General features: G+C 40.2%; 57 protein-coding genes and 2 pseudogenes. 13 read left to right on the top strand and 46 right to left on the bottom strand.

What is annotated here, in order from left to right:
• The 8 genes from F948_RS16170 to F948_RS12315 form a co-directional block, all read right to left on the bottom strand.
• Positions 1 to 126, bottom strand: a 126-nt coding sequence (locus F948_RS16170) for a DUF4372 domain-containing protein (RefSeq protein ID WP_004908418.1), incomplete at its 3' end; no start/stop codon positions are given.
• Between the two features lie 128 nt (positions 127 to 254).
• Complete coding sequence (locus tag F948_RS12285) at positions 255 to 2,456, bottom strand: TRAP transporter large permease subunit (protein ID WP_004964292.1); 2,202 nt, start codon at positions 2,454 to 2,456, stop codon at positions 255 to 257.
• Positions 2,457 to 2,853: 397 nt separating this feature from the next.
• Positions 2,854 to 5,064 (bottom strand): TRAP transporter large permease subunit, encoded by a 2,211-nt coding sequence (locus tag F948_RS12290; RefSeq protein WP_004964294.1) that lies wholly within the window; start codon positions 5,062 to 5,064, stop codon positions 2,854 to 2,856.
• 153 nt (positions 5,065 to 5,217) lie between these two features.
• Positions 5,218 to 5,787 carry a rhombosortase gene (gene rrtA, locus F948_RS12295; RefSeq protein WP_004951830.1) on the bottom strand — a complete coding sequence of 190 codons (570 nt, stop codon included), beginning with the start codon at positions 5,785 to 5,787 and terminating at the stop codon, positions 5,218 to 5,220.
• Between the two features lie 88 nt (positions 5,788 to 5,875).
• On the bottom strand, positions 5,876 to 6,958 hold the full coding sequence (locus F948_RS12300) for a hypothetical protein (RefSeq protein WP_004964298.1): 1,083 nt from the start codon (positions 6,956 to 6,958) through the stop codon (positions 5,876 to 5,878).
• 358 nt (positions 6,959 to 7,316) lie between these two features.
• Positions 7,317 to 7,523: a hypothetical protein gene (locus F948_RS12305; protein ID WP_171053826.1), complete on the bottom strand. Its 207-nt coding sequence runs from the start codon at positions 7,521 to 7,523 to the stop codon at positions 7,317 to 7,319.
• 211 nt (positions 7,524 to 7,734) lie between these two features.
• Entirely contained in the window at positions 7,735 to 8,001 is a 267-nt protein-coding gene (locus tag F948_RS12310; protein ID WP_227556735.1) for a hypothetical protein, read from the bottom strand.
• 115 nt (positions 8,002 to 8,116) lie between these two features.
• Positions 8,117 to 8,374 carry an FAD assembly factor SdhE gene (locus F948_RS12315; RefSeq protein ID WP_004909323.1) on the bottom strand — a complete coding sequence of 86 codons (258 nt, stop codon included), beginning with the start codon at positions 8,372 to 8,374 and terminating at the stop codon, positions 8,117 to 8,119.
• A 184-nt stretch (positions 8,375 to 8,558) separates the two neighbouring features.
• Between F948_RS12315 and F948_RS12320 the strand changes: the two genes are divergently transcribed.
• A complete protein-coding gene (locus F948_RS12320) occupies positions 8,559 to 9,731 on the top strand; it encodes an acyl-CoA dehydrogenase family protein (protein ID WP_004909327.1) in 1,173 nt (390 codons plus the stop codon).
• A gap of 47 nt (positions 9,732 to 9,778) precedes the next feature.
• Here the strand turns inward: F948_RS12320 and F948_RS12325 are convergent, their stop codons facing one another.
• Both F948_RS12325 and F948_RS12330 read right to left on the bottom strand, forming a co-directional pair.
• On the bottom strand, positions 9,779 to 10,279 hold the full coding sequence (locus tag F948_RS12325) for a DUF2059 domain-containing protein (RefSeq protein WP_004964310.1): 501 nt from the start codon (positions 10,277 to 10,279) through the stop codon (positions 9,779 to 9,781).
• A 122-nt stretch (positions 10,280 to 10,401) separates the two neighbouring features.
• Positions 10,402 to 11,892: a flavin-containing monooxygenase gene (locus tag F948_RS12330; protein ID WP_004909331.1), complete on the bottom strand. Its 1,491-nt coding sequence runs from the start codon at positions 11,890 to 11,892 to the stop codon at positions 10,402 to 10,404.
• Between the two features lie 372 nt (positions 11,893 to 12,264).
• Here F948_RS12330 and F948_RS12335 point away from each other — a divergent pair, with 372 nt between their 5' ends.
• Entirely contained in the window at positions 12,265 to 12,816 is a 552-nt protein-coding gene (locus F948_RS12335) for a hypothetical protein (protein ID WP_004964313.1), read from the top strand.
• 114 nt (positions 12,817 to 12,930) lie between these two features.
• On the opposite strand, the gene rplQ is transcribed toward F948_RS12335, so the two are convergent.
• From rplQ to F948_RS12480, 29 genes and pseudogenes are all read right to left on the bottom strand, one after another.
• Positions 12,931 to 13,296, bottom strand: coding sequence for a 50S ribosomal protein L17 (rplQ, locus tag F948_RS12340; protein ID WP_004641032.1), 366 nt, complete (start codon positions 13,294 to 13,296; stop codon positions 12,931 to 12,933).
• Positions 13,297 to 13,314: 18 nt separating this feature from the next.
• Positions 13,315 to 14,322 (bottom strand): DNA-directed RNA polymerase subunit alpha, encoded by a 1,008-nt coding sequence (locus tag F948_RS12345; RefSeq protein ID WP_004660372.1) that lies wholly within the window; start codon positions 14,320 to 14,322, stop codon positions 13,315 to 13,317.
• A gap of 18 nt (positions 14,323 to 14,340) precedes the next feature.
• Entirely contained in the window at positions 14,341 to 14,967 is a 627-nt protein-coding gene (rpsD, locus tag F948_RS12350) for a 30S ribosomal protein S4 (protein ID WP_004909337.1), read from the bottom strand.
• Between the two features lie 12 nt (positions 14,968 to 14,979).
• Positions 14,980 to 15,366, bottom strand: a complete 387-nt coding sequence (rpsK, locus tag F948_RS12355; RefSeq protein ID WP_001040166.1) for a 30S ribosomal protein S11 — start codon at positions 15,364 to 15,366, stop codon at positions 14,980 to 14,982.
• Positions 15,367 to 15,385: 19 nt separating this feature from the next.
• Positions 15,386 to 15,742 carry a 30S ribosomal protein S13 gene (gene rpsM, locus F948_RS12360; protein ID WP_000090815.1) on the bottom strand — a complete coding sequence of 119 codons (357 nt, stop codon included), beginning with the start codon at positions 15,740 to 15,742 and terminating at the stop codon, positions 15,386 to 15,388.
• Between the two features lie 107 nt (positions 15,743 to 15,849).
• Positions 15,850 to 15,966: a 50S ribosomal protein L36 gene (gene rpmJ, locus F948_RS12365; protein WP_000867907.1), complete on the bottom strand. Its 117-nt coding sequence runs from the start codon at positions 15,964 to 15,966 to the stop codon at positions 15,850 to 15,852.
• Positions 15,967 to 15,986: 20 nt separating this feature from the next.
• On the bottom strand, positions 15,987 to 17,306 hold the full coding sequence (gene secY, locus F948_RS12370) for a preprotein translocase subunit SecY (RefSeq protein ID WP_171053828.1): 1,320 nt from the start codon (positions 17,304 to 17,306) through the stop codon (positions 15,987 to 15,989).
• Between the two features lie 45 nt (positions 17,307 to 17,351).
• Positions 17,352 to 17,792: a 50S ribosomal protein L15 gene (gene rplO, locus F948_RS12375; protein ID WP_004964322.1), complete on the bottom strand. Its 441-nt coding sequence runs from the start codon at positions 17,790 to 17,792 to the stop codon at positions 17,352 to 17,354.
• Between the two features lie 3 nt (positions 17,793 to 17,795).
• Positions 17,796 to 17,972: a 50S ribosomal protein L30 gene (gene rpmD, locus F948_RS12380; RefSeq protein WP_000849088.1), complete on the bottom strand. Its 177-nt coding sequence runs from the start codon at positions 17,970 to 17,972 to the stop codon at positions 17,796 to 17,798.
• Between the two features lie 6 nt (positions 17,973 to 17,978).
• The gene (rpsE, locus tag F948_RS12385) at positions 17,979 to 18,476 is read right to left on the bottom strand and encodes a 30S ribosomal protein S5 (RefSeq protein ID WP_004657688.1); all 498 of its coding nucleotides are present in this window, start codon (positions 18,474 to 18,476) and stop codon (positions 17,979 to 17,981) included.
• 2 nt (positions 18,477 to 18,478) lie between these two features.
• The gene (gene rplR / locus F948_RS12390; RefSeq protein WP_004641044.1) at positions 18,479 to 18,829 is read right to left on the bottom strand and encodes a 50S ribosomal protein L18; all 351 of its coding nucleotides are present in this window, start codon (positions 18,827 to 18,829) and stop codon (positions 18,479 to 18,481) included.
• A 14-nt stretch (positions 18,830 to 18,843) separates the two neighbouring features.
• The gene (rplF, locus tag F948_RS12395) at positions 18,844 to 19,377 is read right to left on the bottom strand and encodes a 50S ribosomal protein L6 (RefSeq protein ID WP_004909344.1); all 534 of its coding nucleotides are present in this window, start codon (positions 19,375 to 19,377) and stop codon (positions 18,844 to 18,846) included.
• Positions 19,378 to 19,390: 13 nt separating this feature from the next.
• Positions 19,391 to 19,786: a 30S ribosomal protein S8 gene (rpsH, locus tag F948_RS12400; RefSeq protein WP_004964328.1), complete on the bottom strand. Its 396-nt coding sequence runs from the start codon at positions 19,784 to 19,786 to the stop codon at positions 19,391 to 19,393.
• Positions 19,787 to 19,797: 11 nt separating this feature from the next.
• A complete protein-coding gene (gene rpsN / locus F948_RS12405; protein WP_001074624.1) occupies positions 19,798 to 20,103 on the bottom strand; it encodes a 30S ribosomal protein S14 in 306 nt (101 codons plus the stop codon).
• 9 nt (positions 20,104 to 20,112) lie between these two features.
• Positions 20,113 to 20,649, bottom strand: a complete 537-nt coding sequence (gene rplE / locus F948_RS12410; RefSeq protein ID WP_004909351.1) for a 50S ribosomal protein L5 — start codon at positions 20,647 to 20,649, stop codon at positions 20,113 to 20,115.
• A 15-nt stretch (positions 20,650 to 20,664) separates the two neighbouring features.
• Positions 20,665 to 20,982: a 50S ribosomal protein L24 gene (gene rplX / locus F948_RS12415; protein ID WP_004909354.1), complete on the bottom strand. Its 318-nt coding sequence runs from the start codon at positions 20,980 to 20,982 to the stop codon at positions 20,665 to 20,667.
• A gap of 9 nt (positions 20,983 to 20,991) precedes the next feature.
• Positions 20,992 to 21,360 carry a 50S ribosomal protein L14 gene (gene rplN / locus F948_RS12420; protein WP_004657680.1) on the bottom strand — a complete coding sequence of 123 codons (369 nt, stop codon included), beginning with the start codon at positions 21,358 to 21,360 and terminating at the stop codon, positions 20,992 to 20,994.
• A 92-nt stretch (positions 21,361 to 21,452) separates the two neighbouring features.
• The gene (gene rpsQ, locus F948_RS12425) at positions 21,453 to 21,710 is read right to left on the bottom strand and encodes a 30S ribosomal protein S17 (protein ID WP_004657679.1); all 258 of its coding nucleotides are present in this window, start codon (positions 21,708 to 21,710) and stop codon (positions 21,453 to 21,455) included.
• Complete coding sequence (rpmC, locus tag F948_RS12430) at positions 21,707 to 21,904, bottom strand: 50S ribosomal protein L29 (RefSeq protein ID WP_004909358.1); 198 nt, start codon at positions 21,902 to 21,904, stop codon at positions 21,707 to 21,709. Before rpmC ends, rpsQ begins: the two co-directional genes overlap by 4 nt.
• Complete coding sequence (gene rplP, locus F948_RS12435) at positions 21,904 to 22,317, bottom strand: 50S ribosomal protein L16 (protein WP_004641059.1); 414 nt, start codon at positions 22,315 to 22,317, stop codon at positions 21,904 to 21,906. The genes rpmC and rplP overlap by 1 nt, the downstream gene beginning before the upstream one ends.
• Positions 22,257 to 23,073: pseudogene (gene rpsC, locus F948_RS12440) on the bottom strand (30S ribosomal protein S3). The gene rplP and the pseudogene rpsC overlap by 61 nt, the downstream one beginning before the upstream one ends.
• A gap of 1 nt (position 23,074) precedes the next feature.
• On the bottom strand, positions 23,075 to 23,404 hold the full coding sequence (rplV, locus tag F948_RS12445) for a 50S ribosomal protein L22 (RefSeq protein ID WP_004683272.1): 330 nt from the start codon (positions 23,402 to 23,404) through the stop codon (positions 23,075 to 23,077).
• A gap of 11 nt (positions 23,405 to 23,415) precedes the next feature.
• Positions 23,416 to 23,691, bottom strand: a complete 276-nt coding sequence (gene rpsS / locus F948_RS12450; protein ID WP_004641066.1) for a 30S ribosomal protein S19 — start codon at positions 23,689 to 23,691, stop codon at positions 23,416 to 23,418.
• A 13-nt stretch (positions 23,692 to 23,704) separates the two neighbouring features.
• A complete protein-coding gene (gene rplB / locus F948_RS12455) occupies positions 23,705 to 24,529 on the bottom strand; it encodes a 50S ribosomal protein L2 (RefSeq protein WP_004909365.1) in 825 nt (274 codons plus the stop codon).
• An 11-nt stretch (positions 24,530 to 24,540) separates the two neighbouring features.
• Positions 24,541 to 24,861, bottom strand: coding sequence for a 50S ribosomal protein L23 (rplW, locus tag F948_RS12460; protein WP_004877633.1), 321 nt, complete (start codon positions 24,859 to 24,861; stop codon positions 24,541 to 24,543).
• Complete coding sequence (gene rplD / locus F948_RS12465) at positions 24,858 to 25,460, bottom strand: 50S ribosomal protein L4 (protein WP_004909368.1); 603 nt, start codon at positions 25,458 to 25,460, stop codon at positions 24,858 to 24,860. Before rplD ends, rplW begins: the two co-directional genes overlap by 4 nt.
• A gap of 11 nt (positions 25,461 to 25,471) precedes the next feature.
• A complete protein-coding gene (gene rplC, locus F948_RS12470; RefSeq protein WP_004909372.1) occupies positions 25,472 to 26,110 on the bottom strand; it encodes a 50S ribosomal protein L3 in 639 nt (212 codons plus the stop codon).
• A 57-nt stretch (positions 26,111 to 26,167) separates the two neighbouring features.
• Entirely contained in the window at positions 26,168 to 26,479 is a 312-nt protein-coding gene (gene rpsJ / locus F948_RS12475) for a 30S ribosomal protein S10 (RefSeq protein ID WP_000070912.1), read from the bottom strand.
• Between the two features lie 227 nt (positions 26,480 to 26,706).
• Positions 26,707 to 27,435, bottom strand: a complete 729-nt coding sequence (locus F948_RS12480; RefSeq protein WP_004909373.1) for a type 1 glutamine amidotransferase — start codon at positions 27,433 to 27,435, stop codon at positions 26,707 to 26,709.
• A gap of 167 nt (positions 27,436 to 27,602) precedes the next feature.
• Here F948_RS12480 and F948_RS12485 point away from each other — a divergent pair, with 167 nt between their 5' ends.
• The 6 genes from F948_RS12485 (at position 27,603) to F948_RS12510 (ending at position 34,168) form a co-directional block, all read left to right on the top strand.
• Positions 27,603 to 28,796, top strand: a complete 1,194-nt coding sequence (locus F948_RS12485; RefSeq protein ID WP_004964337.1) for a PLP-dependent transferase — start codon at positions 27,603 to 27,605, stop codon at positions 28,794 to 28,796.
• Between the two features lie 19 nt (positions 28,797 to 28,815).
• Positions 28,816 to 30,363, top strand: coding sequence for a helicase HerA-like domain-containing protein (locus tag F948_RS12490; RefSeq protein ID WP_004964340.1), 1,548 nt, complete (start codon positions 28,816 to 28,818; stop codon positions 30,361 to 30,363).
• A 135-nt stretch (positions 30,364 to 30,498) separates the two neighbouring features.
• Positions 30,499 to 31,710: an NO-inducible flavohemoprotein gene (gene hmpA / locus F948_RS12495; RefSeq protein ID WP_004964342.1), complete on the top strand. Its 1,212-nt coding sequence runs from the start codon at positions 30,499 to 30,501 to the stop codon at positions 31,708 to 31,710.
• Positions 31,711 to 31,787: 77 nt separating this feature from the next.
• Positions 31,788 to 32,240 (top strand): RrF2 family transcriptional regulator, encoded by a 453-nt coding sequence (locus F948_RS12500; protein ID WP_004964344.1) that lies wholly within the window; start codon positions 31,788 to 31,790, stop codon positions 32,238 to 32,240.
• Between the two features lie 78 nt (positions 32,241 to 32,318).
• Positions 32,319 to 33,095, top strand: coding sequence for a ribosome biogenesis GTP-binding protein YihA/YsxC (yihA, locus tag F948_RS12505; protein ID WP_004964346.1), 777 nt, complete (start codon positions 32,319 to 32,321; stop codon positions 33,093 to 33,095).
• A 128-nt stretch (positions 33,096 to 33,223) separates the two neighbouring features.
• Positions 33,224 to 34,168 (top strand): metal-dependent hydrolase, encoded by a 945-nt coding sequence (locus F948_RS12510; RefSeq protein ID WP_004964348.1) that lies wholly within the window; start codon positions 33,224 to 33,226, stop codon positions 34,166 to 34,168.
• A gap of 58 nt (positions 34,169 to 34,226) precedes the next feature.
• On the opposite strand, the gene F948_RS12515 is transcribed toward F948_RS12510, so the two are convergent.
• Together F948_RS12515 and F948_RS12520 are read right to left on the bottom strand one after the other, a co-directional pair.
• Complete coding sequence (locus tag F948_RS12515; protein WP_004964349.1) at positions 34,227 to 35,468, bottom strand: dicarboxylate/amino acid:cation symporter; 1,242 nt, start codon at positions 35,466 to 35,468, stop codon at positions 34,227 to 34,229.
• Positions 35,469 to 35,609: 141 nt separating this feature from the next.
• Positions 35,610 to 36,482 (bottom strand): acyl-CoA thioesterase, encoded by an 873-nt coding sequence (locus F948_RS12520; RefSeq protein WP_004964352.1) that lies wholly within the window; start codon positions 36,480 to 36,482, stop codon positions 35,610 to 35,612.
• Between the two features lie 354 nt (positions 36,483 to 36,836).
• Here F948_RS12520 and plsB point away from each other — a divergent pair, with 354 nt between their 5' ends.
• Positions 36,837 to 39,392: a glycerol-3-phosphate 1-O-acyltransferase PlsB gene (gene plsB / locus F948_RS12525; RefSeq protein ID WP_004964353.1), complete on the top strand. Its 2,556-nt coding sequence runs from the start codon at positions 36,837 to 36,839 to the stop codon at positions 39,390 to 39,392.
• A 51-nt stretch (positions 39,393 to 39,443) separates the two neighbouring features.
• Here plsB and F948_RS12530 read toward each other — a convergent pair whose 3' ends face one another.
• Together F948_RS12530 and F948_RS12535 are read right to left on the bottom strand one after the other, a co-directional pair.
• A complete protein-coding gene (locus tag F948_RS12530; RefSeq protein WP_004964356.1) occupies positions 39,444 to 40,409 on the bottom strand; it encodes a putative solute-binding protein in 966 nt (321 codons plus the stop codon).
• A 124-nt stretch (positions 40,410 to 40,533) separates the two neighbouring features.
• Positions 40,534 to 41,352: an NAD-dependent epimerase/dehydratase family protein gene (locus tag F948_RS12535; RefSeq protein WP_004964357.1), complete on the bottom strand. Its 819-nt coding sequence runs from the start codon at positions 41,350 to 41,352 to the stop codon at positions 40,534 to 40,536.
• Between the two features lie 19 nt (positions 41,353 to 41,371).
• Between F948_RS12535 and recG the strand changes: the two genes are divergently transcribed.
• Both recG and F948_RS12545 read left to right on the top strand, forming a co-directional pair.
• A complete protein-coding gene (gene recG, locus F948_RS12540) occupies positions 41,372 to 43,417 on the top strand; it encodes an ATP-dependent DNA helicase RecG (RefSeq protein ID WP_004964361.1) in 2,046 nt (681 codons plus the stop codon).
• Positions 43,410 to 44,069: a ComF family protein gene (locus F948_RS12545; RefSeq protein WP_004964364.1), complete on the top strand. Its 660-nt coding sequence runs from the start codon at positions 43,410 to 43,412 to the stop codon at positions 44,067 to 44,069. The genes recG and F948_RS12545 overlap by 8 nt, the downstream gene beginning before the upstream one ends.
• Here F948_RS12545 and F948_RS12550 read toward each other — a convergent pair.
• Together F948_RS12550 and F948_RS12555 are read right to left on the bottom strand one after the other, a co-directional pair.
• Positions 44,059 to 44,445, bottom strand: coding sequence for an NUDIX hydrolase (locus tag F948_RS12550; protein ID WP_004964368.1), 387 nt, complete (start codon positions 44,443 to 44,445; stop codon positions 44,059 to 44,061). The genes F948_RS12545 and F948_RS12550 overlap by 11 nt on opposite strands.
• A gap of 9 nt (positions 44,446 to 44,454) precedes the next feature.
• A complete protein-coding gene (locus F948_RS12555) occupies positions 44,455 to 45,039 on the bottom strand; it encodes an LOG family protein (RefSeq protein ID WP_004964372.1) in 585 nt (194 codons plus the stop codon).
• A 150-nt stretch (positions 45,040 to 45,189) separates the two neighbouring features.
• Between F948_RS12555 and F948_RS12560 the strand changes: the two genes are divergently transcribed.
• Both F948_RS12560 and F948_RS12565 read left to right on the top strand, forming a co-directional pair.
• Positions 45,190 to 46,203: a magnesium and cobalt transport protein CorA gene (locus F948_RS12560; RefSeq protein WP_004964376.1), complete on the top strand. Its 1,014-nt coding sequence runs from the start codon at positions 45,190 to 45,192 to the stop codon at positions 46,201 to 46,203.
• 1 nt (position 46,204) lies between these two features.
• Entirely contained in the window at positions 46,205 to 46,756 is a 552-nt protein-coding gene (locus F948_RS12565; RefSeq protein ID WP_004964378.1) for a hypothetical protein, read from the top strand.
• Positions 46,757 to 46,779: 23 nt separating this feature from the next.
• Here F948_RS12565 and F948_RS12570 read toward each other — a convergent pair.
• Positions 46,780 to 47,006: pseudogene (locus F948_RS12570) on the bottom strand (IS4 family transposase); the annotation flags it as partial.

Consider the following 47,006-nt stretch of genomic DNA (forward strand, 5'->3'; position numbering starts at 1 on the left):
AAACTGATCCCAGCGGGTGGCTGATCTTAATTTTTGCCCAGAGTGGTGCAGTTTAGCCAGACGTTCAAAATCTTGTCTTAGAATGGGTTTGAGTAATTGATGAAATACGGTATTCTGATGTGACAAAACCTGAGTCCTTTATAGTTAAAGTGTTTGTTTGCATTCATATTTTAACTATTTAGACTCAGGTTTTTTTATTTAAAGCAAACTATGGGACAGTAGTGACCCGAAGGTGCTTTTTTAGGAGATAAGAGTTAGTGTTTATACCAACCAAACATTTGGAAAATGTATGGTGCGTAAGTTACCAACACTAAAGATGAGAACAATACGATAATAGGTAATAACCAACGCTCATATCGGAAGTAGAAACTTGTATATTTCTCTTTCGCTTCCTTATCAGCTGCCGTAACCTCTTCATCACCGACGGAGAGTCGCGTCAACAAATGGTTCAGCGCAACAGGCGGTGTCACATAACCAAACTCAAATGCAACCAATACGATCATCCAGAAGTGAATTGGATGGATACCATTCTCGTAAGCCACTGGAGCAATCGTTGCAGCAACAAGAATTACCGCACCGAATGGATCGGTTGTCATACCAATAATTGCTAGTAAAAGCGCAATAAATGCCAGTGAAATATAGATATTGCCCAAGTGTGTAGGCAATAACTCAACCACTTCTGCACGTTCGATTAGACCACCAACACTTGCAGACAGAGCCATCAACAAGATCAATGCACCAATATGTCCTACAGTTTCTGATGTTGCAAAACGTAAAGCCCCACCAAAACCAAAGCCTTTGCTGCCATGTGGATCATGCGACTTTAAGAACTCAGACTTTTTCTCATGCTCACGAACTAAAGCTTCATGTTTAGGATCTGTTACTGGTACTGGATGTTTAGCCGCAAATAATTTGTCGAACAAAATCATCGCGATTAATACCAATGGAAGAATCATTGGTGCTGTAAATTCATTGATTGATGTATCTAAAGCAAGCTTATAGAACATCACCACGGCCAAACCAATGATCACATAAGGAATCACAGGAATACACGCGCGTAACATACCAGGTACAGCAACTTTCGGTGAATTCACACGGAATTTTTCTTCAGCAAGAATCAATGAAACGCCTAAGAAAATAAATGCGGTTAGCCAGAAGACATAAATACCGTGATCAAATAACTCTGTTGAAGTCACATGACGACTATCAAGCATCGAAATCAAAATCACAAGTAAACAAGGACGGATCACTACACCTAGTGAACCTGACATTGCCGATACCGCTAAGGCATATTGACGACGTGCACCAGAGTTCCAAACCTCTTTATAGATGATCGCACCAGCTGCAATAACGAAAATACCAGAAGCACCTGTATATGCTGTTGGAATCGCTGCTGCAATCAAGATTAACCAAGTTAAAGTTTCTGGAGCCAAGTTCCATGGACGTAAAATATTCAGGAACAAATCCATGACACGCGTTTGAGTCAGCAACATACCTGCCCAAATGAACAATGCTAGATTTAAGAAAATCCCTGAGAATTCAACCAAAATACCGAGGTAAATACCTTGCCCCATTGGATAATCCATGAAGAAGGTAAAAACAATACCTGTCACAAGTGACATATAGGCATATAAAGGTACGCTTAAGAATGCTAAACCAACATTTCCTTTTTCTTGAGCATTTTTAGGGACCAAGAATAATTGGAATACACTGATAATGGTCATGACTACGAATAAAATAATCCATAACCATGAAATCGCCATCGTTTTAGCTGTAACTTCAACACCAGAATTGAGTAAGGACTGATATTGGCTCCAAACAGAAGCACTTAATAATCCATTACCCAAGATCATCAAAGTTGAGTAAACACGATAGTCAATTTTGCTTTTTGGCGCACGTAAACCAATATGGTGGTAGCGCAAAGATGCTGTAATTGACGTAAACAAGACCATAACTAATAAAAGAACAGTCTGGTTTTCCGATCCAACCTTAAAGATACCGAAGAAAGATGTTTCAACTTGACGATATGTACGAATGCTTGGATGTGCTTCCAAATGCTTCATAGCTTTATCATAAAATTGATATTTCTCTTCACACTGTTGTTGCGCACCCATTAAAGAAGCACGAACATCTGCTTCAGAAGCAGCACCAAACATGCTTGCGAACTCATCCGCAGCATTTGCTTTCATTTGGGCTTGAACTTGTGCTTCGATGTCAGGATGTCGATCACAAGAAGGTTTTTCAGGTTCAGCTCGTAAATACGAGTACTGCATTCCTGTAGTTTGATCACCGTAAAGACGCTCACCCATACGGAGCATCTGACCGTGAATCATTTCGCCAGTACCAATAAGCAAAGTCATTAGCAACAAAGCAAGAATGATAAATGTAGATATCCAATCATTCCAGATATAACCCAAACGAGCTAATCCAGACTTTTTGTCTTGATCATTTTGCATGTGTATTCCAGTTTATTTTTTCTCAACATCCATCCAAAGATGTTGAATCATGCGTTGTCCTTGGTTGATAGATAAATGAATTACCCTCTTCGGAACCAATCCCTTTTTAAACCGCCTAAATTTGCAGCAAACTTTTCTAAAAAATAATGACTGCAATCACTTTTTTGTAAGTTTTTTTTATCAATTTAAACAATGAATAATTTTAACCGTAAAAATATTAAAAGCATTTAACCTACTGTCTAAGCATACTGGTTTACTTGGATTTGCAAAATCTTTGGCAAAAATATTTAAAACGATTAACTATCTCAAATTTATTCAAATTTCTTATTTAGAGAAAATTGATGAGCTATTTCGAGAAATAAAAAAAGCACCCGAAGGTGCTTTTTTTATTGTTAGTTTAGTTATACCAACCAAACAATTTAAAGAAATACGGAACGTAAGCAATAATTAAGATTGCAGGTACCATCACCAATAAAGGCAATATCCAACGTTCATATCGATAGTAGAAAGACAAATGACGAACTTCTGCATCTGCTTCAGCCACTTCCGCATCACCAATCGATTGTCGAGCCAAGAGATGGTTTAACGCAACTGGAGGTGTGACATAACCCAACTCAAAACCAATAAGCGCAATCATCCAGAAATGAACAGGATCAATACCATATTGATATGCAACAGGTGCGACTGTAGCCGTGATCAGAATCACAGCACCAAATGGATCCATGATCATACCTACGAAGATCATCAATAATACAATCAACGTAATCACGACAACAATATTATTAATATCTTGCGGGAATGCTTCCATGATATGAATTTGCTCAAGGAAACCACCGACACTCACTGAAAGCGCCATCAGAATCACAAGTGCACCGATATGCCCTACTGTTTCACTTGAAGAAGCATGCAATGCTTTAGCAAAGGAGATATTACGCTCTGGTTTGCGTGGGTCATCTTCTGGATTAATTTTTGGTGCAGGTTGACTACCATCCGCAGGCAATGTGTAGCTATTCAAAGTACTGTCCCAATGACCAACAGGCGCCAACGGTGCAGGTTCTTTACGTAACTTATCAAACAATACCATCATCAATAGAATCACAGGCATCATTACAGGTGCAGTAAATTCATTGAGATCAGTTGCTAATGCATGTTTGTAGAATAACCAAATCAAAACAAAGATCACGATATATGGTGATACAGGTACGAATGCACGTAATGATTTAGGCAATGCAACTTTAAATGGTGCAATACGGAATTTTTGTTCTGCAAAGAATAATGCAATCACCAAGAATAACGTTGAGGTTAATAGGAATGTGTACATCCCGTATTTATAAAGCAAATCAGTCGTTACTTCTTTGTTCAGTGAAGCGACTACTACGATCAATAAACATGGACGTAGAACTACACCCATTGAACCCGATAGCGCCGTTGCTGCTAAAGCAAACTGACGGCGTCCACCCGCATTCCACACTTCTTTATAAATAATCGCACCCGCAGCGATAACGAAAATACCTGATGCACCTGTATAGGCTGTTGGTAATGCCGCTGCAAGAAGGATCAACCAAGTTAAAGTCTCTGGAGCCAGATTCCAAGGACGTAAGATATTGAGGAATAAATCAACAATACGTGTTTGCTTGAGCAACATACCAGCCCAAATAAACAAGGCTAGATTCAAGAAAATATTCGACAATTCAACCAACTGTCCCAGATAAATACCTTGCCCCATTGGATAATCCATGAAGAAAGTAAATGCAACCCCGGTGATAATCGCCATATAGGCATATAAAGGAATACTGAGGATGGCTAAACCGACATTACCACCTTCACGAGTTGCAGCTGGTGGTTTGATCATTTGAAATAAACTGATGAGTGTCAGCACACCAAACAATATCATCCACAACCAATAAATCACGTTCATTTCTGGTGTGATCGGAACACCTGAATTCATGACCGATTTATATTGGCTAATCACAGATGATGTGAGTAATGCATTACCCAACAACATCGCAATACCATAAACACGGAAATCAGTTTTAGTAGCAGGACTACGTAAACCAATGTGATGCGCTTTCAATGTTGCACTGATTGCAGCAAATACAACCATAATAACGAGGAATAACGCGCGGTTCTCTGCACCTAATTTAAAGATACCAAAGAAACTAGTTTCAATTTTACGATAAGTACGAACACTAGGATTGGCTTCGATATGCTTCATTGCCTTATCGTAGAATTGGTATTTCTCATCACATTGTTGCTGAGCCGCTATCAGCGAAGCTCGAACATCTGCCTCAGAGGCTACACCAAACATACTCGCAAACTCATCAGCAGCATTGATTTTCATTTGCTCTTGAACTTGTGCATCTATATTTGGATTTCTGTCACAGGTTGGTTTCTCTGGTTCAGCACGTAGAAATGAATATTGCATTCCAGTATCAGGATCACCATAAAGGCGCTCCCCCATACGTAAAAGCTGACCATGAATCATCTCACCTGTTCCAATAACCAATGTCATTAGAAGCAAGAAAAGTATGACAAAGGTCGAAATCCACTCTGTCCATATATGGCTGAGCAGACCTAATCCAGATTTTTTCTCTTGATCATGTTGCATGTCTATTCCACTTTATTGTTCTCAACATCCATCCAAAGATGTTGAATCATGCGATGTATATGGTTGATAGAGAAATAACACCCTCTTGATAACCAATCCCTATTTAAACCGTCTAAGTTGTTGATAAGTTTGTATGAAAGTGACTTAATGTTTTTATTTCTTAATCCTTTTTAATAGCAAATAACCAAGTCCACAAAATACACCTCCAATTGCTCCAATCAAATGTGCTTCTGTTAGTACAGGACTTCCTATTAATTGTGCTGTACCTGTTTGACCAAAGGTATTTTCCCAAACAAGTTTGGCAAATATGAGCACTAAAACTAAAATTGCGAATGTTCTTTCCTTTGGATATTTTAGATAAACCAAACTTACCGCTGTATAAAGACCATGCAATACGCCTGATAAACCTGCATAAGCTTCAATATAAGGAAAGTAAAAATAAAAAATGAGGCTGATAAATGGTGGTAACAGTAATAACAACCAAACTAGATGTCTATTACGCGCATGTGGAAAAATAAAAGGTAAACAAGCAAATGCAAGCATATTCAAAAAGAAATGCATCCATCCAACATGTACCCAATGGGCTGTCCATAAACGCCAGACTTCGACCAGTACACTAGGCTTCCAATAGATGAAATGATCAGCAAAAACTTGCAGACTTGCAGAGATCGAAATACATACTGCGATCAATATGACTTTCCGTATCCATATTTGATCTTTCATTTACGTACCCCTCTTTTAAAACGAACCTTTTACATTCAACATTAACCAGTAATCTACTTAAATAATGTAAAAGGTCGTTTAATCTAGGTTACTGAGGTGGGGTCTCTTCTGCAGGAGCAGACGCACCATCCCCACCACCATCAAATAGCTCATCTAATTCTGAAGAACTTTCTTGTTTATCATCCCAGAATGTTGATAGACCTTCATCGGTAGCACGTATGCCAGTATTTTCTGTCCAGTAACGATCCGCAATTCCACGAACCATTAGACCTGCCATTTTGTCAATTAATCTAAATTGAGGGTTTGCAGGTTTATCTTCCCCTGTTGCAGCAGCATATGAACGGAATGCATCTCTAAGTTTTGCATCATCACCACTTGCTTGTGCAGCAACAGCATAAAGTGCATGTGCTAAGCGAACACCTTTTTTCTCACCAATTTGCATCGATTCTTTCATCGTTGCATAAGGTTCAGGTTTACCATCACCAGCACCTGGTAATAATGTCCAAATCACAGCACGAGTCGCCATTGGAGCGCCCCAGAACTTTTCATTATCTAGACATGCCATACCACGTTCTACAATACCCGCAATATCTTTCGGTACATTGATTGCACCACCAGAGTTAATATCATTGGTCATCGCTTGCAGACCACTTACCATCCCTAAAAGGTAAACTGTCTGATCTAAATCATTGCGCATTGTTGGGCATGAATCACCCAATTTATATTTATATTTTGATTCCCAACGATTTGCAAAAAGTTGATAACCTGCATATTGACGTTCAGCAGCAATCCCCGCCCAACGTTTTTGTTCAATACGAGCATCTTGAGCTTCAGAAACTTGACCTGCTTTCGAAGCACGCAAATAGCGGAGTTCCGCTTCTAAGGCTTTATTTTCAGCACAAATACCTGCTGAGGTATACAATAACACCGCCATACGTGTTGGATCAGCACCCATATCCTTGGTTGACATCACCGCTGGAGTTAAGGCATTACCTGAATTACACACCATTTCGGCGTCATCCATCGCCAAAATTGGTGGAACAATATGATTTTCACTAAAACTTAATGCGACATTAGCCCCTGTTTTAATGATTTGTGAACACCCTGATAATATTGATGTTGTGAGTAACGCAACCGCCACACCCTGTCCCATTTTTTGGAATTTAGACATTCTTCCTGTCCTCTAATTAATTTGTTTTTCCTTTTAGACGTACCTTATCAGATGCAATACTTGAATTAAAGAGTAATTGCTCTAATTTAACATGCGCATTCTGACACAATTCACAGATAAGAGAATTGACAGAGAGTTGAAAATACAAAAATTTTAGGCAAAAAAAAGTAGCATTGCGACGGTTCAGCACATGCTACTTATTAACTGGTAAAAACTTGAAACTCTTTATCTTTTAGTTTTGTTGAAAGTAATCCTTGAGTGATGTTTCAGCTCTTCCTATAACAATCGCCATAACGACTGCAATTACTAGAAACATCCACATTGAAATCTCCATAGAGACCTCCTACACTTTTTGTATCTACTTTTGATAGATACTAGATCGACGTTCGACATCAGCATTAACGGGATTGTGATATATTGATGACACCTTCAATCTCTTTCTCTTGGTCACTGCAACATTACGTTGATGTGATTCAAGAAGTTCCCTGAGTAAAGTTCCTGCTCTTCCTATTACAATTGCAAAAACGATTGCAATCACCAGAAACGACCATGTTGGAATTTCCATCATTTTAGGACCTCCACCACACTTTACGTTGGTGTTTGTACTTTAGCGAAAAGGTAACGATCTTGATGCTCAGATTGTCTGACAATCATAATTTTCATTATTTTTTAGAGTATTTAATCTAACAATTGTTTTTAAATTTGAGTAAAAAAACACTATCTAAATGATTTATATTAAATTAATTTAATTATACAAATGTAGACTTGTCTAACAATTATGCAATTTTTGAGAGTAATTTGAGCATTTTCCATTGATTTAAAGACAATTGATCCCACCAAATTACACATGTTTTTGATTCAATATTAGAAAAATGCAGCACAATATATAAATGATGATCAATAATTTTGAGTAATTTTCCTTGCTCGATATTAGGCTCTACTCCATCAAAACGAATCGACCAATCATCGTCACAGAGATACTCAATTTGATTTATTTTCGGTTTGTTTAATGCCGACCAGCCCGCCCATCCCATAATCAACAAGCACACTAACCATAAAAAAGCTGACAATAATTGATAAAGCAGGATATTGATACCCAAAAAACAAAACAGCTGCAATCCTAGCGAAAATCGACTAGATTGCAGCTCAAAAATACGTTTAGCCGTGTACATATTTTTTTAATTTTAAAATAAACGCTTTTAACTCTTCACGTGGTGGCTCACCCACCTCCATGAACCAATCCAACAAATCAGGATCTTCTTGATCCACCAACTCTGCAAATAATGCTTTTTCTGTTGGGTCTGCAGTCAAATAATATTGTTTAACATAAGGGTCAAAGTACACATCAATTTCTTTTAACCCACGACGTGCACGATAAATCACCTTGCGCTCTTCCAGTGTCATTTCATCAGACATTACTTATTCCACTTGCAACAAAGATAGCATAGTGTACCTGATCCAGTTTTATCTGCGCATAGATTTTTATAAGGTGACCAAATACATCAATCAAAATGAGCATTGATCACATTGTTGAATAATTCAGCTTTCTTGTATCTTCATGATGATCATTTAATCCAATGAACTAGGGAAAAAATAACAAATGCAATCAGGTGCCATTCGTCCAATTCCAAACATGCTTCCACGTAAACTTTTTACTCCAGACCATGAAGCATTCCGTGAAACTGTTCGTAAGTTCTACGAAAAAGAAGTTGTTCCCAATATCGAAAAGTATGAGAAACAGCAGCACGTAGATCGCGATTTATGGAACAAAGCTGGTGCGCTAGGTTTGTTATGCACAACGATGCCTGAAGAATATGGTGGCTCAGGTGTTGATCGACTCTACAGTATGATTCTGATAGAAGAACAAGCATATGCGATGGATTCAAGCACAGGTTTTTCTTTACATTCAGATATCGTTGCTAATTACATTAATAATTTTGGTAATGAAGATCAGAAGCAAAAATGGTTGCCAAAAATGGCATCAGGCGAAACGGTTACAGCTATTGCTATGACAGAACCAGGCACAGGTTCAGATTTGCAAGCTGTTCGTACAACGGCTGTACTTGATGGTGATGAATACGTTATCAATGGTTCTAAAATTTTCATTACCAATGGCTATCTTTGCGACATGGCAATTGTAGTTTGTAAAACAGGTAACAGCGACAAAGGTTCAGCCAATCTTTCATTAATTATTGTCGAAGCAGATCGTGCAGGTTTTAGTAAAGGTAAACCTTTAAACAAAATTGGTATGAAAGGACAAGATACATGCGAACTCTTCTTTGACAACGTCCGCGTACCAAAAGAAAATTTACTAGGTATGGAAGGCATGGGCTTTATCATGCTCATGAAAGAATTAGCATGGGAACGTATGTTAGTTGCGATTATTTGCCAAGCAGGTGCTGAAGCAGCTTTTGCACATACAGTTCAATATACTAAAGACCGTAAAGCATTTGGAAAACCAATTGGGACTTTCCAAAATACTCGCTTTAAGCTAGCTGAACTAAGAACTGAAATTGATTTCTGTCGTACCTATTTAGATCGTTGCATGGAATTACAGTTAGAAGAAAGTCTAGGTGTCGATGCTGCTGCGGCTGCCAAATACAAAATTTCAGACATGTTCTCTAAAGTTGTAGATGAATGCTTACAATTGCATGGCGGATACGGTTATATGCTTGAATACCCAATCGCACGTGCCTACATCGACAACCGTGCAAACCGTATTTATGCTGGAACCAATGAAATCATGAAAGAGCTGATTTCTCGCACCCTATAATAAGATCTAAAGGGATAGCACTATCGATAATGCTATCCCTTTTTAAATCACTTCTGTTGTGTTTTTTCTGAGTGTTGTGCATCTTGAGGATTCATACGCATCATGATTTTCTTTATAGTGGCATGATCAGCATGTTGTTGCATCGTAGTATTCAGTGCTGCTCGAGCATCTTGTGTTGTGAAATGAGCAATCTCGCCACCAATACCACTTGCTTTCTTCGCCCAAGCCTTTCCCTCAGCAGATTCATAGAATTTCAACGCTGCTTCTAATTCTTTTTGATTAAAAGTTTCCACATAACGTTGAACGATAAACTGCTTTCGTTTTTCGCTATTCAAATTCTTGCTCAAATCAACATAAAACTGCTCAGGAATATCTTTCGGCAGTCGCATACGAATTTGCTCAATAATCATTTTATCAGTGTTCTGTAAACCTTGTTCAGTTCCGTCCATGGATACTAGCTTCTGTGCAACCGTCTCTTTCTTTTTAATATCGTCTGCAAAAGTCGCTGTGCTTAACATTAAAGTTATTAAAAGCAAGCCTAACCTCATGATTTATTCCTTGATCGTTATTTAAATTTTGAATCAATATACTCGAATTCTTAACAGAAATTAAAATTTAGAAATAAAAAAACCTATGTATTAACATAGGTTTTTTTTATCAAACAAAAAATTTATGAAACTAATTTAGGCTTACGATCCGCTTGCTCACCACGTTTATGGAATTGCAATACGCCATCGTTAAACTTAGCATCTTTTAGATCTTTACGATCTGCAAGATAGTTATTGGTAATTTTCCAAGGCGCTTGCTTACCTTGTTTTGGCATAACATCAGCTGCACGTGCGATATAACCAGAAGACAATTTACCCATAATAGTATCCTGTTCAAACTGACTTGGGTCAGCATGAGCAATCACTTCATCATAGCCATTCTTATCCATATGATTAATCAAGCGGCAAATATAATCAGCTGCGATATCAACTTTTAATGTCCAAGAAGCATTGATATAACCAATAATCATTGCCATATTCGGTACATCACTCACCATCACACCTTGATACAACATGTGTTTAGAGGTATTAAGTGGCTTACCATCGATTGAACCTTGCACACCACCCAAGATTTGGATCTCTAAACCAGTTGCTGAGATCACAATATCTGCTTCTAAGTGTTTACCAGATTTTAACTGAATACCATTTGCGGTGAATTTTTCAATTTGATCTGTTTCAATACTTGCTTGACCTTCACGTAAAGCTTTGAATAAATCACCATCAGGAACAACACACAAACGCTGATCCCATGGGTTATAGCTTGGAGTAAAGTGTTTCATATCCACTTTACCTTTTAACTGCAACTCGATTCCTTTCAACAGCAAACGACGAACAGTTTTAGGATGCTTTTGTGCTAATGCATAAATTGCACGCTGCATGCCAATGTTACGAGCACGAGTAAATTTATATGCTGTTTCTTCAGACATGAATCGACGTGTCTTTTCATAAATAAAGTCAATTGAAGGCACTGTTGCGATATAAGTTGGAGAACGTTGCAACATGGTTACATGACCTGCCCCACCTTTTACCATTGAAGGAACAAGTGTAATTGCAGTTGCACCACTACCGATAATTACAACTTTTTTGCCTTTATAATCTAAATTCTCAGGCCAGTGTTGTGGATGGATAAATTGCCCTTTAAATTTATCTTGATCTTGGAATTGTGGTGCATAACCTTGGTCATAATTATAGTAACCAGTACATCCCATCACAAAATTAGCTGACCAAGTCTGCTTCTTCTTGTTGTTGTCTTCAATTTCAACCAACCACTTTTTCTTAGCAGAATCATAGTTTGCAGAAAGTACACGATGACCAAAGTGAATTTTCTCTTTTAATTTATTTTCAGAGATGACTTCACCTAAATAACCTTTAATTTCAGGACCGCTTGCTAAAACTTTTTCTTTTGCCCATGGTTTAAAGTTAAAACCAAAAGTAGACATGTCTGAATCAGAACGAATACCAGGATAACGGAATAAATCCCAAGTCCCGCCAAAGCTATCACGACGCTCTAAAATTTCAAATTGGCGTTGCGGGCAGTTCTTAGAAAGATGCACAGCTAACCCAATCCCAGAGATACCTGCACCAATAATTAAAACATCAACTTGCTTTTCCATTTTTTTTATACCCTGTATAAACCATGTCTTTATTAAAGCACAAATTTGACAATACACAATGTCAAGTTTAGTCATTCATAGGTTTTTTTATATCAGTTCGGGACATTTTGAAAAAAAGAGGGTAAAAAAATCCTGAGATTTTTGCTTGGATTTGCTAATTTCTGAAACTGGAAATTAAGAATACATCCTTACTTTATTACAAAAAAATTAATTTAACTAATTAATATTTATAGAACATAAAATAGATTAAGCACATCAAATGTAGAGGCAATTTATAATGAAATTTTAATGTAAATAGGAAGCTTAAATAATTCATATACCTTGTTTTGAAAGCGAATAATCCTATAAACAAACCGTGAAGAGTGTGTACCATTGATTCCGAATTTATTTGCTGAAATTATACCAGCTCAATCTGCTGCAGGAATTGCATTAGGGTTAAATTTCAACACCTTTAAAGCAGTTTCAGATTTTCAAATCATTCATGATTATGAAGAATCAGACAACTTATCTTATGAGCAAAATAAATGGCTAGTTTTACACCGAAATTTAGTACAGCCAAGTGAACATCCTATTAGTGAAATATGTTGTTATTGGAATAAAAGCATTACGCTAACATTCAATGCAGATACAAATAGACTAGAATTCATCTATGTAGGCGAAGGATATCGTGGAAAATTATTAGGTTTGTTAGGAATAGGAGATCGGTTAGATTCAGTCAAAATACAATATAACTTTCAATTTGAAGGTGATAGACATTATCTTGAATATACGGAAGATAGTAGCCTGGCTGGAGAAATTATTCCTGTTGAGATAGAAACAAACTACAGAATAGCGTACTCAGAAGAATATTCAGACCAAATTATTCAAGGTTTCTTGATCTACTTACCGCCAATTGAAAGGAATAATTTAAAAATAATTGCTTAACTTAATGCTCCATCAATACATTTGAATACAATGTCCTTAACCTTAAACAATAAAAAAGGTCGGTTATTACACCGACCTTTTTTGGAACAACTGACTGTTCTACACGTAGAAGTATTATTTTACTTCACGGTCAACGAGTTCAACGTAAGCCATCGGTGCAGCATCACCTGCACGGAAGCCCGCTTTAAGAACACGTAGATAACCGCCGTTACGCTCTTTGTAACGAGGGCCAAGAACGGTAAATAATTTACCAACAGTTGCTGCAGAACGAGTACGAGCAAACGCTAAACGACGGTTTGCTACTGTATCGTTTTTAGCTAAAGTGATTAAAGGCTCAGCAACGCGGCGAAGTTCTTTCGCTTTAGGCAAAGTTGTTTTAATTAACTCATGCTCAACTAAAGCATTTGTTAAGTTTTGGAACAACGCCTTACGGTGGCTGCTTGTACGGCCTAATTTCACACCACTATTACGATGACGCATGGTGATAGTCCTACTTAATTAACGGCTACGATAGGCAAAACGGTCATCCATACGGAGACTAGCAGGTGGCCAGTTCTCTAAACGCATGCCGAGTTGTAAACCTTTCGATGCCAAAACATCTTTGATCTCAGTTAACGATTTTTTACCTAAGTTAGGAGTTTTTAACAACTCAACTTCGGTACGTTGAACAAGATCACCAATGTAGTAAATATTTTCTGCCTTCAAACAGTTAGCAGAACGAACAGTTAGCTCGAGATCATCTACTGGACGAAGCAAAATTGGATCAACTTCTTCGCGAGGTTCTTGAGCAACTGGAGTTTGATCTTTCTGAAGATCAACAAAAATTGCAATTTGTTGTTGCAAGATTGTTGCCGCTTTGCGGATTGCTTCTTCTGGATCAACAGTACCGTTTGTTTCAAGATCGATCACTAGCTTGTCAAGATCAGTACGTTGTTCTACACGCGCATTTTCAACGGTATAAGAAACACGTTTAATCGGGCTATATGAAGCATCTAATTGTAAACGACCTACAGGGCGAGTTTCGCCTTCTGGGAAGCGTGAATCAGAAGTTTCGTAGCCACGACCTTGAGCAACTTTAAGGCGCATTTTTAATGAACCACTAGAACTCAAAGTACCAATTAAATGATCAGGGTTAACCACTTCAACATTATGAGGTAAACGAAGGTCAGCTGCTGTTACGTCACCTGCACCTTGCTTCTCTAATGTTAAATATGCTTCGTTTTGATCGAACAGCTTAATAGACAATCCTTTTAGGTTCAGCAAGAGCTCGACGATGTCCTGCTGCAAGCCTTCTAAAGTACTGTACTCGTGCTCGACACCTTCTATTTCTACTTCAACCACAGCAGCGCCAGGTAAAGAAGACAATAGAATGCGACGTAAAGCATTACCTAGAGTATGACCAAAGCCACGCTCTAAAGGTTCCAGAATCACTTTTGCCGAGGTCCCGCTCACCGCTTCGACCTTGATCGCTTGCGGAGTTAGAAACTCGTTTGCAGTACGCGTCATTTATTGCTACCTCAAGGATTATTTAGAATACAATTCTACAATCAAGCTTTCGTTGATTTCAGCAGGTAAATCAGAACGATCTGGAGCAGCTTTGAACGTACCTTCTAACTTAGAATGGTCAACTTCCATCCAAGCAGGGATACCACGTTGAGCAGCTAATTCAATCGCGTTTTTAATACGCAATTGTTGTTTAGCGCCTTCATGCACTGCAATTACATCGCCCGCTTTAACTTGAATAGACGCAATGTTTACACGACGACCATTTAAAGTAATAGAACGGTGACTTACTAACTGACGAGCTTCTGCACGTGTAGAACCAAAACCCATGCGATAAACTACGTTATCAAGACGGCTTTCAAGCAATTTCAACAAGTTTTCACCTGTTGCGCCTTTAACACGAGCTGCTTCTTTATAGTAATTACTAAATTGACGCTCTAACACACCGTACATACGACGTACTTTTTGTTTTTCACGTAATTGTAGTGAGTACTCAGATTGCTTTCCACCGCGTGCCTGACCATGTTGACCAGGTGCTTTGTTAGCTTTTTTTGTTTTGACGTCAAATGGTTTAACGCCAGATTTAAGTTGCAGGTCTGTCCCTTCGCGGCGAGAGAGTTTGCATTTTGGACCAATATAACGAGCCATGAATGTTTCTCCTTACACGCGACGTTTTTTAGGTGGACGGCAACCGTTGTGAGGAATTGGAGTCACATCGGTAATGCTGTTAATCTTATAACCCACTGCGCCTAATGCACGAACCGCAGACTCACGACCTGGACCAGGACCTTTTACAAGGACGTCTAGGTTTTTCAAACCGTAATCTAAAGCTGCTTTACCAGCAACTTCAGCAGCTACCTGAGCAGCGAACGGAGTTGATTTACGTGAACCACGGAAGCCTTGTCCACCTGAGGTAGCCCAAGCCAATGCATTACCTTGACGATCGGTAATCGTTACAATGGTGTTATTAAAAGACGCGTGAATGTGTGCAACACCTTCAGAGACGGTACGAGTGACCTTCTTGCGTGTGCGAGTATCTTTAGCCATCTTTTAGCTTCCAGAAATCTTACTTTTTAATCGGTTTGCGCGGACCTTTACGGGTACGTGCGTTAGTTTTGGTGCGTTGTCCGCGAACAGGCAAGCTGCGACGATGACGAAGACCGCGGTAGCAGCCTAAATCCATTAAACGTTTAATGTTCATGGAAATTTCGCGACGTAAATCACCTTCGGTCGGAACCTTAGCAACTTCTGCACGAATCGCATCAAGCTGAGCATCATCTAATTCACGAATTTTTGTAGTCTCAGTGATACCTACAGCAGCTAAGATATTCTTAGCAGTGTGGCGGCCGATACCAAAAATATACGTGAGAGAGATAACAGCATGCTTGTTATCCGGAATGTTTACACCGGCAATACGAGCCATTCAATTTTCTCCAAAAAGGCAGTCAAGATAATCAACCGCCCCACAAAAATCTTGAGGGGCGGATAATAACCTAATTAGCCTACTGAAATCAACAGGTCTTAATTAAATTAACCTTGACGCTGCTTATGACGAGGTTCTGCGCTACAAATCACGCGAATAACCCCATTACGACGGATAACTTTACAGCTACCACAGATTTTCTTTACAGAAGCTTGTACTTTCATGATGAAACCTCTAAGTGCGCTTATCCCTGAGGATGAGCAGTCGTTTTTCTCATTAACGTTTGATTATCATATTGATGCGAAGTTAGATGCGCTTGAAGTTGCGCCATAAAATCCATCACTACAACAACTACAATAAGCAATGATGTTCCACCCAAATGGAATGGAATACCAAATGAACTTTGTAAAACCATCGGCATTAAGCACACAACGGTGATGTAGATTGCACCAATAAACGTCAAACGATTAAGGATATGATCTAAATAACGAGCCGTTTGCTCACCTGGGCGGATACCAGGCACATACGCTCCGCTACGTTTCAAATTCTCTGAAACTTCTTTCGGGCTAAAAACAAGCGCGGTATAGAAATAACAGAAGAAAATAATTAACGCACCAAAGAGCATTAAATATAACGGCTGTCCAGGCGATAACACCAATGCCAAGTCTTGCAGACTACGCTTAATAATCCCTGCATTAGGATCAGCACTACCTAGCCATTGCCCCAAACTCGCTGGAAATAATAACAATGAGCTTGCGAAAATTGCTGGGATTACACCTGCCATATTAATTTTCAATGGCAAATGTGTTTGCTGTGCAGTAAATACACGACGCCCTTGCTGTTTTTGAGCATAGTTCACTGGAATACGACGTTGTGCTTTTTCAATAAACACAATCGCAGCTAAAACTGCTAAAGATAATAATCCAAATACAGCTAAACCAATTAAACTACCTTGACCATTTTGTACTGTTGTAAATGACTGAATTACCAAGTTTGGTAAGCCTGCCACAATACCTGCGAAAATGATCATTGAGATACCATTACCGACACCACGTTCAGTAATTTGCTCCCCTAACCACATCAAGAACATTGTTCCAGCAACCAATGAAGTTACCGCTGGAACATAAAATGCCAATCCCGAAGTCAAAGTAATACCCTGACTAATGAGACCAGCACACATCCCCACCCCTTGCACTAGTGCAAGGAATAAAGTTCCGTAACGTGTATATTGATTAATCTTGCGTTTGCCTTGCTCGCCTTCTTTTTTCAAAGCCTCTAACGAAGGGATCACTGTCGACATTAACTGCACGATAATCGAAGCAGAAATATACGGCATGATACCTAACGCTAGAATCGACATGCGTTCTAATGCACCGCCAGAAAACATGTTAAATAAACCTAAGAAGGTACCTTCATTAGCTTTAAAAAAACGTGCCAGCGCTACATTATCAATACCCGGCAACGGAATATGCGCTCCTAGTCGAAAGACCAATAACGCGCCAATTAAAAACATTAATCGGCGGATAATTTCACGATATTTCACATGAAACGGCTGGCCTTTCATCATGTTAACATGACCAGTAGAACTAGGAGTCATAGACACTCGAGATTACTCCTCGACTTTACCGCCAGCAGCTTCAACAGCAGCTTTAGCGCCTTTAGTCAACGCAACACCTTGTACAGTGAACGCGCGAGTGATTTCACCAGAAAGCACGATGCGAGCACGAATCTGGTCACGACGAACAACATTCGCAGCTTTTAAAGTTTCAAGGCTAACGATGTCGCCTTCCACTTTATTCAACTCAGACAAACGCACTTCAGCAGTTTTCAAAGCGATTTGGCTAGTGAAACCGAATTTAGGTAAACGACGATATAACGCAGTTTGGCCGCCTTCAAAGCCTGGACGAGTACCACCACTTTTACGTGAGTTTTGACCCTTGATACCACGACCACCAGTTTTACCAACGCCAGAACCGATACCACGGCCTAAACGACGGTTTTCACGCTTTGCACCTTCAGCAGGTGAAAGTTCATTTAAACGCAGAGTCATGGCTTATTCCTCTACACTAACCATATAGTAAACTTTGTTGATCATACCACGGTTAGAAGGCGTATCTTGCACTTCTACAGTATGACCAATACGACGCAGACCTAGACCTTGTAGGCAAAGTTTATGATTTTTTAAACGATGCGAAGAAGATTTAGTCTGGGTAACTTTAATCGTTTTCATGATTGATTACCCTTGAATTTGTTCTACTGAAAGACCACGTTTCGCAGCGACTTTCTCAGGAGAAGTCATATCACGCAAACCTTTGAAAGTTGCGTTTACTACGTTAGCAGCATTAGTAGAGCCATAACATTTAGCAAGTACGTTATGTACACCTGCAGCTTCTAAAACGGCACGCATAGCACCACCAGCAATTACGCCAGTACCTTCAGAAGCAGGTTGCATGTATACACGGCTTGCACCATGACGAGCATTCACAGGGTGTTGTAAAGTAGTACCAGCAAGGTCTACAGTAATCATGTTGCGACGAGCAGCTTCAAGTGCTTTAGAAATAGCAGCTGGAACTTCACGTGCTTTACCACGACCAAAACCTACACGACCATTACCATCGCCCACAACAGTTAATGCTGTGAAAGAGAAGATACGACCACCTTTAACAACCTTGGCTACACGATCAACGGCAACCAGCTTTTCAACGAGACCTTCGTTTTGTTCAACTTTCGCCATGATTAGAACTCCAAGCCGCCTTCACGAGCAGCATCAGCCAAGGCTTTGATACGACCATGATATTTAAAACCAGAACGGTCAAATGCAACTTTAGTAACACCAGCTGCTTTAGCACGTTCTGCGATCAAAGCACCTACTTTAGTAGCCGCTTCAACGTTACCAGTAGTACCACTACGTAAAGATGCATCTAAAGTTGAAGCTTGCGCTAAAACTTTGCCACCATCTGCTGAAATAACCTGAGCATAGATGTGACGCGGAGTGCGGTTTACACACAAACGAGTCGCACCCAATGCACGGATGTGCAAGCGTGTGCTTTTCGCACGACGCAAACGGGTTTGTTTCTTTTCGTTCATAAGAACCTCGCGCCTTATTTCTTCTTAGCTTCTTTACGAAGAATAACTTCATCCGAATAACGAACACCTTTACCTTTATATGGTTCAGGAGAACGGTATGCACGGATTTCCGCTGCCACTTGACCTAACAACTGCTTGTTTGCTGATTTCAAAATGATTTCAGTTGCAGTTGGAGTTTCCGCTGTTACACCTTCAGGTAAAGCGTAGTCAATCGGGTGTGAATAACCTAATGCTAGGTTAACAACAGTACCTTTAACAGCAGCTTTGTAACCTACACCAACAAGTTGTAGTTTACGTTCGAAGCCTTCACTAACACCTTTTACAAGGTTGTTCAATACAGCGCGAGCAGTACCAGCTTGCATCCAAGCATCTTTCGATTCTTTTACTGGAGCAAGTTGAAGTTTACCTTCTTCCTGTTTTAGCTCGACCAGCGCATGCAGGTTGAAAGACAATGTACCTTTGCTGCCTTTCACTTCGACCTGCCGGCCGTTCTGAGTAACTGTTACACCATTAGGTACAGTTACTGGGGCTTTAGCCACACGAGACATGAGGAATCACCTATTAAGAAACAAAAGCAATAACTTCACCACCAACACCCGCAGCACGTGCAGCGCGATCAGTCATGATGCCTTTGCTTGTAGAAACAATTGCAATACCCAAACCTTGCTTAACGCTAGGAAGTTTATCTTTACCACGGTATTGACGTAGACCTGGACGGCTTACGCGCTTAACCGTTTCGATAACTGGTTTGCCTTCGAAATATTTTAGCGTAATAGTCAAAGTAGATTTTGCATCATCTTGAGCAACTTCTACATTTGAAATATAACCTTCTTGTTGAAGTACGTTTGCAATTGCAACTTTCAACTTAGAAGAAGGCATAGAAACAACTTGTTTCTTCGCCATTTGTGCGTTACGAACACGTGTTAACATGTCGGCAACGGTATCTTGCATACTCATTTAGTCGCTCCTTACCAGCTTGCCTTAACAACGCCTGGTACATCACCCTGCATTACTGTGTCACGTAATTTGTTACGGCTTAAACCGAACTTACGGAAGTAACCATGAGGACGACCAGTTAAACCACAGCGGTTACGAAGACGTACTGGAGATGCATTACGTGGCAATGCTTGTAACTTTAACATCGCTTCGAAACGTTCTTCGTCACTTGCGTTTACATTTGCAATCGTTGCTTTTAATTCAGCACGTTTTGCAGCGTATTTAGCAACTGTCTTTTCGCGTTTCAATTCGCGATTAATCATACCTTTCTTAGCCATATCGACCTCTTATTTGAACGGGAAGCCGAATGCACGCATAAGCGCACGGCCTTCGTCATCGCTACGAGCAGTTGTCGTAATTGTGATATCTAAACCACGAATACGATCAATCTTGTCAAAATCGATTTCAGGGAAAACGATTTGCTCTTTTAAACCCATAGAGTAGTTACCACGACCATCAAATGATTTTGAAGAAAAACCACGGAAGTCACGGATACGAGGAATCGCGATAGAGATCAAACGGTCCAAGAATTCGTACATTTGGTCGCCACGTAAAGTAACTTTACAACCAATTGGCCAACCATCACGGATTTTGAAACCAGCGATTGATTTACGAGCAAGTGTCACAACTGGTTTTTGACCAGCAATGAGTTGCATATCAGCAACAGCACCGTCTAATAATTTCTTATCAGTTGCAGCTGCGCCTACACCCATGTTAAGAGTGATTTTTGTGATGCGTGGAATTTCCATCACATTCTTAATGCCAAGTTCTTCTTTTAACTTTGCTTTAAGTTCGTCATTGTAACGTGCTTTAAGTCTGGCCATTGCCTTTTCAACCTATTACTTCGCTGCCGCCACTGATTCACCATTTGATTTATAAACACGAGTTTTCGTGCCATCAATCACTTGGTAACCAACACGGTCAGCCTTTTGGGTTGTAGCATTAAAAATTGCCACGTTAGAGATATGAAGCGTCGCCTCTTGAGTAACGATACCGCCTTCAGCACCTGTTACACGGTTTGGCTTTTGATGCTTCTTCACCAAGTTAAGACCTTCGACCTTAACTCGATCTTCAGAAACAGACAAAACAACACCTTGTTTGCCTTTTTCTTTACCTGCGATCACAATTACTTGATCGCCTTTTTTAATCTTAGCCATGATTGCCTCTTATAGAACTTCAGGAGCCAATGAAATGATTTTCATGAACTGTTCAGTACGAAGTTCACGAGTCACTGGTCCGAAGATACGAGTAGCAATCGGAGCTTTGTTGTTATTCAAAATAACAGCTGCGTTATCGTCGAAACGAATAACTGAACCATCTGGACGACGGATGCCGAATTTTGTACGAACAACTACAGCATTCATCACGTCACCTTTTTTAACACGTGCGCGTGGGATTGCTTCTTTTACAGTAACTTTAATAATGTCGCCAACAGAAGCATAACGACGATGTGAACCACCTAGTACTTTAATACATTGTACGCGGCGTGCACCACTGTTGTCTGCTACGTCGAGCATACTTTCGGTTTGAATCATTGCCCTACTCCAAAACCGAGCATCACCGGTCACAATTTCGAAAGGCTCAAAGAGTACTCGAAATTGTCCGATGATGCAACAAGAACGTCTAATTACTCAGCAGCAGCTTCAACTACTTCCACTAAAGTCCAAGCTTTAGTTTTAGAAATTGGGCGGCTTTCTTTGATGGTTACCAAGTCGCCTAATTTAGCAACATTGTTCTCATCATGAGCGTGTAATTTAGTTGAACGGCGGATTGATTTGCCATACAACGGGTGTTGAACGCGGCGTTCAATAAGCACAACAATAGATTTGTCCATTTTGTCGCTTACGACTTTGCCGGTTAACGTGCGGACTGTTTTTTCACTCATTGTCCGTTCCCCTGTTTTTCGGTAAGGAGTGTCTTGATACGAGCAATTGTCTTACGAGCAATTTGCACTTCGTGCGATTTGCCCAACTGACCAGTTGCTTTCGCCATACGAAGACGGAATTGGTTAAGCTGTTGCTCATCAAGCATCGCTTTCAACTCTTCTACCGATTTTTCACGTAGATCTTTAGTTTTCATTACATTACCGTCCGAGTCACGATAGTGGTTTTAAACGGAAGTTTAGCAGCAGCTAAAGCAAAAGCTTCACGCGCTAATTCATCGTTCACACCTTCAATTTCGTACAGGATCTTACCTGGCTGAATCTGGCAAACCCAGTATTCCACGCTACCCTTACCTTTACCCATACGAACTTCTAATGGTTTTTCGGTAATTGGTTTATCCGGGAACACACGGATGAAGATTTTACCACCACGCTTAATACGACGGCTAATGGTACGACGACAAGCTTCGATTTGACGCGCAGTCATACGACCACGTTCAGTCGCTTTAATCGCAATCGAACCAAATGATACTGTACTACCACGATGCGCTAGACCAGTGTTACGGCCTTTGTGCACTTTACGGAATTTGGTACGTTTAGGTTGCAACATGGATTATTCTCCCTTGTCAGCAGCACGGTCACCGCGACGACCACGACGCTCTTGACCTTCACCACGACCACGACCACGTTTAGCTGGACGCTCTTCAGCAGGAGCAGGGTTCATGACTTGTTTCATGCCACCTAAGATCTCGCCACGGAAAATCCAAACTTTAACACCGATCGTACCGTAAGTTGTTTCAGCACGCATAGTTGCATAGTCGATATCAGCACGAAGAGTATGCAAAGGAACACGACCTTCACGATACCATTCAGTACGAGCAATCTCTGCACCACCTAAACGGCCAGAAACTTCAACTTTGATACCTTTCGCGCCAGCACGCATAGTGTTTTGAACCGCACGCTTCATAGCACGACGGAACATTACACGCTTTTCTAATTGAGAAGCGATTGCTTCAGCAACTAAACGAGCATCTAAGTCTGGGCGATCAATTTCGTTGATGCTAACTTGCGCTGGAACACCCATAATGTTGGTGAGTTCGCGCTGTAATTTCTCAATATCTTCGCCTTTTTTACCGATAACGATACCAGGACGAGCAGTGCTAATAGTTACTTTAGCAGCGCCTGTAGGACGTTCGATAAGAATATTGCTTACCATCGCATTCTTAAGTTTTTTAGTTAAAAACTCACGAACTTGAAGATCTTTAAGCAAGTATTCAGCGTATTGTTTCGGACTCGCATACCAGTTAGCGTTATGGCGTTTCACAACACCTAGGCGGATACCGATTGGATGAACCTTCTGACCCATATCAAACCCCTACCTTAACGGTGATGTGACAAGTACGCTTTGTAATACGATCCGCACGGCCTTTAGCACGTGGCAAAATACGTTTAAGGCTCATACCTTCATCAACGTAAATCGTAGTTACTTTAAGATCGTCAACATCTAAGCTGTTGTTGTGTTCAGCATTTGCAATTGCAGATTCAAGCGCTTTTTTAACAAGCACAGCTGCTTTTTTGTTGCTGAAGTTCAAAATATCTAGCGCGCGCGCAACCGATTTACCACGGATCAAATCAGCAACTAAACGTGCTTTTTGTGCCGAGATAGCGGCACCGCGTAATTTTGCAGTTACTTCCATCATAGCACCTATTAACGTTTAGACTTCTTATCAACACCGTGACCACGATAGGTACGAGTTGGTGCGAATTCACCAAGCTTATGACCAACCATATGCTCAGTAACAATTACTGGAACATGGTTACGACCATTGTGAACAGAAATTGTTAAACCAACAAAATCTGGAAGGATCATTGAACGACGTGACCAAGTCTTGATCGGCTTACGGTTGTTAGCTGCAATTGCTGCTTCAACTTTAGCGAACAAGTGTGCGTCGACGAATGGACCTTTTTTTAATGAACGAGGCATTATTCAGATTCCTTTACTTGACGCGACGGTCGCGAATAATCATCTTAGTCGTACGCTTATTGGTACGTGTCTTGTACCCTTTAGCTTTTTGACCCCATGGGCTTACAGGTTGAATACCTTTGCTACGCCCTTCACCACCACCGTGTGGATGGTCAACCGGGTTCATTGCCATACCACGAACAGTAGGACGAACACCGCGCCAGCGTGAAGCACCAGCTTTACCCAATGAACGAAGGTTGCTTTCTTGGTTAGAAACTTCACCAATTACAGCACGACATTCAACGTGGATTTTACGCATTTCACCAGAACGTAAACGAACGATTGCGTAAGAACCATCACGACCTAACAACTGAACTGAAGTACCAGCAGAACGTGCTAATTGAGCACCTTTACCGATTTTAAGTTCAACGTTGTGAAGTGTAGAACCGATAGGCATATTACGAAGCGGTAAGCAGTTACCTGGACGAATTGGAGCATCGTTACCAGATTGTACTTTATCGCCAGCACGCAAACCTTTAGGTGCGATGATGTAACGACGCTCACCGTCAGCATACAAAACTAATGCAATGTGTGCAGTACGGTTAGGATCGTATTCAATACGCTCTACAGTCGCTGGAATACCATCTTTGTTACGTTTAAAGTCAACGAGACGATAGTGTTGTTTGTGTCCACCACCAACGTGACGAGTCGTAATGTGACCGTTGTTGTTACGACCACCAGTACGTTTTTTAGCTTCAACCAACGGTGCATAAGGTGCGCCTTTGTGAAGATGGTCATGAACCACTTTCTCTACAAAGCGACGTCCTGGAGACGTTGGCTTACATTTTTGAATCGGCATAATTTTCGTCCTTACTCCGCTGCGTTTTCAGCGGTATCGCCCAAGTCAGCCATTTCTACATCTTGGCCAGCTTTCAGGGTGACGTATGCTTTTTTAACATCAGAACGACGTCCTAATGTACGACCAAAGCGTTTTGTTTTACCTTTAGTGATCGTTGTATTTACTTTCACAACTTCAACACCAAAGAGCTGCTCAACTGCTTTCTTGATTTCAAGCTTGTTTGCATTTAATGCAACTTTAAATACTTGAACACCAGCAGTATCACCTAAAACTTGTGCTTTTTCTGAGAATACTGGTCCTTGTAGGACTTGATATAAACGTTCGTTGTTCATCCGAGTTCTACCTCAATTTTCTTAGCAGCAGCTACAGACATGACAACTTTATCGAATGCGATCAAGCTAACAGGATCAATTGCAGTTGCATCCACCACATCTACATGTGGGAGGTTGCGAGCTGCAAGATACAAGTTCTCATCTACAGCATCTGTAACGATCAATGCACGAGTTGCATTTAAGTCGTTAAGTTTTGCAAGCAATTCTTTAGTTTTTGGAGCCGCAACAGCAAACTCTTCAACTAATACAAGACGATCTTGGCGAACAAGTTCAGCTAAGATACATTGCATTGCACCGCGGTACATTTTGCGGTTAACTTTTTGAGACCAATCTTGTGGACGAGCAGCAAAAGTTTTACCACCACCTACCCAGATTGGGCTACGAATAGAACCAGCACGAGCGCGACCAGTACCTTTTTGACGGAATGGCTTTTTACCACCGCCAGAAACATCTGCACGTGATTTGTGAGCACGAGTACCTTGACGACCACCAGCTAAGTAAGCTGTAACAACTTGGTGTACAAGAGCTTCGTTAAATTCACGTCCGAAAGCAACTTCAGACAATTCAACAGCAGAGCCGGAAACAGTTTTTAAATTCACAGTATTTCCCCTCAGGCCTTGATGGTAGGACGCACGATAACGTCGCCGCCAGTTGAACCAGGAATAGCACCCTTAACAACTAAAACTGAACGTTCAGCGTCAATAGATACAATTTCAAGACCTTGAACTGTTACGCGTTCATCACCTAAGTGACCAGCCATTTTCTTGCCTTTGAACACGCGACCAGGTGTTTGGTTTTGACCTGTAGAACCTAAAACACGGTGAGATACAGAGTTACCATGTGTAGCATCTTGCGTACGGAAGTTCCAACGCTTAACACCACCTTGGAAGCCTTTACCTTTAGACTGACCAGTTACGTCAACAATTTGACCAACTGTGAACAAGTCAACACCGATAGAACCACCAACTTCACGACCTTCAAGCTCAGCTTCAGTAACACGAAACTCTTTAACTAAACGACCAGCAGCAACACCAGCTTTCGCAAAGTGACCTTTCTGAGCGCTAGTTACGCGCGATTCGCGACGTTCACCAGTAGTTACTTGAATTGCTTGATAACCATCAGTTTCAAGTGTTTTGATTTGCGTAATGCGGTTTGGATCGACTTCGATAACTGTAACAGGTACAGATACACCAGCATCTGTAAAGATGCGAGTCATACCACATTTGCGACCGACTAAACCAATAGCCATGTGCATAAACCTCTAAAAAAGCGGCTTAATTAACTTAGAGTTAATTAACCGAAAGCCTTAACCCAAAGCGATCTGAACATCAACACCAGCAGCAAGATCCAACTTCATCAATGCATCAACAGTTTTATCTGTAGGTTGAACGATGTCGATCAAACGCTTATAGGTGCGGATTTCGTACTGATCACGAGCGTCTTTGTTGACGTGTGGTGAAGTAAGAACGTTGAAGCGTTCGATGCGAGTAGGCATCGGAATTGGACCACACACTTGTGCGCCAGTACGCTTAGCGGTTTCTACGATCTCTTGAGCAGATTGATCAATCAGACGATGATCAAAAGACTTCAAACGGATACGAATTCTCTGGTTAGACATACCAGTAAACTCCAAGCCAAATATATAAAGAATCACCCATGACGCACCTCACCTTTTGGCAAGTGTCAAGGGCAGTGAAAATCACTATGGTCGTGATCGATGCCACGACTGTAATGCGTTAACTACTTTCTTCGTAGAAAACGCCCTCCATTTGAGGGTCGCCCATTATAGCGATTGTTTAAGTCTTATGCAATTCTTCTTTTATTTTTTACCGTTAAAAAATCAATTTAAGCGCTTACAACATATTCAATTGCTTGATTAAGCAAATCGTTGCCTTGTTGAAATTTATTTTGGTTTGTTTTTTTGAGCTCAGCGATTGATTGAACAAATTCCCCATTAAACACAGCCATGTCTTCTTCATTTTCGATCAACAATTGCAATGCATGTGGCGTCATTTCGGGATGAAACTGAAAACCTAAAACATTACGACCGATTTGATAAAGTTGATTTCTACATACTTCATTTTCTGCTAAACGGATACCACCTCTAGGTATTTCAAAGGTCTCGCTATGCCATTGCATAATGTTAATTTTCTCTGGAATTTGAAAACAATTTTCAGGTATGTGTGAAGCTCGACCAACATCCATCCACCCCAACTCTTGATATTGATTACGGCTAACCGCAGCACCAAGTGCATTTGCAATTAACTGCCCACCGAGACATAAGCCTATAGCAGGCTTTCCTGATGCCAAATAACGACGCAACCATCTTTTTTCCAATTTTAACCATGGGTAATTTGCTTCATCATTCACACTCATCGTACCACCCATGATAATTAACAAATCCACCTCATCTACATGTGGCAATGCTTCCAATTCCAATGGCAGGTCGACGGGCAAAGCAAAAAACTCTGTTGCCGTGATTTTTGCTTTATGTGCTTTCAAGAAATTGTAACAACTACCAAAACCTTCACCTGCGATGTGCTGAAAATAATGCACTCTTAAATGCGACTTCATGCGCTAAAACCTATTATCGTTAGAATGATATTAAGTCTTAGCAAAAATAAAGCCAGTTTCATTCAATCTATTTGATCTGTAACGATTGTGTACAAAACACCTGAACAACTAGCAGAATTGTTGTTTTTCTCTTAACCTAAATCCATCTATTGATTTGATTTAGCACCATGACTAAGCACCAAAATGCACAAACCAACCTTATTCACGCACCAAGAAAAGCCCCTCAATATATAGAAACTGTTCAACCTCCCCTATATCGTGCATCTACCATTATTTTTAAAAGCACATCGCACCTTTTTGATCGTCATTGGACAGATCCCTATGACTATAGCTACGGCACACATGGCACACCAACAACATTTACGCTAGGCGATAACATCGCTCAAATTGAAGGCGGTTTGTTTAGCTTACTTGCACCGAGTGGTTTATCTGCGATCAATTTAGTCAATAGTACTCTTTTAAATTCAGGCGATGAGGTATGGATTGCAGATAATATTTATGGTCCAAATTTAGAGCACCTCAACAACCTTCAAACTCGTTATGGCATTCAAGTTAAAGTTTATAATCCGATTGATATTGATAGTTTCACACCTTCAGAAAAAGCGAAGCTAATTTGGCTCGAAGCAGCTGGTTCTGTCAGTTTAGAATTTCCTGATTTAAAAAAACTAGTCAAAAAAGCCAAGCAATTTAATCTCCTCACCGCCCTAGATAACACTTGGGGGGCTGGTCTGGCATTTAATGCATTTGATTTCTCTGATGAACATTTATCGGTTGATGTAACAGTACACGCTCTTACCAAATATCCAAGTGGTGGTGGAGACATCCTCATGGGCTCGGTTGTAACACGCGATCAAAATTTACATCATAAACTTTATCGCATGCATGCAATCCAAGGCATATCTGTTTCAGGTGATGATACTGCGCAAATTCAACGTAGTTTGGCGCATATGTCGCTACGTTATGAACAGCAATCTCAAAGCACACTAAGATTATTAGATTGGCTAAAACAACAGCCTCAATTTACTCAAGTTTTACACCCAAGTCTTTCTGATTCAGCTGGACATCAATTTTGGAAAGAGGTTTGCACCACAGGCAAGAGTGCTGGCTTGGCAAGTGTAATCTTTGATTCAAGATATGATATGCATGCAGTTCGTAGATTTTGCGATAACTTAAAACTATTCAAACTTGGTTTTAGTTGGGGTGGACCTGTAAGTTTGGTGATGCTCTATGATTTAAAACAGATGCGTGCATTGGAAAATACACATTTACAACAAGGTTTATTGGTTCGTTTCTGTATAGGACTAGAAGATCCTGCGGATTTAATTCAAGATATTCAAAACGCATTAAAACAACTGGAATGACTCTTATAATAGGTGAAGAATGAGTACAACCATCGTAATTGCAAAAAAAACCACAGATACAACACAAGATATTGTTCTACATTCTCAATTTGCTAACCGCCATGGTCTGATTGCTGGTGCAACCGGTACAGGAAAAACAGTAACTCTAAAAGTACTTGCTGAGAGTTTTTCTCGTATCGGTGTCCCTGTTTTTCTAGCAGATGCGAAAGGTGATGTTTCAAGCCTAGCCAAAGCAGGTTCAAGCAGCCCCAAATTTGATGAACGCATTAAAAGTCTGCATCTGGATTCTGTTCCATTTGCAGCTTCACCTGTTATTTTCTGGGATCTATTTGGTCAACAAGGACACCCTATTCGAACCACAATTTCTGAAATAGGCCCTTTATTATTAGCGCAGATGCTAAATTTAAACGATACACAAGAAGGTGTATTGTCCGCAGTATTTAGAATCGCAGATGATCAAGGGCTTCTCCTCATCGACTTTAAAGATCTAAAGGCGATGCTAACTTATGTCAGTGAAAATGCTGCTGAACTGAAAAATGAGTATGGCAATCTCTCTCCTGCCAGTATTGGTGCGATACAACGCAATCTGCTTGCGTTAGCAGATCAAGGTGGAGATCAGTTTTTTGGTGAACCAAGTTTGAATATTCTAGATTTTATTCAAACAGATACTCAAGGTCATGGCTATATCAATCTTCTCGCTGCAGATAAGTTGATGAATACCCCAAAACTTTATGCAACATTCTTGCTTTGGATGCTCTCAGAATTATTTGAGCAACTACCCGAAGTTGGCGATATGGATAAGCCTAAACTTGTCTTCTTCTTTGATGAAGCACATTTATTGTTTTCCAATGCTAGTCCAGCTTTGCAAGAGAAAATTGAACAAGTGGTTCGTTTAATTCGCTCGAAGGGTGTAGGAATCTACTTTATCACTCAAAACCCACTTGATTTACCAGAAAGTGTTCTAGGTCAACTCGGAAATCGAGTACAACATGCTTTACGTGCTTTTACACCTAAAGATCAAAAAGCGGTCAAAACCGCAGCTGACACTTTCCGAGCCAATCCTGATTTTAAGGTTGATCAAGCGATTACTGAACTTGCCGTGGGTGAGGCCTTGATTAGTTGTTTGGATGAACAAGGCACCCCTCAGATTGTTGAGCGTGGTTGGGTGATGCCCCCATATTCCTCTTTTAGCCCAATCACCCCTGAAGAACGACAGGTGATGATGGGGCAAAGTATTGTTGCTGGGGTTTATGATCAAGCCTTAGATCGTGACAGCGCTTACGAACTTTTACAGAAAAAAGTATTACAACAGTCTCAGCAAAAGCAAGCTGACGAACTCGCTAAGCAGCAAGTAAAGGAACAAGAAACCCTCGCAAAGCAACAAGCAAAAGAACAAGAGCGATTTGCCAAAGAGCAACAAAAAGCGGCAGAAAAAGCGCAACGTGATCGTGAAAAGCTCACACAAGACATTGTCGGTACATTTGCAAAAAGTGCTGCCCGAAGCTTAGGTGGTAGCACTGGACAAAAAATAGTGCGTGGATTACTCGGCTCATTATTCGGAAAATAAAAAAATCTCAAAAATAAGGGATAATTAATTATCCCTTATTTTTTTATGGTTTTTATTATAAGATGTATTGCAAATACATTTTATAAGGTGTATTTTAAATATATCTTATAAAATAATAGTCCAGAGAGATCACTCATGACTCCACAGCAAATTGAACTCGTAAAAGCAACTGTTCCTGTCTTACGTGAAAATGGTGTCGCATTAACAGGTTATTTCTATAATCGTATGTTAGGAAATAATCCTGCGCTCAAAGAAACCTTTAACATGGGTCATCAACGCAGTGGTGCTCAAGCTCAAGCACTTGCAGGAGCTGTTTTAGCGTACGCAGAAAATATTGAAGATCCATCTGTGCTTTTGCCTGTGGTGGAACTGATCGCTCATAAACATGTCAGCCTCAATATCCAAGCGCCTGATTACAGTATTGTGGGTGAAAATTTATTACATTCGATCAGTGAAGTACTGAATATCTCAATGGAAGATCCTTTGATTGCGGCATGGGCCGCTGCTTATGGACAACTAGCAGATTTGTTTATCAGCACTGAAAAAGCGATCTACGACCAACATCAACAAACTAAAGGCAGTTGGTTAGGATGGCGTAATTTTAAAATCGCTAAAAAAGTGGTTGAAAGTGATGAAATTACGTCGTTTTATTTAGCACCTGTCGATGGCGGTGATTTACCAAACTACGAAGCTGGCCAATATATTTCAGTACGTGTTTTTGTCCAAGAACTCAATCTGAGACAACCTCGCCAATACACTTTATCAACAAGTCCACAAGCAGACTATTTACGTATTTCAGTGAAACGTGAAGATGCGAAAGGTGAGCTTGCCGAAGGCTGGGTATCAAATACATTACATAGTTTAGCGGAAGGTTCTGAAATCGAAGTTTCTGCTCCTACAGGTAACTTTTATCTGATAGATAGTAAAAAACGTAATGTATTTATCAGTGGTGGTGTAGGTTTAACCCCAATGATTGCTATGCTGAATCAATTAGTTACTTTAGATATGCCACAACCAGTAACGTTTATACATGCATGTCGTAGCAGTCAAGTTCATGCTATGAAACAACATATTCATGATCTTAAAGCTAAATTCCCTCGTCTAAGCACATTTACGGCGTATGAATTTCCACATGATGGGGATGTATTAGGCGTGGATTATGAAGCAGCTGGTCGTTTAGATTTAGCATCTATGGATGCAGCACTATTGCCAACAACTGCTGATTATTATTTATGTGGTCCGATGCCATTTATGGCTGAACAACACAAAGCACTTGTTGCACGAGGCATTCCTGCTGAAAATATTCATAGCGAAGCATTTGGCACAGGTGGTGTAAAACTTAGCTAATTAATGCTGCGTTTTGTATAAGGCTAGCCTATGATAGACTAGCCTTTTCTATTTATCGCAATAGATTGAGTGAAACAATGCAACTCAATAAATTTACAGATTATGCACTCAGAATCCTGATGTATGTCGCTCGCCCGAGCGAGATACCTTACACTATTGCTGATATTGCAAAAGATTTGCATGTTTCACAAAACCACCTCGTTAAAATTGTACATTTCATGGGTAAACAACAATGGATTGTTACTACACGAGGCAAAGGCGGTGGAATTCGATTAAATCCCTCAGCACGGACACTTCGACTTGGTGAAATTGTCCGTGTTTTACAAGGTCATCAGCAAATTGTGGAATGCAATAGCCCCCCTTGCGTCTTGCGCTCTCAATGTGGTCTGAAAGGCATTCTCGATCAAGCACTTGAAAGCTTTTATCATAGCTTAGATCAATATACTTTGGGTGAAGTGGTTCAACACGGCATACTCCCATCTTCCACTCGATCAGATATTACATTCTTAGAACTGGTCCAAAAAGCTTAGATTTAGGATGAAGATTCGCACGAATCCAATACATCCTTTATAATGCTTATTGCTATTCAAATTCAAAAGTAAGCTTCTATGCACCGTAGTGAAAAATCGAAAGACACCAAAGCTAGACTCGCACCTAAAGAAAAAATCAGTTATGAGAAAAAGACTGATCCTGCATTAACCGCTTATGCAGTACAGTCTTTGAATTGGTTACGCCAAGCTGAATTTTTAATGAGTGCACCAAAACTTGCTATGTGCGTTGAAGATACAGGCTATGAGATTGCATTTGCAGGTCGTTCAAATGCGGGAAAATCGAGTGCGATTAATGCCTTAACTAATAAAAAGCAATTGGCACGTGCTTCAAAAAGACCAGGTCGTACCCAAATGATCAACTTTTTTAGCTTGGGTAACCCTGATCAACGTTTGGTAGACTTACCTGGTTATGGCTATGCCGCTGTACCAGAAGCAATGAAAATTGTTTGGCAAAAAGAACTAGAAAATTATTTGATTCATCGCAAAAGCTTACAAGGCTTAGTTTTATTGATGGATATCCGCCATCCTTTACAACACTTTGATTTAATGATGTTGGAATGGGCGCATTCTCGTCATTTATTTGTTCATATTCTTCTCACTAAAGCGGATAAACTGAATCGAGGTCCAGCAAATAAAACCTTGCTCGACGTTAAACAACAATTGAAAAAAATGAAGCTCGACTTCTCAATACAACTATTCTCTTCTCTTAACCGTATTGGTCTAGAGGAGTTAGCGAGTGTTATGGGTGGTCGTTTAAATTACACACTTGATCAAACGGTGGAATTTGACCTCGATCAAATCCCAGAAGCATCAGAAACTGACGATAAAGAATAAATTATGCATTTCATGCAACTTGATGCATAAAATAATTTTTAATTGTCCTGAATTGCTAAACACAAACACTAGGTAGTTTTCATATACTGCTTAGTGTTGGTTCATTGCACTATCGATTAGGACTAAAGATGAAATTACTATCATTTGTGAAGAACAAAGTTCTTGGTTCTTCGATTGACTATAAAATTCTCCCTCGAAAAGTAAAATTTGATTGGGAAAAAACCCCTGTAGATTGGATTCCAAATCAACCTTTTGCTAGCTATTTTATTAACGAAATTAATAACATTTTGCCTGCTGGTGAGTTCTGGTTTTGCCGTTTGTACAACAAAGTACTTCCTGAAATCACTGATGAAAAATTAAAAGAAGATGTACAAGCTTTTATTCGTCAAGAAGCGATGCATGCTGTTGCTCATACCTCTGCGAATAAAGAATATCTCAGCCAACGCAATATCGATATTCAACGCAACTTAGACATCATGGATTTCTTATTTACCAAAGCTTTAGCTGATAAGCCTTTTGGTAAAGAAGTTCCTAAAATATTAGATCATCAATGGGATTTATTCCGTCTAGGTGTGATTGCAACCGTTGAGCACATGACGTGTGTTCTTGGTAAATACGCACTCTACAACAAACGTTGGGAAGAACTTGGTGCTGATCCTGAGATGATCGATTTAATTAAATGGCATGGTTCTGAAGAAATCGAGCACCGTACCGTTGCATTTGATCTTTATCGTCATTTAGGTGGTAGCTATATTGCACGTTACTACCTCAGCGTTGCGGTAATCGTTCTGGTACTTGGTTTGTGGGTAGATGGTGCTGCTCACATCATGAGCCAAGATCCTCGTTTTGCAGATAAAAAACCAAGTATATTCAAACCTTGGATATGGTTGGAATGGTATAAGATTGGCCGTAAAGACAATCAAATTCTTCCAAATCCAATCTGGTTAGTATCACAACAAATTGATTATTTGATGCCTTGGTATGATCCTGTGAAAGAAGGAAGTACCCTAGATGCAGTGAATTATTTAAATAATTCACCTGCTGCTAAGCGTGCACTACAACATGCTGCATAAGTGAAGAGAAAGAAAAAGCAGGAGTTTTCTCCTGCTTTTTTATGTTCGTACAACTCGATTAACTTGGCTCTATTTCCGTTTGCTTTGCATAACGATCGACAACCACACTGATCATCATATCTCCCTGTACATTAACTACAGTTCGAACGGTATCTAGCAACCGATCTATCGGCAGTAAAATTGCAATCGCTTCCGCAGGTAAACCAACTGATTGCAACACCATTATCATCGTTACCATGCCTGCACTTGGAATCCCTGGCGCACCTAATGATGCAATCATTGCGGTGAGACAGACGATAAACTGTTGGGTTAGGCTTAAATCCAAACCCATCAAATTGGCAATAAAAAGTGCAGCTGCAGCCTCATAAAGTGCGGTACCGTCCATATTTAACTGTGTACCCAAAGGAATTACAAAACCTGCCGTTTGCGGTCGTACCCCTAAATTCTCTTGTGCGCAACGCATACTCAGTGGCATGGTCGCAGAACTAGAGCTTGTTGCAAATGCCGTCACCAATGCAGCTCGCGCACCTCTGAAGAACGTCAGAGGATTCATTTTTCCAAAAATCCAAAGCAGTGTAGGTAAAACCACTAAGCCATGAAAAATCGTTGTCCCAGTCACCACGAATGCAAACTCAGCAAGACGACTTAATACAGATAAATCCTCAGTCGCAATCAACTTCGCCAATAATGCAAAAATCCCAAGTGGCGCGAGTTTCATTACCCAACTGACAAGCATCATCATCATTTCAAAGAATTGTTGGCTGAGTTGACGAACTGTATTAAAACGCTCACCACCTTTAACGAGAGCAACGCCTAAGAAAAGTGCAAAAACCACAACAGCGAGTACATTCCCTTCACTAAATGCTTTAAAAGGATTGATTAAGGTATTTTGAATAAAATTGGTAAGAAAACTAGAAGGTGTAAGCGTATCAGGCGTTTGATGATTTTGCATTGCTGACTGAAAAAGTGTGATATCAACGCCCTTCCCAACATCAAAAAGATGTGCACAACTGATTCCTAAGATCAGTGCAAGCGTTGTAGTGGTCACACAACTCAAGGCGGTAATCTTCCAAACTCGACCAAACTCCCCTCCAGCTTGTAAATTTGAAACCCCTACAACGATAGAACTAAATATCAAAGGGATCAGCAACATCTTTAACAAACCAATAAAAATGCTACTTAAAATACCTAAAACATATAACGTTGTTTGAGCAAAATCAGCCTGAGGATAGCTAGTCAATAAAAGTCCTAACCCTACTCCCGCGATAGCTGCAATTAAAATTTGGGTATTTAAATTCATTGTGCGTATTAAAAATGAATGCAGTACAGCTACTATGGCATGCTCAAATCTAAGAATCGAGCAATTTTTTGTCACAAGCTTATGACAAAAAAGCCATCATTATGATGGCTTTAATACGATTTCATGCAGAATAATTTCACATTATTGCGTTTCTATTTCTCTGAGCCGAATCAAACCTTCTTGTACTGTACTACAGACTAATTGTCCGTTTTGCCACATTTTTCCAAAGTTCAAGCCACGTGAACTTGCACTAATCGTTGCCTCCATGTCATACAACATCCAATCATCTGCACGCAGAGGACGATGGAAATAAATCGTATGATCAATACTAGCACATTGTAGATTTGGGGAAATCCAAGACAGACCATGTGGACGCAATGCTGTAGTCATCAAGGTAAAGTCAGAATAAAACGCAACAATCGCTTGATGAAGTGAAATTTCATCAATGTTCGATGGGATTCGATCATGAGTACGAATATAGTGTGCGTAAAAAGGAGCTTCCGGCTGAGGTTGAAACGGATTCATAGGCTGAATCGGTTTAATTTCAACATGACGTTCACGCATAAAGCTGGCGCGAACATTTTCAGGCACGAAATTGAGCATACTTTCCTTTAATTCTTTCTCAGACTTCAGCTCTTCAGGACTCGGATACTCTGGTTCTTTATGTTGATAATTTAAGCCTTCTTCTGGATTGGCAAAAGAGACCATTGCAGAAAAAATTGTACGTCCATGTTGGATCGCACGCACTTGTCGACTTGCAAAACTTTTACCATCTCGCAATGGATCAACTTCATAAATGATCGGTGCATCGACATCACCACCATATAAAAAATAAGCATGCAACGAATGTGCTGGACGATCTGTAGTGTAGGATGCGGCCCTTAACGCCTGACCCAGAACCTGCCCACCAAATACCCGTTTACCAACCAGATTGCGGCTGTTGCCCCGAAAGATATGTTCTTCAATCCGTTCCAGCGTCAATAGTTCAACGAGTTCTTGAGTCAAAACATTCATGTAATTACCATCCATCAATCAGGAAAAATCAACCCAGGCATAAGGCACAATATAGTGCCACAATAAAACACTGCTTTTAGCTCATGCACAAGGTGAATTCAGGACAATTCAGATCAACCGTTATGAGCAGCCTGACTTGATTGTGCCATAAATTCCCATAAATATACTCAGGATAAAATGATTTGTCCGTCACGTTATTCTTATTTATAACCGCTAAAAATACGATTTTTAACGATAAAATCTACCAAATACGCTATATTTTGTCAGAAAATAACATATCGTTTTATGTCAGAATAACGCAGAATGTCGTGCTCATCATGACTTACTGTCAGGATTATGATTTAGGAGTTTGTAATGTCCAAGACTGGATTTGGTCAAATGTATCGCCAACTTTCGAGTAAGTTACTTGACCTTGTGGTCACCCCACATGTTCTTGGTGAAGTTCCTACAGAATCCACCGCAGTAGAGCAAGAGAAACAGGATTCAAACAAGCTGGTCTGCTATGTTTTACAAAATTATTCACGTAGTAACGCACTGGTTGTAGATGGTGAAACTCGCCGCCTTCATCTAAAACCTGCTTTGGATGCCTTGAGTTTCGGGACGTATCATGAAAAAAACTCGATTCTATTTTTGCATCAGAATGAAAATAACTTTTTTAATACTCAAACATATCCCCCACGCCTTCTACAGTTGATCGAAGCATTAGAACAAAATCAAGAAGTAGATGTTCAATTAGTTCCCGTTACAGTACTTTGGGGACGTTCACCAGATAAAGAGGATTCATGGTTTAAACTGTTGTTCTCCGATACTTGGGCAACGCCTGGGACAGTCAAACAACTGGTCAATATTGGTCTACATGGTCGTGAGTCTTATTTAGAGTTCCATGCACCGCAATCCTTGCGTGAACTGGTAGATTATGCCAAGAGACATCATCCAAACATCTCTCCTGCCACGTATATCGCAAGTTCACTAGATGGCTACCTAGACCAGCAACGCGAAGTGGTACTTGGGCCTGACTTGTCAGACCGCCGCAACGTGATGCAGTCTATCATTAAGGCACCCGATGTACAGGATGCCATCCGTCGTGAAAGCATTCAGCATAAAATCAGTATGCTTGAGGCAGAACGCCGCGCAATTGGCTATGTCAATGAAATCGTTTCTGATTATTCAGCGTCAGCAGTACGCTTCGCAGATATGGCTTTAACACGATTATGGACACAACTGTATGACGGCGTTGAAGTTCATAATTTCAGTACAGTTCGCGAACTTGCGAAAGACTATGAAATTATTTACACACCCTGCCACCGTAGCCATATTGACTATTTATTACTGTCTTATGTGATTTACAAACGTGGCTTGATGATTCCATATATTGCTGCGGGTGATAACCTAAACTTACCTTTTGTAGGTCAGTTATTACGTGGAGGTGGTGCATTTTTCATACGCCGATCTTTCCGCGGTAATGCACTATATACATCTGTACTCAAAGAATATTTATACAGCATTCTATCACGCAATACGCCTATCGAGTACTTCATTGAAGGTGGTCGTTCACGTACCGGTCGCTTGCTACCACCGAAGACAGGCATGCTTGCAATGACCGTACATGGTCATTTACGCGGTCGCGCCAAGCCAATTGTTTTTGTTCCAACATATATCGGCTACGAACGCCTGATGGAAGGTTCAACTTATGTCGGTGAGATGCAGGGTAAGCCAAAAGAAGCAGAATCAATTTTTGGCATCGTCAAAACTTTACGTAAAATTGAAAGAATTTTTGGCAAGGTACACGTCAATTTTGGTGAACCTGTTTTCCTTGATGATATTTTAAAGCAGCATAATGCAGATAAAATTCAGATCGAAAAAAATGATGCGCCAATTCCAGCAGAAATTTCCAGTGTGGTGTCAAGCTCAGCCAACCTGATTCTGGAAAATATCAACCGTGCGGTGGTGATCAACCCTGTTTCATTATTATCTTTGATCTTATTAGCAACACCAAAACATACATTAGATGAAGAGATCTGTGCCAAACAACTTGATATTTATCGTGATTTAGCGACTCAACAACCGTATGATGAACGCACGCAAGTCACTTCTTTATCAGGTAAAGAAATCATTGCTTATGGTCTAAAGCTCAAACTGATCAAACGTGTGCAGCATGTTCTAGGTGATATTATTGCCATAGAAGACGATCAAGCCGTTTTATTAACCTATTTCCGTAATAACATCTTACATGCTTTTGTCTTACCATCACTGGTTGCATCATTGGTTGAGCACAACGGTAAAATTAACAAGACCGATTTAAGCAACGTCATCCGTACCTTGTATCCATTCCTGAAAGCTGAACTGTTCATGAAATGGCAGCCAGCTGAACTGCAACAGCATATAGATAACTATATCAACGCACTTGTTAAAATTGGTCTAATTTTCCAAGATCATGATGGCAACTTATTTAGCCCAACACCAAACAGTGAAGAGCATCAAAAACTTTTGACTTTAGGCATGCCAGTTAAACAAAGCTTAGAGCGTTACTACATGACGCTTGCGCTGATTACCCAGCGTGGTTCTGGCAATATCTCCACCAAACAGGTGGAGGAACTGAGTCACTTATTGGGTCAACGTCTGTCTGTGCTGTACGAGTTCAACTCACCAGAGTTCTTTGACAAGGCACTGTTCCAAAGCTTTATTAAGGTGCTAACTCAGCAGAATTATATTCGCAACAATGAACAGGGCTTCATTGAATATGATGACAACTTTAGTAAGATGGCGGCAGGCGCACAGTTGGTGCTTGACGAAGCGACCCTGCAGATGTTGCAGCACATCACCACATTCAGTGATGAGGAACTGGCGACAGCGCTGGAGGCAATGGCTTCACAGCAGGCCAAACGCCGTTTGAAACGTAAAAAAGCTTAATGTTTCGGTATTCACTTCTGATGGGTTAGTCAAAAATTTGGCTAACCCAATTTATTTGCGGCATTCTAAATATTTCGGATCATCTAGACATCTGAGTCGTTTGATTAGCTCGACAAAATAGGCATCGTAGTAACCTGAATCCACATAACGATTACGAATCTTAGCAACCAGCGCCTCATAGCCCTGCTTTTCATAACCCGAAATATCAGCCCAATAATACGCTGGCAAGTGATTTTCCGATTGAATCGCCTGTGCGGCCAATACATTACTATTTTTGACAAACCATGTACGAACATGATGCCCAAAATTTGCAGGATATGATTTTGGTTTAATCACAATATTCATTGCAAAATAAGCAACTGGGAAATTCACAACCTGTGTCGCTTCACCAAACTCTTTCTTGAGATTGTAGGGTAAAATTCCATAAGCAGGCGCCGCTAGAATATCAATCTTATGCTGTTTAAATAAATCAATTGCATTTGAAAAATCAACATAAGTCGCTTTAGCAGCAACACTTTGTACTAAAGCTTGTTGTGGTGGGTTATCTTCTAGAATCCCTATGCGCTTGTTTTTGAGTTGGGATACTTTACTGATCTGTTGAGTATTCATGATCATATATGCCGTTCCGATCGGAATCATACCAACCACTTCATACTTCGAACTGATCATTCTTTTTTCAACATTCGGATTATTCATAAGTTGCAAAAACATTCGTGCAACACGATTATTCGAAATTAAGCCAATTCCACCAGTGCTTCCCATAAATGAGTTGTAGCGGTAGGTATTAAAGTTTGATGCGATTAAACCTGTACATTTATTTTGCTCAAAAGCCTGAATCGCATCTTTTTCAATTTTAAAATAGCTGAATTTTAATTGAACTTGGCTTTGCATATCTTGCAAACGACGACTGATATCGCCTTTAGAACTCAAAGGCTCAAAAACACACCAAACCTGCTCACCAGCCCAGCTTGTTGTTCCCATAAATAACAGCAAAATTAAATAAATTATTTTTCTCATATACAACCTTCAATGCCTCACTGCAAACTACGTGCAAACTTAGGCAGTTCCTTAACGGAATGTGTTGGTAATTATCAATCAAGATTCATACCAACTTTTCAATCATGATCGCAGTTTAATCTAATTATTTTTCATTAATATGTACGAACAGCGCGGCTTCATAGTCATTAAAGCAAATCAAATGGTCAAATTCAAAACCAGTTTTAGCAATTCGAGTCGCATAAATACGCTTTCCAGTGTGCTGTTCAGACTCCAATTTCAATGCTGTCAAACCTAATTTTCGCTGAAACCAAAGCAAAATTTCATGCATCGCAATAGGTCTATTATTACTGAGAATATAACTTGATTCAGGACTTTCCAAAGTCGCCAACAAAGCTAAAAAACGAGCTAAATCATTTATATGAATACGGTTACTAAAGTGAATCGTCGGATAGTTCTGTGTGCGCTGGGCAAGCCTTTTTAAACGCTCAACGGATACACCATAAATACCTGTTGGACGAACAATCACAGCCTGTTGTGGATAGCAGGATTGCCATAACAACTCCATTTTTCGTAACAGCTCACCTTGTTCATCTATTGGACGTATATCAGACTCATCATCCACAAGCTCTCCTGCGTTCTCACCATAAACGCGTGTTGAAGAAACGATAATGATCCGTTTGACAGGATGATGTTGTAAAGCTTTAGCAATTGGTTCCACACTATCGACATAGGTATGTTGATAAGCATCAATTCCACTTTCACTTGGTGAAAGAATCACATATACCACATCGATTGGTTCAAATTCACTTAAATCAAGATGATGGGCATCTTGAATATGGTGTGTTGCGTAATGATCTGTTTTTTCAGTACGGCTAATTGTGCTAATGTGGTGACCTTGCTCAAATAAGTGTTTAGCGACACGCTGAGATGTTTTACCATAACCAATAAATAAAATATGCATACCGATCCTTGACCAAAAAATGACTTCAGTCCAGCAATTACAAGGCGTTGGTGCTGCCGCAGCAAGCCTACTAGAAAAGCTCCATATTTTTAGCACGGATGATCTACTGTTTCATCTTCCGCGTGACTATGAAGATCGTAGCACTATTATTCCAATGAATCAGCTGGTTGTTGGACGTAGTTATTTGCTTGAGGGGGAAGTTAAATCTATTGATTTCCCACCAGGAAAAAAGAAATCCTTTGCTGCGTTGCTACAAGATGATTTTGGCAAAGTCACCTTACGCTTTTATCATATTTATAAAGGTTTAACGGATCGTATAAAACCAGGTGCACGTTTAAGAATCTTTGGTGAAGTGCGTGTCGGTGCACGAGGCTTAGAGCTTTATCATCCTGAAATACAAGTCATTCAACGACATACCGCATTACCCAAAACTCAGTTAACAGCGATATATCCAAGCACTGAGGGTCTAACACAACCTAAGTTGCGTGAATATGTTCGCCAAGCACTGGAACATCATAGCGATGCTTTACCTGAATTACTGCCCGCCAAATACAGTAATGGCTACGAATTAAAAGAAGCTCTGCACTATATTCACGAACCACCGATTGATGCCAATATGGTACAACTCAATCAAGGCTCACATCCTGCACAGCAACGATTGATTTTTGAAGAACTGGTCGCGCATCAAATCAGCTTACTTACACGTCGTGCTTATATTCGACAAATAGCAGCACCTCGCTTTAGCAGCAGCAAAGTTTTAGCAAAGCGCCTTTTAGATGCCCTGCCTTTCCAGATGACCAACGCACAAAAAAGGGTTTCTAAAGAAATTCTACATGATCTGAAGCAAGATCAACCCATGCTACGTTTAGTTCAAGGAGATGTGGGTGCAGGTAAGACATTGGTTGCAGCCGTTGCAGCATGCCATGCTTTAGAAGCTGAATGGCAAGTGGCGCTGATGGCACCCACCGAAATCTTGGCTGAACAACACTATTTAAATTTCAAACGTTGGTTTGAGCCTTTAGGCATAAAAGTGGCTTGGCTCTCAGGTAAACAAAAAGGTAAAGCACGAACTTTAGCAGAGCAGGAAATTAAAGAAGGTCACTCACAACTCGTTGTCGGAACGCATGCCCTATTCCAAGACAATGTAGAATTCTCGAAGTTGGGCTTAGTGATTATTGATGAACAACACCGCTTTGGGGTAGATCAAAGACTTGCATTACGTAATAAAGGCGTTGATCAATTTACACCACATCAATTAGTGATGACAGCGACCCCTATCCCACGCACACTCGCAATGAGTGCTTATGGTGATTTAGATACCTCAATCATTGACGAGTTACCACCTGGACGAACCCCGATTCAAACTGTCACGATTCCTCTTGATCGTCGAGAAGAGGTTTTACAACGTATCGCCAGCAACTGTCGTGAAGGTAAACAAGCCTACTGGGTTTGCACTTTAGTTGAACAATCTGAAACCTTGGATGCCCAAGCAGCAGAAGCAACTTTTCAAGAAATTAAAGAACGCTTCCCTGATCTAAATGTGGGATTAGTACACGGCAAAATGAAAGCTGATGAAAAGCAAGCTGTCATGCAAGCCTTTAAAGACAACCAGTCACAACTTTTGATTGCCACCACCGTGATTGAAGTGGGTGTCGATGTGCCCAATGCATCCATTATGGTGATTGAAAATGCGGAACGACTTGGACTTTCTCAATTACATCAGTTACGTGGTCGAGTTGGTCGCGGTGCAACAGCTAGTTTTTGTGCCCTACTCTACAAAACGCCACTATCACAAAATGGACAAGAACGTCTTTCTATCTTGCGTGAAAGCAACGATGGCTTTGTGATCGCTGAAAAAGATTTGGAAATACGTGGTCCAGGTGAATTACTAGGTACCAAGCAAACTGGTGATATGGGGTTTCGTGTCGCACGCTTAGAACGTGATGACCATTTGCTCACCCAAGCACATTATGTTGCTGAACAATTACTCAAAGATTATCCACAACATGCTGAAGGACTATTAAAACGCTGGCTACCTGAAGCACCTCGATACGCTTATGTTTAAATTATTGAGCCGAAGAGCACAACAAGTTGCTGATTATTTCACAGCATGTCACTTATGCGATATTGGTGTCAGAGCACACCATGGTGTTTGTCAAAGTTGCTGGCAACAATTACCATGGTTAAAACATAAAATCGAACGACATCAGCAAGATATACTTATTGCCTGTCATTATGAATATCCGATCAGCCAACTCATTCAACAATTTAAATACGAGCAACAGTTACATCATCTTCGATTACTTAGCGGACTATTACTGGAACTTAAGCTGCCAAAAGTACATGCCATCGTACCAATGCCTATTTCAAATGATCGACTGATGGAAAGAGGTTTCAATCAATCACTTTTAATCGCTAAGGAACTGAGCAAAGTATTGAATATTCCAGTATGGCAGCCCGTGCAACGACTAGCCCAACATTCTCAAAAAGGTTTAAGCCGCTTAGAGCGACTGGAAAATATAGAAGATCAATTTGTCGCTAAAACACATCTTCAATTGATTTATAGAAAAGTGCTGATTATTGATGATGTCGTGACCACAGGCAGCTCTATCAATGCCCTCAGTCTAGTATTAAAACAGTTGGGGTGCCAACATATATACTCAGCCTGTTTAGCCGCTGGTGGTGTTAAACAGGCAAATCATGATGTTATTGCTTAAGACACCAAGGAATGACAACCTCGGTAGTTAATGGTGCAAGCAAAATAGACTCTTCATGCAAATCAATCCATTTCATTTCCGCGATTTCAGCCGCAATTTCAGGTTGTTGATGGAGTTCGACAACAAACAGATGGCTAATTAATTGATGATCAGGTTCATTTGCTGTTGCTGTCTCATATCGCCCCAAATACTGCTTGATGTCACAAGTAGACCCAATCTCTTCTAAAATTTCGCGCTGAATTGGTATTTCAGGCGCTTCATTGGGTTCAAGCTTTCCGCCAACTTGCATAAACACACGCGTGTTCTTTTTTCTTACCAATAACAACTCATTTTTGTCATTCATGATAATGGCAGCAGCGACAGTGATTGTTTTCAAAGGTTATCCTCAAGCTTGAATTTCATTGCGAGACGTCCATTTCGGAACTGCGGGTTGATATTTCTGAAATGCCGCTAAAATATCATGAATATTATCAGACACAATCAAGGTATCTACAAATCGAGCTTGGCTAAAACCATGCTCAACTGAAGTTTGTAACATTTTAATCAGATCATCATAAAAGCCATTAATATTTAAAAATGCACAAGGCTTTTGGTGAATCCCTAATTGATTCCATGTCCACTGCTCGAAAATTTCTTCCAAAGTCCCTGCACCGCCAGGTAATGCAATAAAACCATCTGCCAATTCAGCCATCTTGGTTTTTCGTTCATGCATATCTTTCACAACATATAGTTCGCTAAGTTCAGCATGCGCAAGCTCACGATCAACCAAAGCTTCAGGAATAACACCAATCACTTTGCCACCTGCTTCAAGCGCACTATTGGCAACCACACCCATTAAGCCAGAACGACCACCACCATAAACAAGGGTCAAACCTTGTTCAGCAATTATTTGACCTGTTGCTTGAGTGATTTGTTCATAAACCACATCATTACCGAGAGAAGAACCGCAAAAAACACATATAGAATTCATACAATTAAAACCGTTTTATATAACTGTCATGCTGATAAAGTAGGCTATGAGACAAGATTTTTGACAAAATAGCGTTTAGGCAAGTGTTTTTAGTTCAATCCTTGTCTAAAATACACGCTGACTTTCATAAACTGCGCGAGGAAAAAAGACATGCTTGAAGCCTTTTATGCCACAGAGCGCGGTAGTCTAGAAGATGCAACGATCAATGGGAGTTTTGATCTGCATCCTGAATTAGTTTGGATTGATTTAATCGCTCCATCACAAGAAGAACAACAATGGGTACTTGATGCTTATGAGCGCAACTTACCTACTCTCAAATCACTTGAAGACATTTCCTCATCCGCACGATTTTACCGTGATGATGATGGTATTTTGCATATCAGCACCTATTTTTTAACAAAGAATAAAAATTATCAGGTAGATGGTGATACTGACGACTCATCACATATGCTTGCAATGGTACAAACCGTCGCATTTATTTTGCATAAAGATCGTTTATTTACCATGCGTGGTGAGAAGCTCGTCGCTTTCCGTGCATTCCGTGCTCGTGCGCGTCGCAATGACTATGATATGGACTATAAAGATCCGACATGGATCTTATTAGGGTTACTAGAAGCAAAGCTTGATGAACTTGCGGATATCTTAGAAGATATCCACAAAGACTTAGAAAGATACTCCACAGAAGTACTCAATAATCATCATCGTGAAAAGATCTTAGATCTAGATGACATGATTACACGCCTAGCACAACAAGAAGATATGCTTGGAAAAGCACAATTATGTTTGATTGATTTGCGTCGAGTTCTTACCTTTTTATCTCGCCCACGTGCATTAGGCAGTCATATCTATGATGCAGATATTCGAGAATTAAGCGAGGATGTACGCTCACTGGTCGAGCACGATGCTTTCTTATTCCAAAAAGTACGATTCTTACTCGATACCACTTCTGGGTTCATTAACACTGAACAGAATGACACGATTCGTCGATTCTCTATTTTACCAAGTATGCTTGCACCACCTATGCTGATTGCAAGTATTTATGGGATGAATACAGATGAATTACCATTTGCTCACGGAAGTTTAAGCTTTCTCATCGTCGCTGGCATATTAATGGCTTTCTTAGTACTACCAATGGTCTACTTCAGATGGAAGAAATGGATATAAAATGAAAGGGTTATTCCTTTGTATAGGCATAACTCTTTCGATACCCACAACTTTTGCCTGCGCACCGCTTTCCCCAAATGATGTGTTTATTGCCCGCGTTAAGTCTGTTCAGAAGATCAATTCAATTAATCATACTAAATTCAAATTACAGCATCCTGACTTTGCATTTAAAAATTTGTTATCTAAAATCATTTCACCAAGACCTAAAGAATGGATGAGTGACTTTCCAGTTAAAACGATAAAAACGAATGACTTAATTATGGGCTTAGCATACCCATCAAATCATAATGCACCCCAGAAATATCAAATTGTCTCTTTAGCATTATTACATTGCAAAGAAAATACCATATCGATTGATCTTCCTATTGCACCATTTACCGCATGGAATAGAAGAATTAAAGGCTGTAATAATGAATCATCTATCAGATTACTAGATGGTTTTTTAGAACATGATGAAAGCTTTTATTTAAAAAAAACTACATCAAAAATATCCAACTTGCGAAGCTCTTTTTTCAGCTTATCCCAAATAATACCAATAAAAAAGAGAGCTTAAATAGCACTGCTGTCCCACAAATATCACAAGAAGAACCTCAATTGAGGTTCTTCTTGTTTTCGCCATTTTTTATCAGGCACAAAGAGTGACCTTAAAAGTTTCCTTTCAAATAAATTGACCTGAATAATTCTCAGTAAACGCTGAACACTCCATCCTTCTTGTGCCATGTGTTTAGCGAAGTTCACCAGCAAATAGGCAATTAATGCAATCCATATTTGCGTTTGTATCGCATTGCGGCTTCGACCTAGAA

Source organism: Acinetobacter junii CIP 64.5 (assembly GCF_000368765.1).
In the GTDB taxonomy this organism is placed as follows: Bacteria; Pseudomonadota; Gammaproteobacteria; order Pseudomonadales; family Moraxellaceae; genus Acinetobacter; species Acinetobacter junii.

What these genes read in the sequence shown, in the direction of transcription:
- rpsK (WP_001040166.1), bottom strand. Translation starts at nt 15,366, where the DNA reads ATGGCTAAAGATACTCGCACACGCAAGAAGGTCACTCGTACCGTCTCT.
- rplQ (WP_004641032.1), bottom strand. Translation starts at nt 13,296, where the DNA reads ATGCGTCATCGTAATAGTGGTGTGAAATTAGGCCGTACAAGCAGCCAC.
- F948_RS12285 (WP_004964292.1), bottom strand. Translation starts at nt 2,456, where the DNA reads ATGCAAAATGATCAAGACAAAAAGTCTGGATTAGCTCGTTTGGGTTAT.
- F948_RS12325 (WP_004964310.1), bottom strand. Translation starts at nt 10,279, where the DNA reads ATGAGGTTAGGCTTGCTTTTAATAACTTTAATGTTAAGCACAGCGACT.
- F948_RS12515 (WP_004964349.1), bottom strand. Translation starts at nt 35,468, where the DNA reads ATGAATTTAAATACCCAAATTTTAATTGCAGCTATCGCGGGAGTAGGG.
- yihA (WP_004964346.1), top strand. Translation starts at nt 32,319, where the DNA reads ATGCACCGTAGTGAAAAATCGAAAGACACCAAAGCTAGACTCGCACCT.
- rpmJ (WP_000867907.1), bottom strand. Translation starts at nt 15,966, where the DNA reads ATGAAAGTACAAGCTTCTGTAAAGAAAATCTGTGGTAGCTGTAAAGTT.
- F948_RS12480 (WP_004909373.1), bottom strand. Translation starts at nt 27,435, where the DNA reads ATGAAGTCGCATTTAAGAGTGCATTATTTTCAGCACATCGCAGGTGAA.
- secY (WP_171053828.1), bottom strand. Translation starts at nt 17,306, where the DNA reads ATGAAAGGCCAGCCGTTTCATGTGAAATATCGTGAAATTATCCGCCGA.
- F948_RS12300 (WP_004964298.1), bottom strand. Translation starts at nt 6,958, where the DNA reads ATGTCTAAATTCCAAAAAATGGGACAGGGTGTGGCGGTTGCGTTACTC.
- F948_RS12330 (WP_004909331.1), bottom strand. Translation starts at nt 11,892, where the DNA reads ATGGAAAAGCAAGTTGATGTTTTAATTATTGGTGCAGGTATCTCTGGG.
- F948_RS12510 (WP_004964348.1), top strand. Translation starts at nt 33,224, where the DNA reads ATGAAATTACTATCATTTGTGAAGAACAAAGTTCTTGGTTCTTCGATT.
- F948_RS12345 (WP_004660372.1), bottom strand. Translation starts at nt 14,322, where the DNA reads ATGACGCGTACTGCAAACGAGTTTCTAACTCCGCAAGCGATCAAGGTC.
- F948_RS12490 (WP_004964340.1), top strand. Translation starts at nt 28,816, where the DNA reads ATGAGTACAACCATCGTAATTGCAAAAAAAACCACAGATACAACACAA.
- F948_RS12560 (WP_004964376.1), top strand. Translation starts at nt 45,190, where the DNA reads ATGCTTGAAGCCTTTTATGCCACAGAGCGCGGTAGTCTAGAAGATGCA.
- rplB (WP_004909365.1), bottom strand. Translation starts at nt 24,529, where the DNA reads ATGCCGATTCAAAAATGTAAGCCAACGTCTCCAGGACGTCGCTTTGTA.
- rpsJ (WP_000070912.1), bottom strand. Translation starts at nt 26,479, where the DNA reads ATGTCTAACCAGAGAATTCGTATCCGTTTGAAGTCTTTTGATCATCGT.
- rpsE (WP_004657688.1), bottom strand. Translation starts at nt 18,476, where the DNA reads ATGGCGAAAGTTGAACAAAACGAAGGTCTCGTTGAAAAGCTGGTTGCC.
- rplE (WP_004909351.1), bottom strand. Translation starts at nt 20,649, where the DNA reads ATGGCCAGACTTAAAGCACGTTACAATGACGAACTTAAAGCAAAGTTA.
- rpsS (WP_004641066.1), bottom strand. Translation starts at nt 23,691, where the DNA reads ATGCCTCGTTCATTAAAAAAAGGTCCATTCGTCGACGCACACTTGTTC.
- F948_RS12500 (WP_004964344.1), top strand. Translation starts at nt 31,788, where the DNA reads ATGCAACTCAATAAATTTACAGATTATGCACTCAGAATCCTGATGTAT.
- rpmD (WP_000849088.1), bottom strand. Translation starts at nt 17,972, where the DNA reads ATGAAAACGATTAAAGTTACCCAGACTAAATCTTCTTCGCATCGTTTA.
- recG (WP_004964361.1), top strand. Translation starts at nt 41,372, where the DNA reads ATGACTTCAGTCCAGCAATTACAAGGCGTTGGTGCTGCCGCAGCAAGC.
- rplV (WP_004683272.1), bottom strand. Translation starts at nt 23,404, where the DNA reads ATGGAAGTAACTGCAAAATTACGCGGTGCCGCTATCTCGGCACAAAAA.
- rpsQ (WP_004657679.1), bottom strand. Translation starts at nt 21,710, where the DNA reads ATGAGTGAAAAAACAGTCCGCACGTTAACCGGCAAAGTCGTAAGCGAC.
- F948_RS12305 (WP_171053826.1), bottom strand. Translation starts at nt 7,523, where the DNA reads ATGGAAATTCCAACATGGTCGTTTCTGGTGATTGCAATCGTTTTTGCA.
- rpmC (WP_004909358.1), bottom strand. Translation starts at nt 21,904, where the DNA reads ATGAAAACTAAAGATCTACGTGAAAAATCGGTAGAAGAGTTGAAAGCG.
- hmpA (WP_004964342.1), top strand. Translation starts at nt 30,499, where the DNA reads ATGACTCCACAGCAAATTGAACTCGTAAAAGCAACTGTTCCTGTCTTA.
- F948_RS12320 (WP_004909327.1), top strand. Translation starts at nt 8,559, where the DNA reads ATGCAATCAGGTGCCATTCGTCCAATTCCAAACATGCTTCCACGTAAA.
- rplP (WP_004641059.1), bottom strand. Translation starts at nt 22,317, where the DNA reads ATGTTGCAACCTAAACGTACCAAATTCCGTAAAGTGCACAAAGGCCGT.
- plsB (WP_004964353.1), top strand. Translation starts at nt 36,837, where the DNA reads ATGTCCAAGACTGGATTTGGTCAAATGTATCGCCAACTTTCGAGTAAG.
- F948_RS12485 (WP_004964337.1), top strand. Translation starts at nt 27,603, where the DNA reads ATGACTAAGCACCAAAATGCACAAACCAACCTTATTCACGCACCAAGA.
- rpsH (WP_004964328.1), bottom strand. Translation starts at nt 19,786, where the DNA reads ATGAGTATGCAAGATACCGTTGCCGACATGTTAACACGTGTTCGTAAC.
- F948_RS12555 (WP_004964372.1), bottom strand. Translation starts at nt 45,039, where the DNA reads ATGAATTCTATATGTGTTTTTTGCGGTTCTTCTCTCGGTAATGATGTG.
- rplN (WP_004657680.1), bottom strand. Translation starts at nt 21,360, where the DNA reads ATGATTCAAACCGAAAGTATGCTCGACGTAGCAGACAACAGTGGTGCA.
- rplF (WP_004909344.1), bottom strand. Translation starts at nt 19,377, where the DNA reads ATGTCTCGTGTGGCTAAAGCCCCAGTAACTGTACCTAATGGTGTAACA.
- F948_RS12520 (WP_004964352.1), bottom strand. Translation starts at nt 36,482, where the DNA reads ATGAATGTTTTGACTCAAGAACTCGTTGAACTATTGACGCTGGAACGG.
- rplR (WP_004641044.1), bottom strand. Translation starts at nt 18,829, where the DNA reads ATGAACGAAAAGAAACAAACCCGTTTGCGTCGTGCGAAAAGCACACGC.
- F948_RS12290 (WP_004964294.1), bottom strand. Translation starts at nt 5,064, where the DNA reads ATGCAACATGATCAAGAGAAAAAATCTGGATTAGGTCTGCTCAGCCAT.
- rplX (WP_004909354.1), bottom strand. Translation starts at nt 20,982, where the DNA reads ATGGCTAAGATTAAAAAAGGCGATCAAGTAATTGTGATCGCAGGTAAA.
- rplO (WP_004964322.1), bottom strand. Translation starts at nt 17,792, where the DNA reads ATGACTCTGCGTTTAAATGAACTTTCACCTGCTGAAGGTGCAAAGCGT.
- F948_RS12315 (WP_004909323.1), bottom strand. Translation starts at nt 8,374, where the DNA reads ATGTCTGATGAAATGACACTGGAAGAGCGCAAGGTGATTTATCGTGCA.
- F948_RS12535 (WP_004964357.1), bottom strand. Translation starts at nt 41,352, where the DNA reads ATGCATATTTTATTTATTGGTTATGGTAAAACATCTCAGCGTGTCGCT.
- rplC (WP_004909372.1), bottom strand. Translation starts at nt 26,110, where the DNA reads ATGGCTATTGGTTTAGTCGGTCGCAAATGTGGTATGACTCGCATCTTT.
- rpsN (WP_001074624.1), bottom strand. Translation starts at nt 20,103, where the DNA reads ATGGCTAAGAAAGGTATGATTAATCGCGAATTGAAACGCGAAAAGACA.
- rpsD (WP_004909337.1), bottom strand. Translation starts at nt 14,967, where the DNA reads ATGGCTCGTTATATTGGTCCAAAATGCAAACTCTCTCGCCGCGAAGGG.
- F948_RS12565 (WP_004964378.1), top strand. Translation starts at nt 46,205, where the DNA reads ATGAAAGGGTTATTCCTTTGTATAGGCATAACTCTTTCGATACCCACA.
- rrtA (WP_004951830.1), bottom strand. Translation starts at nt 5,787, where the DNA reads ATGAAAGATCAAATATGGATACGGAAAGTCATATTGATCGCAGTATGT.
- F948_RS12545 (WP_004964364.1), top strand. Translation starts at nt 43,410, where the DNA reads ATGTTTAAATTATTGAGCCGAAGAGCACAACAAGTTGCTGATTATTTC.
- F948_RS12530 (WP_004964356.1), bottom strand. Translation starts at nt 40,409, where the DNA reads ATGAGAAAAATAATTTATTTAATTTTGCTGTTATTTATGGGAACAACA.
- rpsM (WP_000090815.1), bottom strand. Translation starts at nt 15,742, where the DNA reads ATGGCTCGTATTGCCGGTGTAAACATTCCGGATAACAAGCATGCTGTT.
- rplW (WP_004877633.1), bottom strand. Translation starts at nt 24,861, where the DNA reads ATGAACAACGAACGTTTATATCAAGTCCTACAAGGACCAGTATTCTCA.